47 protein-coding genes and 5 pseudogenes (2 of these 52 cut by a window edge) are annotated in these 57,671 nt (G+C 65.7%); 17 read left to right on the top strand and 35 right to left on the bottom strand.

Going from position 1 to position 57,671, the window contains the following annotated elements; all coding sequences use genetic code 11:
- Nucleotides 1-898, bottom strand: the 5' portion of a protein-coding gene (locus PSR88_RS16740) for an aldehyde dehydrogenase family protein (protein WP_016881940.1). The gene continues 584 nt to the left of window position 1, outside the view; the window shows 898 of its 1,482 coding nt (coding positions 1-898); the start codon lies at nt 896-898; its stop codon lies beyond the left edge, outside the window.
- A 158-nt stretch (nt 899-1,056) separates the two neighbouring features.
- Here PSR88_RS16740 and PSR88_RS16735 point away from each other — a divergent pair, with 158 nt between their 5' ends.
- Nucleotides 1,057-1,548, top strand: coding sequence for a MarR family winged helix-turn-helix transcriptional regulator (locus PSR88_RS16735; RefSeq protein ID WP_009476236.1), 492 nt, complete (start codon nt 1,057-1,059; stop codon nt 1,546-1,548).
- 13 nt (nt 1,549-1,561) lie between these two features.
- On the opposite strand, the gene PSR88_RS16730 is transcribed toward PSR88_RS16735, so the two are convergent.
- The 4 genes from PSR88_RS16730 to PSR88_RS16715 all read right to left on the bottom strand — a co-directional run bounded on the left by PSR88_RS16730 (nt 1,562) and on the right by PSR88_RS16715 (nt 5,768).
- Nucleotides 1,562-3,142: an FAD-binding oxidoreductase gene (locus tag PSR88_RS16730; protein WP_016881941.1), complete on the bottom strand. Its 1,581-nt coding sequence runs from the start codon at nt 3,140-3,142 to the stop codon at nt 1,562-1,564.
- A 282-nt stretch (nt 3,143-3,424) separates the two neighbouring features.
- Nucleotides 3,425-4,606 carry a zinc-dependent alcohol dehydrogenase gene (locus PSR88_RS16725; protein WP_009476233.1) on the bottom strand — a complete coding sequence of 394 codons (1,182 nt, stop codon included), beginning with the start codon at nt 4,604-4,606 and terminating at the stop codon, nt 3,425-3,427.
- Between the two features lie 181 nt (nt 4,607-4,787).
- Nucleotides 4,788-4,988: a hypothetical protein gene (locus PSR88_RS16720; RefSeq protein ID WP_237724034.1), complete on the bottom strand. Its 201-nt coding sequence runs from the start codon at nt 4,986-4,988 to the stop codon at nt 4,788-4,790.
- A 63-nt stretch (nt 4,989-5,051) separates the two neighbouring features.
- Nucleotides 5,052-5,768: a TetR/AcrR family transcriptional regulator gene (locus PSR88_RS16715; protein ID WP_016881942.1), complete on the bottom strand. Its 717-nt coding sequence runs from the start codon at nt 5,766-5,768 to the stop codon at nt 5,052-5,054.
- Between the two features lie 91 nt (nt 5,769-5,859).
- On the opposite strand from PSR88_RS16715, the pseudogene PSR88_RS16710 reads away from it, so the two are divergent.
- Nucleotides 5,860-7,070: pseudogene (locus tag PSR88_RS16710) on the top strand (FAD-dependent monooxygenase).
- Here PSR88_RS16710 and PSR88_RS16705 read toward each other — a convergent pair.
- The 7 genes from PSR88_RS16705 to PSR88_RS16675 form a co-directional block, all read right to left on the bottom strand.
- A complete protein-coding gene (locus PSR88_RS16705) occupies nt 7,035-7,448 on the bottom strand; it encodes a VOC family protein (protein WP_009476229.1) in 414 nt (137 codons plus the stop codon). The pseudogene PSR88_RS16710 and the gene PSR88_RS16705 overlap by 36 nt on opposite strands.
- A 90-nt stretch (nt 7,449-7,538) precedes the next feature.
- Nucleotides 7,539-8,813, bottom strand: coding sequence for a CHAT domain-containing protein (locus PSR88_RS16700; protein WP_029538953.1), 1,275 nt, complete (start codon nt 8,811-8,813; stop codon nt 7,539-7,541).
- 114 nt (nt 8,814-8,927) lie between these two features.
- Nucleotides 8,928-10,520 carry an alkyl hydroperoxide reductase subunit F gene (gene ahpF / locus PSR88_RS16695; protein ID WP_016881944.1) on the bottom strand — a complete coding sequence of 531 codons (1,593 nt, stop codon included), beginning with the start codon at nt 10,518-10,520 and terminating at the stop codon, nt 8,928-8,930.
- Nucleotides 10,521-10,694: 174 nt separating this feature from the next.
- Nucleotides 10,695-11,258, bottom strand: a complete 564-nt coding sequence (gene ahpC, locus PSR88_RS16690) for an alkyl hydroperoxide reductase subunit C (protein WP_005250059.1) — start codon at nt 11,256-11,258, stop codon at nt 10,695-10,697.
- 214 nt (nt 11,259-11,472) lie between these two features.
- Nucleotides 11,473-12,972: a tetratricopeptide repeat protein gene (locus PSR88_RS16685; RefSeq protein WP_016881945.1), complete on the bottom strand. Its 1,500-nt coding sequence runs from the start codon at nt 12,970-12,972 to the stop codon at nt 11,473-11,475.
- 13 nt (nt 12,973-12,985) lie between these two features.
- Entirely contained in the window at nt 12,986-14,017 is a 1,032-nt protein-coding gene (locus tag PSR88_RS16680) for a hypothetical protein (protein ID WP_016881946.1), read from the bottom strand.
- Entirely contained in the window at nt 14,014-15,339 is a 1,326-nt protein-coding gene (locus PSR88_RS16675) for a hypothetical protein (protein ID WP_037196711.1), read from the bottom strand. Before PSR88_RS16675 ends, PSR88_RS16680 begins: the two co-directional genes overlap by 4 nt.
- Before the next feature lie 209 nt (nt 15,340-15,548).
- Here PSR88_RS16675 and PSR88_RS16670 point away from each other — a divergent pair, with 209 nt between their 5' ends.
- Both PSR88_RS16670 and PSR88_RS16665 read left to right on the top strand, forming a co-directional pair.
- Nucleotides 15,549-16,091, top strand: coding sequence for a lipoprotein LpqH (locus PSR88_RS16670; protein ID WP_009476223.1), 543 nt, complete (start codon nt 15,549-15,551; stop codon nt 16,089-16,091).
- Between the two features lie 96 nt (nt 16,092-16,187).
- Entirely contained in the window at nt 16,188-16,991 is an 804-nt protein-coding gene (locus PSR88_RS16665) for a hypothetical protein (protein ID WP_016881948.1), read from the top strand.
- 9 nt (nt 16,992-17,000) lie between these two features.
- On the opposite strand, the gene PSR88_RS16660 is transcribed toward PSR88_RS16665, so the two are convergent.
- Nucleotides 17,001-17,435, bottom strand: a complete 435-nt coding sequence (locus PSR88_RS16660; RefSeq protein ID WP_009476221.1) for a MarR family winged helix-turn-helix transcriptional regulator — start codon at nt 17,433-17,435, stop codon at nt 17,001-17,003.
- A gap of 42 nt (nt 17,436-17,477) precedes the next feature.
- On the opposite strand from PSR88_RS16660, the gene PSR88_RS16655 reads away from it, so the two are divergent.
- Together PSR88_RS16655 and PSR88_RS16650 are read left to right on the top strand one after the other, a co-directional pair.
- Nucleotides 17,478-19,676 carry an MMPL family transporter gene (locus tag PSR88_RS16655; protein ID WP_016881949.1) on the top strand — a complete coding sequence of 733 codons (2,199 nt, stop codon included), beginning with the start codon at nt 17,478-17,480 and terminating at the stop codon, nt 19,674-19,676.
- Nucleotides 19,677-20,352: 676 nt separating this feature from the next.
- A complete protein-coding gene (locus PSR88_RS16650; RefSeq protein WP_016881950.1) occupies nt 20,353-20,796 on the top strand; it encodes a DUF1801 domain-containing protein in 444 nt (147 codons plus the stop codon).
- A gap of 391 nt (nt 20,797-21,187) precedes the next feature.
- On the opposite strand, the gene PSR88_RS16645 is transcribed toward PSR88_RS16650, so the two are convergent.
- From PSR88_RS16645 to PSR88_RS16635, 3 genes are all read right to left on the bottom strand, one after another.
- Nucleotides 21,188-21,478, bottom strand: coding sequence for an amidohydrolase family protein (locus tag PSR88_RS16645; protein ID WP_016881951.1), 291 nt, complete (start codon nt 21,476-21,478; stop codon nt 21,188-21,190).
- 194 nt (nt 21,479-21,672) lie between these two features.
- Entirely contained in the window at nt 21,673-21,816 is a 144-nt protein-coding gene (locus tag PSR88_RS16640; protein ID WP_016881952.1) for a hypothetical protein, read from the bottom strand.
- Between the two features lie 147 nt (nt 21,817-21,963).
- Nucleotides 21,964-22,356 (bottom strand): WhiB family transcriptional regulator, encoded by a 393-nt coding sequence (locus PSR88_RS16635; RefSeq protein ID WP_029538956.1) that lies wholly within the window; start codon nt 22,354-22,356, stop codon nt 21,964-21,966.
- A gap of 545 nt (nt 22,357-22,901) precedes the next feature.
- On the opposite strand from PSR88_RS16635, the gene PSR88_RS16630 reads away from it, so the two are divergent.
- Nucleotides 22,902-23,456: a hypothetical protein gene (locus tag PSR88_RS16630; RefSeq protein WP_011595918.1), complete on the top strand. Its 555-nt coding sequence runs from the start codon at nt 22,902-22,904 to the stop codon at nt 23,454-23,456.
- 29 nt (nt 23,457-23,485) lie between these two features.
- On the opposite strand, the gene PSR88_RS16625 is transcribed toward PSR88_RS16630, so the two are convergent.
- Nucleotides 23,486-23,623, bottom strand: coding sequence for a hypothetical protein (locus tag PSR88_RS16625; protein ID WP_192815067.1), 138 nt, complete (start codon nt 23,621-23,623; stop codon nt 23,486-23,488).
- A gap of 1,441 nt (nt 23,624-25,064) precedes the next feature.
- Here PSR88_RS16625 and PSR88_RS16620 point away from each other — a divergent pair.
- The gene (locus PSR88_RS16620; protein WP_157180104.1) at nt 25,065-25,505 is read left to right on the top strand and encodes a MerR family transcriptional regulator; all 441 of its coding nucleotides are present in this window, start codon (nt 25,065-25,067) and stop codon (nt 25,503-25,505) included.
- Nucleotides 25,506-25,653: 148 nt separating this feature from the next.
- Here PSR88_RS16620 and PSR88_RS16615 read toward each other — a convergent pair whose 3' ends face one another.
- A complete protein-coding gene (locus PSR88_RS16615; RefSeq protein WP_148228403.1) occupies nt 25,654-26,145 on the bottom strand; it encodes a hypothetical protein in 492 nt (163 codons plus the stop codon).
- Nucleotides 26,146-26,315: 170 nt separating this feature from the next.
- Nucleotides 26,316-26,558: a hypothetical protein gene (locus PSR88_RS16610; RefSeq protein WP_148228402.1), complete on the bottom strand. Its 243-nt coding sequence runs from the start codon at nt 26,556-26,558 to the stop codon at nt 26,316-26,318.
- 262 nt (nt 26,559-26,820) lie between these two features.
- Between PSR88_RS16610 and PSR88_RS16605 the strand changes: the two genes are divergently transcribed.
- The 3 genes from PSR88_RS16605 (at nt 26,821) to PSR88_RS16595 (ending at nt 34,728) form a co-directional block, all read left to right on the top strand.
- The gene (locus PSR88_RS16605) at nt 26,821-28,050 is read left to right on the top strand and encodes an IS256 family transposase (protein ID WP_016880606.1); all 1,230 of its coding nucleotides are present in this window, start codon (nt 26,821-26,823) and stop codon (nt 28,048-28,050) included.
- A gap of 107 nt (nt 28,051-28,157) precedes the next feature.
- Nucleotides 28,158-30,707: a LuxR C-terminal-related transcriptional regulator gene (locus tag PSR88_RS16600; RefSeq protein ID WP_237724036.1), complete on the top strand. Its 2,550-nt coding sequence runs from the start codon at nt 28,158-28,160 to the stop codon at nt 30,705-30,707.
- Between the two features lie 184 nt (nt 30,708-30,891).
- The gene (locus tag PSR88_RS16595; protein WP_016881958.1) at nt 30,892-34,728 is read left to right on the top strand and encodes an Ig-like domain-containing protein; all 3,837 of its coding nucleotides are present in this window, start codon (nt 30,892-30,894) and stop codon (nt 34,726-34,728) included.
- Between the two features lie 71 nt (nt 34,729-34,799).
- On the opposite strand, the pseudogene PSR88_RS16590 reads toward PSR88_RS16595, so the two are convergent.
- From PSR88_RS16590 to PSR88_RS16580, 3 genes and pseudogenes are all read right to left on the bottom strand, one after another.
- A pseudogene (locus tag PSR88_RS16590) lies at nt 34,800-35,475 on the bottom strand (acyl-CoA dehydrogenase family protein); the annotation flags it as partial.
- Nucleotides 35,476-35,484: 9 nt separating this feature from the next.
- A pseudogene (locus PSR88_RS16585) lies at nt 35,485-35,807 on the bottom strand (tryptophan-rich sensory protein); the annotation flags it as partial.
- Between the two features lie 132 nt (nt 35,808-35,939).
- On the bottom strand, nt 35,940-36,281 hold the full coding sequence (locus tag PSR88_RS16580) for a WhiB family transcriptional regulator (protein ID WP_011595908.1): 342 nt from the start codon (nt 36,279-36,281) through the stop codon (nt 35,940-35,942).
- 1,271 nt (nt 36,282-37,552) lie between these two features.
- On the opposite strand from PSR88_RS16580, the pseudogene PSR88_RS16575 reads away from it, so the two are divergent.
- Nucleotides 37,553-38,002: pseudogene (locus tag PSR88_RS16575) on the top strand (IS30 family transposase); the annotation flags it as partial.
- Nucleotides 38,003-38,207: 205 nt separating this feature from the next.
- Here the strand turns inward: PSR88_RS16575 and PSR88_RS16570 are convergent.
- From PSR88_RS16570 to PSR88_RS16540, 7 genes are all read right to left on the bottom strand, one after another.
- A complete protein-coding gene (locus PSR88_RS16570; protein WP_016881963.1) occupies nt 38,208-39,074 on the bottom strand; it encodes an SMP-30/gluconolactonase/LRE family protein in 867 nt (288 codons plus the stop codon).
- A gap of 45 nt (nt 39,075-39,119) precedes the next feature.
- Nucleotides 39,120-39,293, bottom strand: coding sequence for a hypothetical protein (locus PSR88_RS16565; protein WP_378592799.1), 174 nt, complete (start codon nt 39,291-39,293; stop codon nt 39,120-39,122).
- Nucleotides 39,294-39,461: 168 nt separating this feature from the next.
- Nucleotides 39,462-41,093: a flavin-containing monooxygenase gene (locus PSR88_RS16560; RefSeq protein WP_016881965.1), complete on the bottom strand. Its 1,632-nt coding sequence runs from the start codon at nt 41,091-41,093 to the stop codon at nt 39,462-39,464.
- Nucleotides 41,094-41,137: 44 nt separating this feature from the next.
- Nucleotides 41,138-42,754, bottom strand: coding sequence for an AMP-binding protein (locus tag PSR88_RS16555; protein ID WP_016881966.1), 1,617 nt, complete (start codon nt 42,752-42,754; stop codon nt 41,138-41,140).
- Nucleotides 42,751-43,824 (bottom strand): acyl-CoA dehydrogenase family protein, encoded by a 1,074-nt coding sequence (locus PSR88_RS16550; protein ID WP_011595902.1) that lies wholly within the window; start codon nt 43,822-43,824, stop codon nt 42,751-42,753. Before PSR88_RS16550 ends, PSR88_RS16555 begins: the two co-directional genes overlap by 4 nt.
- Complete coding sequence (locus PSR88_RS16545; protein ID WP_016881967.1) at nt 43,824-44,993, bottom strand: acyl-CoA dehydrogenase family protein; 1,170 nt, start codon at nt 44,991-44,993, stop codon at nt 43,824-43,826. The genes PSR88_RS16550 and PSR88_RS16545 overlap by 1 nt, the downstream gene beginning before the upstream one ends.
- Before the next feature lie 19 nt (nt 44,994-45,012).
- On the bottom strand, nt 45,013-45,786 hold the full coding sequence (locus tag PSR88_RS16540) for an enoyl-CoA hydratase-related protein (RefSeq protein WP_005264718.1): 774 nt from the start codon (nt 45,784-45,786) through the stop codon (nt 45,013-45,015).
- Between the two features lie 666 nt (nt 45,787-46,452).
- Between PSR88_RS16540 and PSR88_RS16535 the strand changes: the two genes are divergently transcribed.
- Nucleotides 46,453-47,703 carry a TetR/AcrR family transcriptional regulator gene (locus PSR88_RS16535; protein ID WP_029538965.1) on the top strand — a complete coding sequence of 417 codons (1,251 nt, stop codon included), beginning with the start codon at nt 46,453-46,455 and terminating at the stop codon, nt 47,701-47,703.
- A gap of 375 nt (nt 47,704-48,078) precedes the next feature.
- Here PSR88_RS16535 and PSR88_RS16530 read toward each other — a convergent pair whose 3' ends face one another.
- Together PSR88_RS16530 and PSR88_RS16525 are read right to left on the bottom strand one after the other, a co-directional pair.
- Complete coding sequence (locus PSR88_RS16530; RefSeq protein ID WP_237724038.1) at nt 48,079-48,252, bottom strand: hypothetical protein; 174 nt, start codon at nt 48,250-48,252, stop codon at nt 48,079-48,081.
- Nucleotides 48,253-48,389: 137 nt separating this feature from the next.
- A complete protein-coding gene (locus PSR88_RS16525) occupies nt 48,390-48,701 on the bottom strand; it encodes a hypothetical protein (RefSeq protein WP_029538966.1) in 312 nt (103 codons plus the stop codon).
- 355 nt (nt 48,702-49,056) lie between these two features.
- Between PSR88_RS16525 and PSR88_RS16520 the strand changes: the two are divergent.
- Nucleotides 49,057-50,326, top strand: a pseudogene (locus PSR88_RS16520) (IS256 family transposase).
- Nucleotides 50,327-51,423: 1,097 nt separating this feature from the next.
- Nucleotides 51,424-53,211, top strand: coding sequence for an IS30 family transposase (locus PSR88_RS16515; RefSeq protein ID WP_157180142.1), 1,788 nt, complete (start codon nt 51,424-51,426; stop codon nt 53,209-53,211).
- Nucleotides 53,212-53,335: 124 nt separating this feature from the next.
- On the opposite strand, the gene PSR88_RS16510 is transcribed toward PSR88_RS16515, so the two are convergent.
- A complete protein-coding gene (locus PSR88_RS16510) occupies nt 53,336-53,653 on the bottom strand; it encodes a hypothetical protein (RefSeq protein ID WP_016881973.1) in 318 nt (105 codons plus the stop codon).
- A 546-nt stretch (nt 53,654-54,199) separates the two neighbouring features.
- Between PSR88_RS16510 and PSR88_RS16505 the strand changes: the two genes are divergently transcribed.
- Entirely contained in the window at nt 54,200-54,442 is a 243-nt protein-coding gene (locus PSR88_RS16505; RefSeq protein ID WP_016881974.1) for a hypothetical protein, read from the top strand.
- Nucleotides 54,443-54,488: 46 nt separating this feature from the next.
- The gene (locus PSR88_RS16500; RefSeq protein WP_016881975.1) at nt 54,489-54,701 is read left to right on the top strand and encodes a hypothetical protein; all 213 of its coding nucleotides are present in this window, start codon (nt 54,489-54,491) and stop codon (nt 54,699-54,701) included.
- A gap of 1,087 nt (nt 54,702-55,788) precedes the next feature.
- Here the strand turns inward: PSR88_RS16500 and PSR88_RS16495 are convergent.
- The 3 genes from PSR88_RS16495 to PSR88_RS16485 all read right to left on the bottom strand — a co-directional run.
- Entirely contained in the window at nt 55,789-57,129 is a 1,341-nt protein-coding gene (locus PSR88_RS16495) for a hypothetical protein (RefSeq protein ID WP_016881977.1), read from the bottom strand.
- A gap of 139 nt (nt 57,130-57,268) precedes the next feature.
- Nucleotides 57,269-57,598, bottom strand: a complete 330-nt coding sequence (locus tag PSR88_RS16490) for a helix-turn-helix domain-containing protein (RefSeq protein ID WP_016881978.1) — start codon at nt 57,596-57,598, stop codon at nt 57,269-57,271.
- Nucleotides 57,595-57,671, bottom strand: the 3' portion of a protein-coding gene (locus tag PSR88_RS16485; protein WP_016881979.1) for a tyrosine-type recombinase/integrase. 1,027 nt of this gene lie beyond the right edge of the window; only the last 77 of its 1,104 coding nucleotides appear in the window; its start codon lies off the right edge, out of view — the gene reads right to left on this strand; it ends in the stop codon at nt 57,595-57,597. The genes PSR88_RS16490 and PSR88_RS16485 overlap by 4 nt, the downstream gene beginning before the upstream one ends.

Below are 57,671 nucleotides of genomic sequence, written 5' to 3'. Positions count from 1 at the left end.
CCATGCAGAACTGTCCGGTGTTGAACACGAAGCCCTTGATGATCGCGCCGATCGCCTTGTCCACGTCGGCGTCCTCGAAGACGATGTGCGCTGCGTTGCCACCGAGTTCCATGGTGACGGGCGTGAGGTTCTCTCCCGCGACGCTCGCGGCGTGCCGGCCGACGGCCGTCGATCCGGTGAACGCGATCTTGTCGATCCCCTTGTGCTGCAACAGGGCCTCGCCCACGGTCGACCCCTTGCCAGTGACAACGTTGACCACGCCCGCGGGAACCCCTGCCTCGGTGAGGATCTCCGCCATCAGCAGGGCGCTCAGCGGAGTGTCCTCGGCGGGCTTGTGGACCACGGTGTTCCCGGCGGCCAGGGCGGGTGCGATCTTCGACGTACTGAGGATCAGCGGGAAGTTGAACGGGGTGATGGCGCCGACGACGCCGAGTGGTTCGCGGCGAGTGTAGGCGTGGGCGTCGAGTGGAGTCTCCCGGTTCGAGCCGCCCGCGGTCTGCGCGAGCGCGGCACAGTACTCGTACTGCTCGGCGGTGGTCATCACGTCGACCGGTCGGCACAGGGAGACGGGTTTGCCGACGTCGACGCTCTCGACGGCGACGATCTCGTCGGCCCGTTCGCGGACGAGCGCAGCGACGCGAAGCAGGATCCGGGCCCGTTCGCGGCCCGGCAGTCCCGACCAGCGACCGTCGTCGAACGCGGTACGGGCGGCGCGTACGGCGGAGTCGAGATCGTCCGCGTCTGCCTCGGCGACGGTGGTGACGGGCTTCCCGGTGGAGGGGTCGACGATCTCGAATCGTTCCCCGGCACCGGCCTCGCGCCACTGCCCGTCGATGAACAGCTGGCGTGGCCCGATCTGCGGGCGGGTGATGACGGCGGTGTCGTCGGTGACTGTCATGTCGCTGCCTTCGCTTCGTGTGAGCTGCCGACCGTATTCGGCAGGGTTCCTTGTGTTCGTTGTTGCGGTCGAACCCGGCTCGGGCGACCTAAGATGGTCAGGAAACCTGAGGTCCGAGTTCGTGGGCCTCGAGCTCGAGGCGCGGGGAGAAGTGGACGATGACGGCGGACCTTCCGGACGAGATCGACGAGACACCGCTCGACGGGGAGTACGCGCACGACTCCTCGCCGACCCTGCTGTACGCGATCAAGCAGGTCGAGCTGGCGATCCGATCCCACATGGATGCCCTGCTGCGGCCGATGGGAATCACCGCGCTGCAGTACACGGCGCTGACCGTCCTGCGCCGGCGCGACGGGTTGTCGTCCGCCGAGCTGGCACGAAACTCCTTCGTCACCGCGCAGACGATGGGCGAGATGCTCTCCGCGCTGGAGCGCCGCGGACTGGTGACCAGGCGCGTCGACCCCGCCAATCGTCGCCGGATGCTCACCAGCCTCACCGCGGACGCTCTGGACCTTCTCGCCGAATACGACACGAGCATCTGCGGGCTGGAGGAACAGATGCTCGCCGACATGAGTGTTCGTCAGCGCGATGCGTTCCGCGGATACCTCGGCCGCTGCCGGATCGCCCTGGCCGAGACGCCCGCGCACTGAGGCGCGTTGCGTGTCAGAGGTTCTGGCCACGGAACCGCTGCGGCCACACACCGGACTTGCCGGGCGCGATGATGCCGTTGGGGTCGAGGGCGTCCTTGATCTTCTCGTGGAACTTCAGCAGCGCACCGTCGCCCCAGTCGAACGTCGCCATCACGTCGTCCATCAGGGCGTTGTGGGTGCGGTATTCGCCGTAGCCGGCTTCGGCGGCCTCGCGGACGAGGACCTTCGTCATCTGCAGGATTTCCTCACGGGCCTCGGGGATCGCCGTGTCGTAGATGAACAGGCACACATGGTGCATCTCGCGGAGCCCGATGATGAATTGCGCGGCGTAGTCCTTGGCGTATTCGTCGGCGCGAGCGCGGACCATCTCGAACTGCTTCATCGCCTCGCGACCGTCCGGCGCCGACACCGGGGAGAATCCGATGTGCCCGCCGTTGGGCACCCAGTCCAGGAGTTGCAGTTCGTCCAGGCTGGGGATGCCGTTGTTGATCTTGTGTCGGTCCTGCAACACATGTCCACCGCGGTCGTCGCGTTCCTCGTGTGTGAAGAAGCGGGCACCGGGAATCTTGCCGAACGCCTCCTTGATCATCGCGTAGTACATCTCGATCAGCGGCGGCGGTCCGTACAGGGTGCCGTAGAAGTTCCAGAACCCGAGATCGAGATCCTTCTTCATCCTCTCGATCGCCTCGGCCGGCATCGGCCCGTCGCCGTCGAACCACTCGGTGCGCTTCGACACCGCGGCCGCGTCCATGAAGATGTTGCGCAGCACCGGAACATTCTGCAGCGGAGCCATATTGATGCGCAGCGGCAGCATGATGTCGACGATCTGCTCGAGATCCTCCTCCTTGTCGAAGGTGATCAGGAACGACTGCGACGCGGGCGGCCGCTGCATCAGGGCGATCCCCATCTTGGTGACGATCCCGAGATTCGACTGGGTGAACAAGCCGTCCGGGAAGGGGCCGAACCCGTAGGGGAACAATTGCCACGCGTCGCTGCCGGGCAGTGCGCCCATCCCGGTGCGCATCACCTCGCCCTGCGGCAGAACCACTTCCAGTCCCGTCTGCCACATGAAGTGATCGCCGTACGGGGTGTACCCGACGCCGCGGTCCAGGGTGTTTCCCACCACGCTGCCCCATCCCAGGTCGGGACAGTCGAGCATCAGGCCGGAATCGTGACTCTGGAGGTACTCGTACAGGTCGAAGTAGGTGACCCCGGGTTCGAGCAGTGCGTAGCCGTACTTCTCGTTGACCTCGAGGATTCGGTTCATCCGCTCGCCGGTCTTGACGATCACCGAACCCGACAGCCTCGGGGCGGCGCCGCCGTAACCGTTGTTCTTTCCGGTCGAGACCGGGGAGAGGGGGATGCCGTACTCGTTGGCGATCCGGACGATGTCCTGGACCTGCTCGGTCGACTCCGGTGAGACGACGGCCGACGGCATGTTGGCCTCGGCGGCGCCGACCGGGTACGGGTCGCGGAACGCTTCGAGTTCGTCTGCGGTCGACAGGACCCATTTGTCGCCGACGACGTCGCGGAAGCGCTGGAGCGCCGCGTCGAATCGCTCGTCGGAAACGCCAGGGGGAAGGGTTCGCGTCATTCTTGACTGCTCCTCGCTCGGCGGCCGCCTCGCTGCGGCCGGGTCGTACGCAAGACCTGCGACAGCTGTTCGCTGAATATCAGGTTTCCTTGCTTACAAGTGTGAGGGCCGTCACCGAAAGGAGCAATCCGTTATGCGCCGGGCGTGACTCGGATTTCCCCCGGCATCCATGCTGGTCAGCGGGATTCTCGCGGAGAGGTCTATCCGGTTTGCGCAAAACGGCGGCGGTGGCCGGGATACCCGTCACGGGATCCCGGCCACCGCCGCTTGCGCCTGAGTTTTTCAGGGTTTGAGCTGGATCTTCACCGCCCCGTCCTGCTTCTTCTGGAAGATCTCGTAGGCGTGGGGTGCCTGTTCGAGGGGGAGTTCGTGAGTGGCGAAAGTGTCGACGCCGAGCGGGTCGTCGTCGCCGAGGAGCGGCATGATGTCGTCGACCCACTTCTTGATGTTGGCCTGGCCCATGCGCAGCTGAATCTGCTTGTCGAACAAGGTGAGCATGGGAATCGGGTCGGCCATGCCGCCGTAGACCCCGATGATGGAGATGGTGCCTCCGCGACGAACGATGTCGATCGCCGAATACAGCGCGCCGAGACGGTCGACCCCCGCCTTCTGCATGAGCGGCGCCGCGACCGCATCGGGAAGATACCCGACGATCTGCTGGGCGAGTTTGCCGATCGGTGAACCGTGCGCCTCCATGCCGACCGCGTCGATCACCGAGTCGGTGCCACGGCCGTCGGTCGCGTCGCGGATGACGTCGGCGAGATCGCCGCCGTGTTCGTCCAGGTTCAGGGTTTCGATGCCCCGGGCCTTGGCGCGAGCAAGGCGCTCGGGGACGTTGTCGACGGCGATGACCCGTGCGCCCTTGTGGTGGGCGATGCGCGCTGCCATGTCTCCGATCGGTCCGAGACCGAGCACGGTGACCGACCCGCCTTCGGGGATCGCGGCGTACTCGACGGATTGCCACGCCGTGGGCAGCACATCGGACAGATAGACGAAACGGGAATCCGGCGGGCCCTCGGGCACTGTGATGTGAGTGAACTGGGCCTGCGGAACACGCAGGTACTCGGCTTGTCCTCCCGGCACCTCGCCGTAGAGCTTGGAGAAACCGAACAATGCCGCCCCCATGCCCTGCTCGCGAACCTGCGTCGTCTCACACTGCGTGTACAGCTGCAAGTTGCACATGAAGCAGTCGCCGCACGAGATCTGGAACGGGATCACGACGCGGTCGCCGACCTTCAGGTTGCCCGCCGCCGTGCCGACCTCCTCGACGATCCCCATCGGTTCGTGACCGAGGATGTCCCCTTCTCCCATGAACGGGCCGAGAGTTTCGTACAGGTGCAGATCGGAACCGCAGATGTTCGTCGTCGTGACCTTGATGATGGCGTCGGTCGGGTGTTCGATCTTCGGATCGGCGACGGTGTCGACGCTGACCTTTCGTTTGCCTTGCCACGTGACTGCTCGCACTGGGAACCAAACCTCTCGTCGGTCGATGTCCGTAGTCGGGTGCCCGACGGGAGGTGGAGGTAAACCGTGCTCGACAGGGGGTGTGATTATTTGACGGCGAGGACGTCGACAGGGCGAATGTCGGGGTCGGTGGCGAGTAGGTCGGGGCCGACCTTGCCCAGTGCCTGAGGGATGGCTCCGGTCAGGTGCGCCTGGCGGCCGTCCTCGTTCTCGAACGTGTCGAAGATGCCGTATGTCGTGTCGCTGACCTTGACGCGTACCAGGTGACGGTGCCCTGTTCTTCCGCCGCCAGGGCGCGCCCCTGCTTCAGGAACGCGGCGAGTTCTTCGCCCTTGCCCGGCTTTGCCTCGAGCAGTGCCACTAGTCCTCGGTCGATCGTCATGATGTCTCCTCGATGTGGTCTACCCATGAAGTTAGGAGCGCCGAGCCGCAAGCGGAATGGGTGTCATCCGGCGCGGGCCACGACGAGGGCGGCGAGCCCGTCGAAAATACGGGCCAGGCCGAATTCCAGCGCGTCGTCCTGCCCGGAGGTGGCACTGGCCGACGCGAACGCGGCCGTCACCTGGGGGTAGCGGTCGGCGTGGTCGGCGAGGATGCCCGTCATGATCGCGTTCAGGGACTTCTCCGGTGTGTCGGTTTCGGCGCCGGGCGCCGTCGTCTGCTGAGCGAGGCTGCGCACGTGACCGGTGATCAGGACCACCGCGTCCAGGCGTTCCCCGCCGGTGAGTCCCGTGTCGCGCAGGGCGTCGAGGCCGGTTTCGAGCCAGTCCAGTTCGTTCGGGCCCATCACTCGCGGGCCGACCGCGACGTCCACCACCCACGGATGCCGCCGCAGGCCCGCCCACATCCGGAGAGCCCACTCGTGGAGCGCAGCGCGCCAGCCGCCGTCGATCTCGGACAGGTCGGGCGCGGGTCCGAGAGCGGCATCGAGCATGAGGGCGGTCAACTCGGCCTTGCCTGGGGTGTAGCGGTAGAGGGACATCTTGGTGAACCCGAGGTCTTCGGCGAGGCGCTGCATCGACAGTGTGGCGAGGCCCTCGGCATCCGCCATCGAGATCGCGGTGGCGACGATCTGCTCGAGGCTCAGCGCGGGTTTCGGTCCCCGCTTCGGTCTCTCCGGCGATCCCCACAGCAGCTCGGCGGTACGGGGCTGGGTGACCATCTGCGCTCCTCCGGACGACTCTTGATCCGGAATAGTGTCTACCATACACTGATTTGTGTCCGTCAGACACAAATAATCCGCGGAGGCTCCCATGTCGAACAGAACCGTCCTGATCTCGGGTGCAAGCATCGCCGGACCTGCATTGGCGTTCTGGCTCGGCCGCTGCGGATACGCCGTCACCGTCGTCGAGCGGGCGCCCGACCTTCGGCTCGGCGGCCAGGCCGTCGACTTCAAGGGGGAGGTTCACCGAAAAGTGTTGGAGAGGATGGGAATCCTCGACGACGTGCTCCGTCGCCAGACCGGGAAAACCGACCTCCTGATCGTCGACGAACGCGACAGGCACCTGGCGACCATCCCCGGGGAATTCGTCGGCGGCGACATCGAGATCGCGCGGGGCGACCTCACCGAGATCCTCTACCGGCGCACCGCCGAGTCGTGCGAGTACCTCTTCGGCGATTCCGTCACCGCGCTGGTCGACACGGACTCGGGTGTCGAGGTCACGTTCGAGAAGTCGGACGCACGCCGGTTCGACCTGGTGTTCGGCGCCGACGGCATCCACTCGGCCGTTCGTCGCCACCGGTTCGGGCCGGAGGACGAGTTCGTCCGATTCCTCGGGTACTACTACGCCGTCGTCGGGACCACCGGTTCGGCGAGTGACGCCTCGCCGGACAGGGAACGCGGGACGGGACTGATGTACAACGAGCCGGGACGGATGGCCGTGGTCGGCGGACCGAAGGCTCCGGAATTGTTCGTCTTCGCCTCCGACCGGATCGAGTACGACCGCGCCGACATCACCCAGCAGAAACGAATGCTGACCGCCGCGTATGCCGGAGCGGGGTGGCGCGTGCCCGGCTACTCGCGCACCTGGACGACGCGCCCGACTTCTACCTCGACTCGATCGCGAGGGTCGAGACCGATACCTACACCGCCGGCCGTGTGGCCCTGGTCGGTGATGCCGCGTACGGAAATACGCTGGGCGGCTTCGGGACCGGCCTCGCCCTCGTGGGTGCGTACGTCCTGGCGGGTGAGCTCGCCGCTGCAGACGGCGACCACCGCGTGGCGTTCGGACGCTACAACGAAAAGATGCTCGGGTACGCGAAGATCGCCCGCAAGGGCAGTGCCGGACCGTTTCTCGCGCCGAAGTCGGCTACTCGAATCAGGCTGCGCAACTGGACGTTCAAGTCCACTTTCCTGTTCGGCCTGATGATGAAGCTGACCGACTCCTTCGCCACCGACATCGATCTGCGGGACTACCCGGCGCTGCGATCAGCTCGGTGTGCCGGCGATGTTGACCATCCATGAAATGCCGAACTTGTCAGTACAGGCGCCGAATTCGTCTCCCCACATCTGCTTCTCCAGGGGCACGGACACGGATCCGCCGTCGGCGAGCTTGGCCCAGTAGCCGCGGAGTTCGTCGCCGTCGTCTCCGCTCAGGCTCACCGCGATGTTGGTTCCCGGGTTGTGTTCCATCCCGGGCGGGGTGTCTGCACCCATGAGCGTGTAGCCGGTGTCCGACTCGAGCATGGCGTGCATGATCTTGTCGGCGCCTTCGCCTTCCGGCGCACCGTATTCACCGAACGTGTTCAACGCAAGGGTGCCTCCGAAGACGTCCTTGTAGAACTCCATTGCCTGCCGCGCGTTGCCGTCGAAGCTGATGTAGGGGTTGAGCCGAGAGGTCATGGGACATGCTCCTTCTTCGTGCCGGAACCGACAGCAACGACGGTACAACGACCGGCCGACACGATGTGGGGAACGGACGGCCGAGGCGGATCAGTGGGTGGAGACCGTCGCGAACGCCGCCCACAGCACCGGTGAGTGCTCGATCGTCCGCTCGTCCCGCCAGGCGGCCACCCGCTCGCGTTGCCAGTCGCAGAGCGCGCCGACCGCGTCGGGCAGTTCGTGCGCCGCGTCGATCGAGCAGATGGCGTCCTGCAGCGGACGCGCGTGTGCTGCGGCGCCGGCGATGCGCTGGAACGCGAGGTCCGTGGGCAGGGCCCAGCGGCTGGCCGTGACGAGTTCCGCCCCGCCGGCGATCATCGCGGAGACCAACCCGAGTGCCTCGCTGAACCGCAGGTCACCACCGCTCTCGCAGGCGATCAGCGCCACCCTGCTCGGGATCGGCCACAACTCCGCGCCGCGGATCGGCTCGGCCGTGAGCGTGTGCGTTCCCAGCAGGAGGTCCTTCGCGGACAACGGCCGGTGAGCACGGGTCGGCTCCGCGAACCCGACGGAGTCCGCGGCGCAGGCGAGGTGCAGCTCGGCGTGCTCGCTCTGACCGGATTCGGGTGCCGCCGCGGTGACGTGACCGACATACATCAGCCGGCCCGCACCCTCACGCAACGCTGCGCCGAGCCACTCCCGGTCCACGTCTTCACGGCGGAAGCAGTCCGTCGGTCCGTCCACGTCGGGGAGCAGCCGGCCCTCGCCGGCGTACGTCGCGACCCGCTGCGACAGCGGACTGTCCGCGGCCATCCGCCCCAGGACCGAGCCGAGTTCCGAATCCGCACGGTAGCCCGGCACCCGCGGGTCGAGCACCGCGACGACGGGGAGTTGCCGGGTGTGCGTCCAGGTTCGGACCGGCCGGCCGGGCGAGTGGACGATGCTGAGCGGAGCCAGCAGGCTGACGTCCGCGATGTCGACGAGACGCAGCCCGGCGTCGGGTGCGATCAGTTCCCACGGCACCTGCGCGACGCGGGGCGACGGTTGGATCCGGAGGTGCGGCCGCACCCCGCGGGTGAGCAGCTCGTGCAGTTGCTGCGCAAGGCCGAACGGAAGAAATGTGCGTGAAAGGAGCTGAGCGAGATCGTGCTCCGACTCGTAGGCGGAGAAGCCGCCCGCCGTCAGCGCGTGCTGCAGCCCCTGCGGATCCGTGAGGTCGGGCAGAGCCAGGGCCAGCGCGGCGAGGGCGGCGTCCACCTGCGCGGCGGGTGCGACGCCGACCCCGCCGGCGTGCGAGTCGTGGGTCCACCGCCACGACGTGTACAGATCGCCGGCGTCGGCCATCCGGACGATCGCGGTCGGTGGGTGACACGGGTGAGTCGGCACCGTCCCAGCATCCCCTACCCACCCGGGTTGTGGCGCGAGTACCGGCACCCGGGTCGATCTGAAAGCCGAAAGCCGTGCCTGACGTGCAGGCACGGCTCGTCGACCTCGGCCGAGCTACGCGACCGTTGCGGCGGTGGACTCCTCGGCGGGTACGCCCGTCCGGATGAGCCGATCGAATGCGCTCAGCGCTGCCGTTGCTCCGGCGCCGGCGGCGATCACGATCTGCTTGTACGGCACGGTGGTGCAGTCGCCGGCAGCGAACACTCCGGGCACCGACGTCTGGCCGCGGTCGTCGATCGCGATCTCGCCGCGGTCGGACAACTCGACCGATCCGGCCAGCCACTCGGTGTTGGGCAGGAGGCCGATCTGGACGAAGACACCCTCGACGTCGAGCGTGTGCGAGGTGTCGGTCGTGCGGTCCTGGTAGGTCAGGCCGGTGACCTTGTTGCCGTCCCCGAGGACCTCCGTCGTGAGCGTGCTCAGGAGGATGTCGGCGTTCGGGAGGCTGCGCAGCTTGCGCTGCAACACCTCGTCGGCGCGGAGTACCGAATCGAACTCGACGAGAGTGACGTGCTCGACGAGTCCCGCGAGATCGATTGCGGCCTCGACGCCGGAGTTACCGCCACCGATCACGGCGACGCGCTTGCCCTTGAACAGCGGTCCGTCGCAGTGCGGGCAGTAGGTCACACCCTTGTTCCGGTACGCGTCCTCGCCGGGCACGTTCATCGAACGCCACCGCGCACCCGTCGACAGGATCACGGTGCGCGCGAGAAGAGAAGCACCACTTTCCAGTTCGACCTCGACGAGGCCGTTCTCGGTGGCGGCAGGCACGAGCTTCGCGGCCCGCTGCGTGTTCATGATGTCGACGCCGTACTGACGGACGTGGTTCTCGAGCGCCGACCCGAACTGGGGTCCCTCGGTGTGGGGGACGGAGATGAAGTTCTCGATCGCCATGGTGTCGAGCACCTGACCGCCGAAGCGCTCGGCGGCGATGCCGGTGCGAATTCCCTTGCGCGCGGCGTATACCGCGGCCGCGGCGCCGGACGGACCGCCTCCGACGACGAGCACGTCGAAGGGATCCTTCTGCGCGATCGCGGCGGCGGCGCGGTCGGCGGCACCGACGTCGAGCTTGCCGACGATTTCCTCCAGGCTCATCCGGCCGGAGCCGAAGAGTTCGCCGTTGAGGAAGACCGTCGGGACAGCCATGATCTGGCGGCCGTCGACCTCGTCCTGGAACAGGGCGCCGTCGATCGCGACGTGGCTGATGCGCGGATTGAGCACGCACATCAGATTCAGGGCCTGCACCACGTCGGGGCAGTTCTGGCAGGACAGCGAGAAGTAGGTCTCGAAGTGGAAGTCGCCGTCGAGGTCGCGGACCTGCTCGAGCAGTTCGGGGGCCTCCTTCGACGGGTGACCGCCGACCTGGAGCAAAGCGAGTGCGAGCGAGGTGAACTCGTGGCCGAGAGGGATGCCCGCGAAGCGGACCTCGATGTCGGTGCCGCTGCGGCGGACCGCGAACGACGGGCGTCGCGTGTCGTCGTCGCGGCGTTCGTAGGTGATCTTCTCCGACATCGCCGCGATCTGGGTGAGCAGTTCGGCGAGTTCGACCGACTTGGGTCCGTCGTCGAGTGAGGACACGAGCTCGATCGGCAGGGTCAGCTTTTCGAGCAGGGACTTCAGTTGGCCGGCAAGCGAGGCTTCGAGCATGAGGATCTACTCCATCGGTCGGGAGGACAAGGGGATCGGAAACCGGAAATTCTGGTTCAGGTGGTCCGGAAGGTGTTGGTGCGACACCGATTGCCCCCACGGGAGCTGAGCACCGGGAACCGCCCGCACGGGCTCAGGAAATCTGAGCCCGTGCCTGCGGTACGACTGGCTGCGTCAGATCTTGCCGACGAGATCCAGCGACGGGGCGAGGGTCTCTTCGCCCTCTTCCCACTTGGCCGGGCAGACCTCGCCCGGGTGCGACCGGACGTACTGAGCGGCCTTGACCTTGCGTACGAGCTCGGCGGCGTTGCGCCCGATGCCTTCTGCGGTGACCTCGGTGAACTGGATGACTCCGTCGGGGTCGACGAGGAAGGTGCCGCGGTCGGCCAGTCCCTCGTTCTCGCGGAGGACCTCGAAGTTCTTGCTGATCTCCTGGGTCGGGTCACCGATCATGGCGTACTTGATCTTGCCGATGGTGTCGGACGATCCGTGCCACGCCTTGTGCGTGAAGTGCGTGTCGGTGGACACCGAGAAAACCTCGACGCCGAGTCGTTGAAGTTCCTCGTGGTGGTCGGCGAGGTCGCCGAGTTCCGTCGGGCAGACGAAGGTGAAGTCGGCCGGGTAGAAGTAGAAGACCGCCCACTTGTCCTTGATGTCGTCTGCGGACACGGTGATGAACGCGCCGTCCTTGAAGGCGTTGGCGGCGAAGGGCTTGATCTGCGTGTTGATCAGGGCCATTGAAACCTCTATTCGGGGAGACGGGGAATCCAACAGTGACGAGGCTATCCAGCAGATTGGAATAGGTCCAATCTATGAGACCTATTCCATAGATTGGGTGGGGCTATCAATGGTCGCGGAATCGGCAGCGTTGCAGGTCAGTGCCGCACTCCACCCACACCACCTGAGGTGGTCGCAGAACGTGTGGTGTGACGACGATGACACCTGGGAGAGGTCACCATGCAGGCACTACCCGGCTGTCCCGGACCGCGCGACGGTAGCGTTCCTCGGCGACCGCGATCGAGTTGTCCAGCGCGATTCGCCCATCCGACGTCAGGGCGAGCCGTGGGGGAAGGGGCACCGGCAGACCGGCGCCGGCCGCGACTCCGGCCAGTGCGGCGCCGAGCAGGAACGACCCCTCGGTGTCGGTCGTGCCTGCCGGGGTAAGGTCCGGCAACTGCAGGGGGAGCCGCGCCGGGGTGCGGTGCCCGGCGCGGCCGACGTCCACCGTCGTCCCCGCGCACTGCGCCTCGACGAGATCGGCCACCAGGCGCGCGTCACCCGAGGCGTACGCGAGCCGGAACGCCAATTGCATCGCCGGATCCGCGATCTCGCGGTTCCACTGCTCGCGCTGACGCCCGTTCGGGAGTGTGTACCGCACGGCGTCGATGGCGATCGCCGCGGGCACCGCGAGCGCGGTGGCGCGTGCCGGCACCGCGCTGTCGGGAGTTTCGGAGGCCGCGAGCGTGGACTCGAGGAGGGCTGCGTGCCAGAAGTCGACCTGCGCGCAGTGCAGCCCGAGCCCCAGCCCGCGGTACGTGTCGAACGCGGCGGCGAGCAGTGTCTCACCCTCGTCGGGTCGCCCTTCACCGAAGGCGACGGTGGCGAGGCGGGTCTCGACGTCCGCGGCGTCGAGTACCGCTCCGGAAGTCCGGAAGCAGTCGATGCTGCGGCGATAGAGCGTCGCCGCGCGTTCGGTGTCGCCCCGGCCCTCGGCGAGAAAGGCGAGCACCTTCGATCCGATCCCCGCCCGGTGGCCGATCCCGGCGCGCTCGAAGTACGTCTGGCTCGACAGCACCAGCGGTTCCGCTTCGTCGGGCCGCCCCGAGCGGACGCGCATGATGGCCAGGTTCTGCTGCGTTTCGGCGACCGCGCTGACGTCGCCCGCGGTCTCGAACGCCTCGAGCGCCTGCCCGGCGAAGTCGTCGGAGAGGTCGAAGCGCCCGGTCTCGAAGTGGATGGCGGCCAGGTTCATGAGCGGGTGGCCCGCCAGCGCGGGGGCGAAACGCACCGCCGCGTCGAGGGACTCGGTGGCGATGTCGGCCGCGTGCGCCCACTGCTGCCGGTGCATCGCGACCGCGGTCAGTGACAGCAGGCACGCGACGCGCAGGTCGCCCTGATCGTCGGCTGCCGCGAGCAGTCGCCGTGCCTGCTCGAGCGCGTCCTGCGCGCCGTCGAGGTCGCCGATGTGCTGCAGGGCCTGCGACAGGTTGACCAGCGCCGCGGGACGCTTCCGGATCGCGTCGGCCGGCATCTCCGCGAGGGCTTCCCGGTAGAGGTCGACGGCCTTCGTGTGATCGCCCAGCTCGTCGGACATGCTGGCCGCGTTGATGATCGCGCTCGTCCGAAGATCGCCGGTGGTCGAGCGGGCGACCTGCTCGAACGTCCGGAGTGCCTCGGCGACCTCTCCGCGGGAGTACGCTGCCGCGCCGGCCGCGAGGAGGTCACGCCCCATCTGATCTCCCACGTCAGAAGTCCGAATCCGAGGCGGCCGCGGCTATCTCGGCGAGCAGGGGCGCGTCCGGCCCGTCGTCCGCCGCCGTCTCCGAAGCTCGGCGTAACCGCCGGCGGACCAGGGCCCGAACGCGCTCCCGGGCCTCGGGACCTCCGTCGTCGGCCTGACCGGTCACACCGAACCCGGGCAGGTGCACGTTCACGGACACCCCGGATTCCGAGCCCGGTGGTGCGGCGGACTCGCCGGACCACACATCCCCTGACAGCTGAAGCACGACGTCAGCGGTGCCCGATGCGGCGCCGATCAGCGCGTGTGGACGCACATGCGCCGGCATGGGTTCGGAAAGGCCCGGTGCCGCAACCACGCTCACTCGCACGGTCGTGTTCCCGGCGGCGCGCACCACCTCCCACGACACCGCACGCTCGGACGCGTCGACGAGCCCGGGTGGGTACCGGCGCCAGTCGGATCCGGTGGTACCGCGCGCCAGGACGAGCGTGCTCGGCAGCGTCGCGACCGCCGCGCCGGCCGCGAGGGCGTAGTCGTCTGCCCGGCGGGGCCGGTCGGCGAGCTCCGGGCCCGTCGGCACGACGGCGTCGTCTCCGTCGACGAGTAGATCGCATTCCTCGACGAGGGTGGCGATCTCGCCGTTCAACAGCCCCTCGTCGAGCGGGGGGATGGCGTCGATCGTCGAGGCCGGCCACCACCGCGCCGCCCAGTGCGCGTACGCGAGTCGCCTCGCACCGGCGGCCACCCGCGGTCGCGCCGGCTCGACCGTGACGCCGCGCCCGGAGCCGGCGGCCACGGCGAGCGCGACTTCCTCGCCGAACACGGCCCACACCCAGTTCTGCGCCGACGCGACGTCGTCGAGCACCGCGACCGAGACCGTGTGGTCGGCGAGCACACTCCACGACAGGTGCCCACCCAGCACTTCCAGCACTGCCACGTGGATGCCCGCGGCGTCGTCCAGGACACTCGGTGCGTCGTCGGGGGCGATGACCCATACCCCGTCGGGCGCGCGCTCGATCCGCACCGTGCCGGGGGTCAACTCGCCCTCGATTCGGGAGCACCCGCCGCATCCGTCAGCGGAATTGCACCGAGCGCCTGCTTGACCCGCATGCGGTGGTCGAGGATCACCGATCGCGCCACTCCGTCGAGGAGGTCCCAGAGCTCGTCCGGTTCGTGGACCGAGAACTCGCGCACGTCGCGGCCGTGGAGGCGGACCCACAGGCGGCGGAGGTAGGGCCGCCACGGCTCGAGGAGTTCGGCGGCGATGGCCGTCAGCGGATTCGCTTCGGGCAGCGACGCGGCGTCGGCGCTCACCGTGAGGCGGCGTGCCTGCAGGACATACGCCTCCCGTTGCCAGCGGCCGTTGATCACCCGGACGGCGGTGGTGTCCGTGCCCGCAGGAGAGGGCGCGGTACCGATCGGACGGAGACCGGTCGCCAGGGCAACGCCCGTCGTCGCCGCAACCCGCAGGGATTCGTCGAGAAGCGCCCAGGGCGAGCAACTTCGGGCGATCTCGGTGGTGACCAGGTCGTGGATCGGTGGCAGCTCCGCACGGTCGGTCGACGCGCGGAGCACCGTGAAGACGCGTTCGTAGACGGACCGGTCGAACGGGAGCCCGAGGGTCGAGGTGGACGCCGACGCTCCCAGACGCGGCGGCGCGGGCACGGGATGCGCCGTCAGCCCGAGCCGGTGGGCAGAGGCGTCGGTTGTCCAGAGCGCAATCCCGCGGTGGGTTCCCGCGTGGCCGGCCAGCAGGCTGTCGAGTGCCTGCCGTCCGTCGTCGCCGTCCTGCTCCAGGCGCGCGCCGGGACAGGCGTCGAGAACCACGTGGATCGCGTCGGCGTGGTCGACGGTGGCCGCGCCCGACAGCGGTCGGCGTCCCCACGCGACGTCGATCAGGGCGTTCAGCTCGCGGGCCCGTTCCGGGTCGGTGACGTGGGCCTTCAACGCCTGAGTGGTGCGGCCTGCGGCGACATCGTGCACGTCGCGCAACGTGTCCTCGGCGACGGATTCGCTCCGGAGCGGGTCGGGGGTGCCCGAACCGGTCGCCAGTTCGAAACAGCGTTGGAAATACAGGTCCTGGGGGTTGCCGTCCGTGATGCGCAGCGCCCGGCGAACCCGTTTGAGCAGCGTGAACCAGGCGGCGGTGGCGCGGAGCGCGTCGGCGGAGGCGTGCACCCGGGTGGCGAGCAACTGCGCCCCGTCGGCCGTGACGATCGGACCGGCGCACAGCGGGTTCTGTACCGGGCGGATGACCAGCGGATCGAGGATCAGTTTCACGGTGCGGCTCAGGGGTCCGCCGTCCGGCCCACTGAGCGGTTCGACCCCGTCCAACTCGCGCCACACCTCGTCGAGGACCATCGCTCGCGGTCGCCGAGCAGCCACTGAGCTCCTCGATGTCGTCCGCATTCGAGCAGGCTACCGCAGGGATGCCCCGTCGACGGGTCGACAAATCTGGGATCGGTAGGGCGCGAGACGTTCCTACCTTTCTCACATCGGCTCCAGTCCGCGAGCCGAAGGAATCGACGACGGGCGCCGAGCGCCCCTCACGAAAACGTGAAGGACGGATCATGAACAAGATCGTTCGGACTCAGAAGCGCGTCTACACCGCCGGCATCGTGGCAGCGGCCGCTGTCGCCCTGCTCGTCTCGGGCTGCAGCGACACCGGTGACAGCAACTCCGGCGGCGGAAGCTCCGAACAGTCCCCGGCCGCCGCGAACCCGGCAGGCGCGTCTTCGGCCGCCGTCGACGGCAAGGCACTGGAAGCCGACTTCGACGCCACCTGCGCCAAGCAGGGCGACACCCTGGCGTTGGCGCTGGCAGACACCGCCAATTCGACGTACGGCGACCTGGCGGTCTCCGCGACCATCACCGGCGCGGACACCGTGCAGGCCGTCGGAATCGCGGGCAGCAAGGGCGGGTCGAACGGCCTCCCGTACGCCCTCGGCTTCGGGCAGGGAATGCCCGGCGGCTCCGCGACCGTCGTGAAGGACGGCGACACCTACACGATCAGCGGCGAAGGCGTCGGCGCGCCCGACATGAGCAACCCGACCGCGCCGAGTTCGTCGAAGTTCGACATCACGTTCGCATGCTCGACCGTCGTGGGCGGCTGAGCCGGCTCACCCGGGACGCGCGCGGAGTCGCGGCAGTCGAGTTCGCGCGCGTCCCACCCGTTCTTCCCCCCAGTTCAGGCACGGAGAGGACTCATCGTGAAGAAGATCGTGCGTGCCGCCGCCCTGGTGTTTCTCGTCGGGTCGGTCGGCTACTACCTGTGGTACGGCCTCGGCGATCGGGGACGCTCGAACTACGGAATCGACGCCCTGTCGTGGGTCGGCCCGCAGATGATCTGGCCGATCGTCGCGGTCAGCGTGGTCGTGGTCTGTTTCGCCCTCACCGGCGACAGCGTGCTGGCGGCGTTCACCGGGCGCAACAGTGCCGCGTTCCGGCAGGGCGCCGTCGGGATCGGGACGGTGCGGGCGGTGCGCCAGACCGGCATGACGCTCAACGATCAAACGGAAGTGCGGATCGACCTCGGCGTCGAGGGCGCCGACGGCGAGACCTTCGAATCGCACGCCAGGATGATCGTGCCGCTCACCGAGTTGGCTCTTTTCCGCCCGGGTGTCGTTCTCCCCGTCCGCTACCTGCCGGGGCGCACCGACAAGGTCGAGATCGACCGGTCGGGAGACGCGTCGACGGCGCAGGACGCGTTGAACCGATCCATGATTCGTCAGGGACTCACCACCCCGGGCAAGCTCGACATCGCGGCTCGTGGCGTTCCCGCGCAGGCGGTGGTGCAGTCGCTCAGTGTGCCCGGCGAGATCCGCAACGGGAGTTCGAAGATCGAACTGGGGCTGGCGGTCACGCGGCCCGACGGCACGACGTTCACCACCCGTGTCGAGAAGTTCCTGCCGCCGCGCAGTGTCGGGCACGTTCAGGTCGGCCGGGTGGTGACGGTCCATTATCTGCCGGGGAACGAGCGGGAGGTCGTCATCGCCCTGCCTGCGAATGTGTGACGACGACGATCAGTCCCGGGTCGGAAGTCCCAGCGACCGGACGAGGAGGAGGAGTTGTTCGCGCAGCGGCCCCACGTCGCCGACGGCGGCGGTGAGGGCCGCATCCTCCTTCTCCAGGGCCAGCAGGCGGCGGTAGATCGCGCGACCGGACTCGGTGATCGCGACCCGCTTGCGCCGCTCGTCGAGCGGGTCGGTTTCCCGGGTGACGTACCCGGCTCGCTCGAGGCGGTCGATGGTGCGGCTGATCGTCTGGTCCGTCACCCGCGAGACCTTCGCGATGTCCCGCTGCGAGGCCGGCCGGTCGGCGATCGTGTGCAGGCAGATGAGGCCCGCGTGGGTCATGTTCTGTGACCGGAGGATGTCCTCCCACGAGTGCTCGACCAGCCGCGCAGCCGTGGACAACAGCCGTCCGGTTGGCCACTCGTCCATGCCGTCGCTCGTCATCTCTTCGCCTCCATTTGCATTTTGCTCAGCAGGCTGAACAAAATGGGAACATCGCAATCCGGACATCCGGTCGTCGAACCGTCCAGCATTGGAGAGCACGTGACCACAACTGCCCGACCACGCCCGGTTCGTCGCCTGCGGTGGATTCTGCCAGCCCTGCTCGTGATCGTCTGGCTGGCCGTCGGCGGAATCGGTGGTCCGTTCGCCGGCAAACTCTCCTCGGTCCAGCAGAACGACAGCACGTCGTTTCTGCCCGCGTCCGCCGAGGCCACCGAGGTGTCCGCGCTGCAGAAGGACTTCACCGACACGCAGTTCGTGCCCGCGATCGTCGTCGCCGAACGCACGTCGGGGATCACCGCGGCCGACACCGAGTTCCTCGCCGGCACCGCGGCGTCCTTCGCCGGTTCGGAGGGATTCGGTGACGAGGTGTCGCCGCCGATCCCGTCCGCAGACGGCCGGGCACTGCAGATGTTCGTGCCCGTCGACAGCGCCGGCGAGGTCGGCGACAGCGTCACAGAACTCCGCGATGCGCTCGGCGACGCACCGGACGGTCTCACCGTCCTCGTCACCGGGCCGGCCGGTCAGGTAGCGGATCTGTCCGCGGCGTTCGCCGGAATCGACGGACTGCTGCTCCTGGTGGCGGGTGTCGTCGTGATCCTCATCCTCATCGTCGTCTACCGCAGCCCGATCCTCCCGTTCGCGGTGATCACCTCCGCCGTCTTCGCGCTGGGACTGTCGAGTCTCCTCGTGTACCTGCTCGCCGACGTCGGTGTGATCGCGCTGAACGGCCAGAGCCAGGGAATCCTGTTCATCCTGGTATTCGGTGCCGCGACCGACTACGCACTGCTGCTCGTGGCCCGCTACCGCGAGGAACTGCGGATCGAGCGGGACAAGTACCGCGCCATGCGGACCGCGTGGCGGGCGACGCTCGAACCCGTCGCCGCCTCCGCGGGCACCGTCATCGCCGGCGTGCTCTGCCTGCTGCTGTCCGATCTCAACTCCAACCGCGGACTCGGGCCGGTGGCGGCCATCGGAATCGCGGCCTCCTTTGTCGCGTCCATGACGTACCTCCCCGCGGTGCTCGTGCTCCTCGGCCGGACGGCGTACTGGCCGAGCAGGCCCGCCTTCGACGCGCGGCACGCCGAGAAGGACGAGGCGGCAGACCACAAGTTCTGGGCCGCGCTCGCGGCGCGTATCGGTGCGCACCCGCGCCGATTCTGGGTGGCGTCCAGCCTGGTGCTGGTGCTCTTCGCGCTCCTGATGCCCCAGTTCGAGGCGAGTGGGGTCGCGGAGTCCGAGACGTTCCTGCTCGAAGTCGATTCCGTTGCGGGCCAGCAGATCCTCGGCGATCACTTCGATGCCGGCTCCGGTTCACCGGCCGTGATCATCGCGAACGAGGACTCCCGCGATGCGGTAGCCGACGCTGCCCGGGTCGACGGCGTCGGCGACATCACCGTGTTGTCGACCCCTGGCATGCAGGACCCACTGGTGGTGGACGGCCGGGTGGCGATCGAAGCCACCCTGACCGATCCGGCTGATTCCCTCGCGGCCGAGGACACCATCGTCCGCCTGCGTGACGCCGTTCACCCGATCGACGGCGCCGACGCCCTGGTCGGCGGCACCACCGCCACGGACCTCGACACCAAGACCACGTCGACGCGTGACCGCACCCTGATCATCCCCGTCGTGATCCTCGTGGTGTTCGCGATCCTGTGCCTGCTGCTGCGTTCGCTACTCGCGCCGCTACTGCTGATGGGAACGGTGGTCCTGTCCTTCGCTGCGACGCTGGGCATCTCGTCCCTGGTCTTCGAGCACGTATTCGGGTTCCCGGGTGCCGATCCCGTCGTCCCGCTGTTCGCGTTCGTGTTCCTCGTCGCCCTCGGAATCGACTACAACATCTTCCTCATGACCCGGGTCCGGGAAGAGGCCCGGCGCATCGGCACGCGCCGGGGAGCGCTCCGCGGCCTGACCGTCACCGGCGGCGTGATCACCTCGGCGGGAGTGGTTCTGGCGGCGACCTTCTCGGCGCTCGCCGTCATCCCGCTGATCTTCCTCGCGCAGATCGCCTTCATCGTGGCGTTCGGCGTGCTCCTCGACGCACTCCTCGTGCGGTCACTCCTGGTGCCCGCCCTCACCGTCGACATCGGGCAGAAGATCTGGTGGCCGAGCAAGCTCGCATCGGCACCGGAGCCCAACGAGAACGTCTCTGCGGAGCCGGAATTGGATTCGACTCGTATGTGAGCGCGCTCGGCGAATGCCGCAAGCGTGATGCCTGCCTGTTCGCTCATGGTCGCGCAGCCGAGCCTGGCTCGATTAACGGCACAGCGGGACTGCGCAGTACAACTTGAATGTCGGTGCAGTCAGTAGGGAGGCGACCACGGCCGGTGATCGTCTGGAGGTCCAGTTCTGCGACCCGGGCACGACCTCGACCGCCGATCCGGCCCGTCCCGGCCTACCTCGATGAGGTGACGGCCGTGGCGGAAGCGGGACATGTGCGGTCGCCTCTCGAGCTCGAGAGTTACCGTCCCCTGGTTGGTTGACCTCCGCACAGGTTCCCGTTGGGTTACGTGTCGAGGAATTGCTCCGACCCGGCGGCGGATGATCGTGATCTTCAGTGTGAGTGGTGCGGGGTGCCATCCGCCCTTCTCGGCGCTGTTGGTGAACACCGCGAGCGCGGTGCACCGGCTCCGCGAGTTCACCGTAGGTAAGTTGTGGTTGCGGGGCCGCGACGGGTTTTTTTGTGGGCGCTGCTGCGGTCTCCGCGAGTGGTGGACGGCGACGAAATGTGTCTCATTCGCCCGCCGGCTTCGAGTGGGTGGCTCCTTCGTGGTGCCGGGCGCCGGGGGGGGCGGCGCTCACAGCTCGACGCGTAGACCGCCACCTCGGCCGTTTGACGAGCACAAACGATGGAGGATCGATGCCGACCAGTAGGAACAACGCGAACAAGAACGCTGGCTCCGAACCGAAGCTGCTCTCCGGTGGGAACCCGCAGATCCCGAAGGGGGAGGGTGACGGACCGGTGCAGGCCTATATCGCCGCGATGCCCGAGTGGAAGCGCTCGCTGGGCGAGCGGCTCGATAGCCTGATCGTGCAGACCGTCCCCGATGTGCACAAGGCCGTGAAGTGGAACCAACCGTTTTACGGGCACGACGGCGAGGGTTGGTTCCTCAGCTTCCGCTGCTACACGAAGTACGTCCAGGTTCAGTTCTTCCGTGGGACCTCGCTGGACCCTGTTCCGCCCAAGGCGTCCAAGCACGCCGAGGTGCGCTACGTCGACATCTGCGAAGACGACGATCTCGACGAGGGACGGCTGCGTTCCTGGATCGAGCAGGCAAGCAACCTGCCCGGCGAGAAGATGTAGAGCACCCGTCGGAGAGCATCCCGACTCGTTCGCCCGGTCGCGGTGCGCACCACGACCTCCACCTGTTCCGCATGCCCTGGACTCCGCCGCACATGGACGAACCCAGCACTGGGCCCGCACCCTTCACCGCGCCCATGACGATCTCGACCACATACGGGCGAATCGGCTGGGCCCGCGGTACGTGTCCTATGTCGGCACGGCGTCGCCTGCAGCACGCTTCTGTGTCGCACAAAGGACGCCGGATGGATTTGCCCTGGAGTACCCGATTCGCACTGAGAGCTGTCGCACGATTTCACGCGTTGATGGACGGATACCGTGAGTGTGGTGTGGATTCGGCAGGTTGGTGATGGATTCCGTTACGTGCCTGCCGCTGTCGCCCCTTCGATGCTCCTCATCGTTCAGCAGAAAAAGCAGCTTGATATCCGTGGTCCCGCCGCGGGCTGGTGGTGCTCAGAGTTTCAGCAGTGCTTGGGGCGTTGGTGCGGGCGATCTTGATGTGGTCGTTGTCGTTGATTTCCAGCCGGTCGAACCATTCCGCGGCTTCGCGCATGTCCTCGAACGGGTAGTCGGCGGAGAACAGCAGCCGGTCGGCACCGACTTCTGGAATGGTGTTCAAAAGGGCCGGGGTGCGGAAGTTCCCGCTGGTGGTGATCGAGGAATCGGAACGCTGTTCGACGACCATGAGGAAGCCACCGAGACAGCAACCATCGATGAACTGCTGAAAGGGAACGAAGACCAGTAGAACGCCGGTCGGTGACGCGCCGTTCAGTGCCGAAAGCGGGACTACTCGTCGGTCTGCATCGCCAGCACGACAGCGACCGCGGTGATCAGCAAAACCAGCAGAAGTAGCACATTCATCCTGTCCCCCTTGATGTGTCAGAGTGGACCCGTCTGGCTGACCGGTCGTCGGTCGTCGGCGAACATGGCCTCGATCCTCGCTTTGATCTCCGCGGTGCTCATGCCGCCCCGGCACAGCACCGGCGGCCGCGAGGTGATCGAAGACGCCAGAATCATCCGCATCCGATTTACCTACCAAATGCTCAGTACCACTACCGCTTACATCAATACTCAGTCCGAAGAATCTCGTAGGGGGCTCGCGGGTCGATTTCGAGCAACCCCGTGCATTCCAGACAGGATGTGGAAGTTCTCAGGGCGGCGCATCGTCTGTCAGCGCAGCGGTTCCACGTCAGGAAGGTCGGCGGCCCGCCCCTCTCGTTGCCGGGGCCGGATGTGCCGTCTGCGGTCGTTCTCGGACATCCCGCCCCACGTCCCGTACGGTTCGGCAGCGGTCAGGGCGTACTCGCGGCATTCGGTGAGCACCGGGCAGTCCTGGCAGACGCGTTTGGCGTGCGCTTCGCGCCGCGCCCGGTCCCGACCACGCTCCCCCTCTGGAGAGAAGAACAACGACGACTCGACATTCCGGCACGACCCCAGCATGCGCCAATCTCCACGATCACGGTCGGCGGGCGGTCCGGTCCGTGGCGTACCTTCACGGCGGGAAGCCGGCACAGTGTTCGGCGCACGAGCGGATATACAAGTCATCGGATCGGTCTCACTCATCTCACTCACGGGTATTTGTGCTGCGGACCTGTCACCGCGGTAATCCTTTCGCAAACAACATTCTTCACAATCAGTCCGGACGGTCTCTTTAGGTTCAGGTGCCCAGCCAGAACCTTCGACGAGCGACGGTGATCACTTGCTCGACCAAGCGGCCGCAGCGGTGCCGGCGCGGCGACGTCGAGATACGCGACCAGTGCCCGACAGAACGCTGCGGTGTCCATCCCGAAATCGGTTCTGATCACCTCGGGAGGGCCGCCGCCGTGGGCGCACCAACGTGGGGCGCGGGCCGAGGTAGAAGTATCGCCCGGCTGTGCGAGTTCGCGACCTCCTCTAGCGGGGGGATGGGACATGGAACGGTTCCGAATATGCACATGGAGTGCGCACCTGAGAAGGGTAAAAGTAGGGATGAGATGACTTGTGTCCTATTTCGCAACACTGGTTGCTCCATGAAGATGGTGTGGGAAACGGAGTCGGATCCGACCATCGTGTCGTAACCCAATGGAGGCGCGGGCGGGGTGTCACCACCGAACACGGCCGGAGCGAGCGTGCACGCCGGTCCGGTCGCGTCGGACGCGGGTGCCGGTGTGCACGCCGGTGTGGCGGGGCACTCGGTGGTCATGGATTCAGAGGCGGCGCGGCCGGTCGATGCGGCGGTCATCGGGGGACGGTTGGTGGAGCTGGTCGGAGACCGCGACAGTGCCACCCTCTCGCATGCGCTGTCGGCGATGGGGTGCAATCCTCATCCCGGTTCCGGGCATCCGGACTACGAGCAGGTGCTGGCCTGGGTGATCGAGGCGATCGCGGAGGTGATCGTGGCCCGTCTCGGACCCGCGCCGTCGGGACAGGAGTTCGCCGTTGACGTGCATCGCACGGACGGCGGTGTAGTCGACCCCGCGGAGCTTCCGCAATCCGGGGACTGGGTGCTGCGCACGGCCGGGGCGTTCCTGGCCGACGACCCCGAGGCAGGAGCGGAGCGGCTCGCGGCGGCCGGGCGGGAGCTGGACCCGGTGCAGCGGGCCACGCTGCTCGCCGACGCCCTGATCTGGCTCGACTTCCTCCTGGACGTCGATGCTCCCGATCCCCCGGACCTGGCCGCCTGACGTCGCGACCGCGTTCCTTGAGGGGAACGTCAGCTGCGGGGCTGGGTGGTCAGGTTCAAGGTGGTGACGACGGATTCGAGGCCGATCTGGGCCCATTCGGCGGTGATCGTCAGGAACGGTGTGGGTGGGGGTATGGGGATCCAGTAGTGCGGTTCGGTGCGGTACATGCACACGCCGCCGTCCCCGGCGCGCAGGTCCGGACGGGCACGGTACGGGTCGGCGACCGCAAGCTGATCGGCTCCAATCCAGACATCGAGGTACGACCAGTGCCCGGAGCTGTCGCGGGCGTCGGTGAGGGGGCGGGTCTACATCCGCGCCGCCACCGCGGGTCGACCGTTGGCGGTAAGCGTCAGATGCACGCTCAGCCCGGAGTCGAACGCGGTGATCCGGACCAACTCCAGCGTCAGGTGTGTTTGTGCGGCCAGAGGGCGCCGACGGTGGACCTCGATGCCGCCGGTGGCTGGCGGCGGGCTCTCAGGCCACCGTCTGATCGGAACCGGGGGGTGTGTGGTGTTCCTGTTTCGCCGGCACGGCCAACACGCTCTCTGTCGTAGGGGTGGCGTCCGTGTGCCCGCGACCGGTGATGGGGAAGCGGGCGCTCACAACGCCGGGCACAGCAGGTGCCCGCAGCATCTGCGGGGCCGCCCGACGCCCCGCCGGATCTCCGCCCAGGTGTTCGCGTTGGTGCGGCGCAGCCGGGGTATTCACCAGGCAGGCACTCCGATGGTCCGGAGCATCGGAGCGGTCCAGGCTGCATCAGTTCAGACCAGTAGCTGCTGCAGCCGCCACCGAGCTACGCGGCTCGCGCCGGCGCGAACATGCTGTGAGTCCTTCCGCTGCAGCAAAAGACGGCTGCAGGAGGGACTCCGCGACGATGCCAACCCCACCGGGGACGGCAAGCGACCACGTCCACCCCGGCTTCCCACGGCGTGCTCTCCGACGCCCCCTCGGGTGCAGGTGCGAGATGTGCGTCCGTATCGGGTGCCGGCTGCGTGGGATCGACGTGTTCGATCCGCTCACCGGTACCGCCGCATACGCCCGCGTCGTATCCCTGGGCGCGTAGCCCGGCGCAGACCCGGAATGCTTCGTCCCGGTCCCCGTACACGCCGAACTCTGCGCACTTCGTAATGCCCTGCGCCATGCCGATACTCCCTGAATATCGATCCGGCACTCACATCTGATTCCCGATCTCGATACCAGTAATCCGGCCGACGACGGATCGGGACGACCACACCTGATCTGAGGAAACGGACATCTCGACGCCTACTGCGACTGCCGACTTCGTCGTCCGTCATCGATCAACGAGAGCCGGTCCGTCGAGCGAGCGGCCGCCGACGTGGACAGAAAAGTCGGCTGCCGGGTGTGAAATCCCCGGTCAACCGCTCCAGAATATCTGCAGTGATGACTGTAGACATTGAGGCGTCGCCGTTGTAGAGTTCCTCTCGTCGCAAGGAAAGAGTTCACGAGGTGCGGGAGAGAATGAACTGCCCGCAGAGAAGTAACGCAAGACCAGGATGTGCCGGGCAAGGGTTGATATGAGTGTGTAAGGCCCCGGCATATCCGGCGGCTGCCGGGCGGCACGAAGGCCCGACAGCCGGAAGAAGTGCAGTGAACAAGGAAGTGAAACCCGCTCCGGCCCCCGGTGCCTCACGGCGCCGGGGGCCCTGTCCGTTGGAAAGGTGTCACCCCATTCCGGAAGATTCGCCCGACCGACGCGCGGCCGGGAAGCTCGACGACGAGGACTACCCGGCGTACAGCATGGGTCACGCCGCCGAGATCCTCGGCGTGACACAGGCATTCCTGCGCAGCCTCGACGCCGCGAAGCTGCTCACCCCCGGGCGCTCGGAGGGCGGCCACCGCCGCTACTCCCGGTACCAGCTGCGTCTCGCCGCCCGAGCCCGCGAACTGATCGACCAGGGCACCGCGCTCGATTCCGCGTGCCGCATCATCATCCTGGAAGACCAACTCGCCGAGGCCCGACGCATCAACGCTGAACTCCAGCACACCCCCCGCACCACGTCGGATCAGCCAGGCCCCGCATCCGGCTGACACGCCGCCGCCCCGAGGTTCATTCCGCGGAAGCCGCCCGATCCGCTCGGCGACCTCACCTCGGGCCTTTGCGAGAACTCAACACCATGCGAGGCGTCGGCGTGCGGTCCCGCTAAACCATCGATGAGCAGACAAAATCGGAGGCCTTTCAGCGGCCCATCACCGCGTGCACACTCCGATGTTGGACCACGACCGGGCCGGCTAGTCTGGCGGGCCAGATCTGAATCTTGTACTGCTCGAACGGCACTTCCGCGACGAGGTCCCACATAAGGTCACGCCCGAACGAGTGGACTCGGACGCGGTAGGTTCCCGCGCCGGCGGAGAGAACGGTAGGCGGAAAACCAGCGATCGGCGTCTCCGAGTCGGTCAGCACGGTGACAGTGTCGGAAAATGTCTCGAACGAAACCTCCTCGATGTCTTCCCAACCGTCGTCGACAGTGACTGGACGGTCGCCGAGCACTTGCACCTCGAGATCGAGCGGACCCATGTACATCCCGGTATAGACGTAGACCATCCCGGGATCGCTGCCGGCTAGGCCGAAACCGATTTCCGGAAGTGGCGGAAGCTCCTCCCATGCGCGTTCATCCTCGTCCTTCAGACAGAACATGCGGTCGACCTCTGCGCCGCCCGTGTATCGCACTCGTCTCACCTTCCCCAGTCCGATCGACTCTGTAACCATCTTCGAGTACCCGCCGGAGGATCCGCTGACGCTCAATGACAGGTCACCGAACCACCTGCGGAACGGTCCGGAAACGCGTCGGCGAACAGGTGGTTCCCGCGAGCGGATCCACCAACGGTCGTCGAATTCCGCTAAGGCAGAGGAATGATCGCGCCGGCAAGCTCTGACGGGTCAGGAAGCACCAGGTGCGTGGTCACAGGTTCGAGTCCGATCTCGGGCCACTCAGCGACCAGCGGCAGGTCTCGGGTTTGCGGTAAATCGGTCAGTTCGTACAGGTACTCCCGCTGGTAAAAGTCCTGGCTGTCGTACCAACCGCGACTGTCACTACGAAGCACTGGTTGGAGAATCGGATCTTCGAGTGCACGAAGTCGCATCGGACGACCATGGACCTGGCCGGCACGGCGTTTACCCGTCTCAGGGTCGATGACAGATGGCGCGGTGTATTGGCGTCTCATCGCTTCGGCGTGAATGCGGGGGATCCGTCGCGCCAACTACCGCTGAAAGACGCGGAGCGTGTAGGCGTCCCGTGGAGTGGTGGGGTTTGGGGCTGAGCGGCGCGGCTCCGACGTAGAGAGGGCCATCGGCGGGATCTTCGGTGTGTACGGCCAAGCACGCATCGAAGAAAGAGGTCCACCGATGGCCCTGTCCCAGTCTGCCCTGTCCGAGCTACTCGACGCATTCCGTACCGGAGATGGAGTGAATCTGATCCGTGAATCGGTCCGGATGGTTATGCAAGAACTGATCGAAACCGAAGCGACCGAACAGATCGGCGCCGGCCGCTATGAACGCACCGAGGCCCGCACGACCGAACGCAACGGAGCCCGGTCCCGGCTGGTGGCCACCCAAGCCGGCGACGTCCAATTGCGGATCCCGAAACTGCGCAAGGGCTCGTTCTACCCCTCGATCCTCGAGCCCCGCCGACGGATCGACCAGGCACTGTACGCGGTGGTGATGGAGGCCTACGTGCACGGAGTTTCCACCCGCAGCGTGGACGACCTGGTAGCGGCTCTGGGAATCGATTCGGGAATTTCCAAGTCCGAGGTGTCGCGGATCTGCGCCGGCCTCGACGAGGTCGTCGGCGCATTTCGCACCCGCTCGCTCGACCACACCGCGTTTCCTTACGTCTACCTCGACGCGACCTACCTGCACGTACGCAACTCCTCTTCGCAGGTGACATCGATGGCGGTCGTGGTCGCCACGGGGATCACCGCCGAGGGTGCGCGTGAGGTCCTCGGCCTCGATGTCGGGGACAGTGAGGACGAGGTGTTCTGGCGCGGCTTCCTCGCTTCGCTGAAGAAACGCGGCCTGTCCGGTGTCCGACTGGTCATCAGCGATCAGCATGCCGGCCTGGTCGCGGCCTTGCGGCGCTCGTTCCAGGGCTCGGGGCACCAGCGGTGTCGGGTGCATTTCGCGCGAAACCTGTTGGCGCACGTCCCCAAGTCGCACTCCGACATGGTCGCCGCCGTGTTTCGCACGATCTTCGCCCAGCCCGATCCCGCGACCGCGGCCTCCACGTGGGACGAGGTCCGCGATCAGTTGGCCGGCCGGTTCCCCAAGATCGGTCCCTTGATGGACCAGGCGAAGGCGGAGGTCTTGGCGTTCAGCACGTTTCCGCGGGCACATTGGTCGAAGATCTGGTCGACCAATCCGTTGGAGCGGGTAAACAAGGAGATCAAGCGCAGAGCCCGTGTCGTGGGCATCTTCCCGAACGAGGCGGCCGTGATCCGACTCGTCGGTGCGGTCCTGGCCGACATGCACGATGAGTGGCAGTCCGGCGAGCGCCGCTACCTCTCCGAGGGGTCGATGGCGTTGCTAGATCCCAGCGGCGATACTGGGACCATCGCCGCGATCAACCGTGGCGAGTAGGCACCGAGGATTCGACCTCAAAGCCCACCACCCCACGGGGCTCTATCCGGAGCGTCAGGGATCGATGATTTCCCGCCGCCTACTAACGCAGTAGCTAAGATTGCGCCGTGGACGGTGTCTGGCCACTTGTTGGCCGGGATGAGGAACTGCGGCGCATCTGGGCGGTTATCGAAGGCTCTGGTGATGACTCTGGGGTCCTTGTGGCGGGCGGTGTCGGTGTTGGCAAGAGTCGGTTGGCGAGTGCCGCCGTCGCCGTACTTGCCAAACGGCACGCCGTCCGGTGGGTCACGGCTACGGCCTCGGCCCGAACTCTTCCGTTGGGAGCGTTTGCTCAATGGGCGCCGATCTCGCAGGCCGACCCGATGATGGTCATCCATACCGTCATCAAAGCGCTCACTGCTGGCGACAAGCCCGTAGTCGTGGCCGTCGACGACGTTCACCTGCTCGACGACCTGTCCGTCGTCGTCATCCAGCAACTCGTGCAGCGCGGCCTTGCCCGGGTCGTGCTCACCCTGCGCAGCACCGAACCGGTCCCCGACACCATCACCACCCTCTGGAAAGATGGGTTCCTCAACCGGATCGATTTAGATCCCTTGGGCAAGAACGACACTGAACGCTTGCTTTCGCAAGCGCTAGCTGGGCCCGTCGCCCCCGCAACGGCGGCCGAACTGTGGAACCTGACCCGCGGCAATGTGCTGTTCCTCCGGCATCTCGTTCGCCAGGAACGGGACGCCGGACGGCTCGTGCGCGACGTCGGCACCTGGCGGTGGAGCGGTGAACCCGTCGTCTCACCCACCCTCGCCAAACTCATTACCGGCCAGCTTGGTTCGCTGACCGATGACACGACAGAAGTCCTCGACTACCTCGCGATTGGCGAACCCATTGACGGCACGGTGTTGGAAATCCTCACCAGCCCGCATGCGGTCAAGGAAGTGCATTCCCGCGGCCTCATCGACATGACCAGCGACAACGGCGATATCGCCGTCCGCCTCAGCCACCCCCTCTACGGTGAAGTCCGTCGCAGCACTGGCAACCTCCTACAACTGCGCCGCCTGCGCGGTCGTCTCGCAACCGCTCTGTCCACCCGTCCTGATCCAACACCCGCAGCTTTGTTGCGACGCGCATTGCTGACCCTCGAATCCGACCTGCCACCCGACCTGGGGCTTCACCTCGCCGCCACCGCCACCGCACTACGGCTCCACGATGCTCCCCTCGCCCTTCGTTTCGCGGACGCCGGACATATATCTGACAGCGGCTTCCAAGGCGCGATGCTGCACTACTGGGTGCTCCATCACGTCGGTCGGGCGCAGGATGCATTCACCCTGCTCGAGGCGCTCGATCAGAACGCGCTAACGATCGAGGAGCAACGGCGACTGTCCGTTATGCGAGTCGGCACCCTCTGCTGGAGCCTCGGCGATCCCGAACGGGCGAGGCACGAACTGGCAATCGCCAAGGTAGCGCCCTATAATCACAAATCATCCGAGCTAGCCGCATTCGAAGCACTCCTCGAGTCGGTGCAAGGCCGACCTGACCGCGCGATCGCCGCAGGAAACGTGGTCTTTCAGGCTGCGCCGAGCGATATGGCATTCGTGCTCACCTCATGCGCCCTGGTCATTGCCCACGGTTACTCGGGAAATGCCGCCAAGGTTTCTCCGTTGACCAAGCGTGCCTCCGCTTTGGTCGCAACATCTAGTGATGCTTCCGCGCTGGAGTACGGGATCGTCTACTTCCACATCGAAGCAATGTTCATCGCGGGGTACCTTCAGGCCGCGGAACAAGTCATGACCCAGTTTGTCGAGTATGCCGCGAACACTCCCGGCACCATAGGCTTGTTCGTCTCACTGCTTTACAGCTATGTGGACCTGTCCCAAGGTCATCTGAGCGCTGCGCTCGAGGTTCTGAACAGGGCGGATCGCGAATTCCGTACCACCACGTACGACAGATCAGCTGTCGTCAGCTGCCGGGTTTACCTGATTCTCGCGTTATCGCGTCGCGGGGACGGGAAACGCGCAGCGGAGCTGGTGCGCGATCTCGACACGCTGAATCCCTACGGCTTCCTCCGATCAGCGTGCACCCTCGCCAAAGCATGGGCTGCGGCCGCCCAGGAGATGATCGCCGATGCAATCCGCATCGCCCGGAAGGCGGCCTCGATCGCGGCCGAACGCGGCCACTTCGGCCAAGAACTCCTGTGTCTGCAAGCCGCATCGCAATTCGGCGATCGCACCACAGCGCACCGGGTGAACGAGCTCACCGCGCTCGTCGACGGGCCACGCGTCCACGCCGTTGCACTGCATGCCAATGGTCTGACCAGTGTAAACGGCGAAAAACTCGCCGAAGCCTCACGGCGGTACGAAGAAATCGGTGACATTGTCGCAGCGACCGATGCCTCGGCCCAAGCCGGAACTCTCTTCCGCGAACAGCAACATCACGGTTCCGCACTGACAGCCATCGAACGTGCCAGGACGCTGGCAGGCACCCACCGCGGAGTCAACACCCCCGCACTGCGCCAAGCCGTCGAAACCACCCCACTGACGAGACGGCAGCGCGAAATCGTCGCCCTCGTCTCCCAGGGCTTCACCAACAAAGAGATCGCCGAACGCCTCGGAGTCTCCGTCCGCACAGTCGAAGGCCACCGCTACCACGCCAGACTGCGCTGATCGCGCGTCGCCGCAGTAACCAGAAAAATCGCGTAGTCGACTACGCGGTTCAGATCCGCGACTGAGCGAGACGATCATTGCTGTCCCATGCAACTCGAGAAGCGCTTCGAGGCGATAAGCCAGCCCAGCCCTTGGATGGTGCGTCCGGACTGCAGTTCGAAGCGTCCTCATGGAGGAGTAACCCATGATTGACGACAAGCATCTGAAGCACCTCGGCGAGCTGGCGGTGGCAGTGGGCATAGGGCTTGCGGTCGCGCCGGCGGGCATGGCGGTGGCAGCACCGTCCGTCGGCGACTCGTCCACGTCGTCGAGTTCCGACTCCTCCGACCAGGCATCCTCCGACAAGACGTCGTCCGACCGGAGATCCACGGACCGATCCACGGACGGGACTTCGTCGGACCGGACGTCATCCGGCGCATCGGGTACCGACTCGGACTCGGCGAGCGGCAGATCCGGATCGTCGACGACCGGCGACTCGAACACGGATTCGCAATCCACCTCCGGCACCGATACCCACTCCACCGCGGGCACCGAATCCACGTCCTCCACCTCGAACGACGAGGCGAACGGGTCCGGCGCGACGACCCTCGACACCGGCACGCCACCCGACCCCACGACACCCGACGGCTCGTCGACGGCGGACGGCGGTGGCATGCCGGATCCGGGCACAACAGCAGACGAGTCCGGGCAGGTCGGATCGAGTTCTGCCACCACGGCCCCGGACACCATCGACGTGTCCGGGGCCGCGATCGCGCCGGCCGACCGGCCTCCGGCGGGAGCAGTCGCCGAGCGATCGGATTCGTCCTCGTCCTCGGCACCCGCACAGGGTCACGACCGCGCACCTGCGGGCAGCGCCGTTGCGCCGAACCCATCGACCACCCCGGTGACGGGCAGCTTCGGCACGGCACTCGCCCCGCCGGCCATGGTGGAGGGCCCGGCAATGCGCGGACCCGTCCCGGCCGCGCCGGCAGTGATTCCGGCTGCAGTTTCGGCGGTGGCTCCCGCGATCACCACGATCGACGGGACGACGGCCCTGGCGCGCCGGGTATCCGACGCCCGTGCGGACGCGCCGCAGGTCGGGACGCAGGCATTGGCCCCGTCTCTGCCCATCCCGGCGGTGGATGTCGCATCCAGCGTCGTGTCGAAGGTGCTCGGCGCCCTCGGTCTTCGTCCGTTCCTGTCGAATGACCCACAGGTTCCGATCGAGTCGCCGACGTTCTGGGCACTGGCCGCGGCGTGGTGCCGTCGACAGGAGAAGGCCATCACCACCGACGCGAGCCGAGCGCTGGCTGCCGCCCCCGTCACGACCAGCGAGCCGATCGAATCGGTCGCCGGAACACGAACATCCCCCGTTGCGACCGGCGAGCCGATCGAATCGTTCGCCGTCGCGAGCGCCGCATCCACCGGCACGAGCTCTGCATCCACTGCCGGGCCGATCGTCTATGCGCCCGATCGCGGCACCGGTACGGTGCTCGGCTCGATCAATGCGTCCGGCAACCAACTTCGTTACGAGGTCACCGGACCGCCGAGCGGCGGAACGGTCACCGTCGACGGTACCGGCGGCTTCAAGTACACCCCAACCCAGGCAGCGCGCCAGGCAGCCTCTGCGGCCGCGCTGAACCCGGCCGCGCTGGACCCGAACGCCAATTACGACTCGTTCATTGTCACCGTCACCGACGTCCAGTCCAGCAACCAGGTGGACGTGCAGGTGCAGGTTCCGGTATCTGCGGCACGGATGCAGGAAGTGCAGTCCACCACTGTCGGGTCCAACCCGTCCGGTGTGGTGTTCGCCGGCACCAGAACCTATGTGGCAAACCAGGGTTCGAAGAGCGTCTCCGTGCTCGACGCAAACGACGCCGTCGTCGGCTCGGTGCCCGTCGGCACCTCGCCGACCGGCGTCGCGGCCAACCCGGCCGGGACCCGGGTGTACGTCACCAACAGCGGCAGCGGCAACGTGTCGGTGATCGACACCGCCACCAACAAGGTTGTCGCCACCGTCACGACCGGCACCGCACCCAACGCCGTCGCCGTCAACCCGGCCGGGACCCGCGCGTACGTGACCAACAGCGGCAGTGGCACCGTGTCGGTGATCGACACCGCCACCAACAAGGTCGTCGGCACCGTCGGGGTCGGCACCGCACCCAACGCCGTTGCCGTCAACCCCGCGGGCACCCGCGCGTACGTCACCAACAGCGGCAGCGGCACCGTGTCGGTGATCAACACCGCCACCAGCACCGTCCTCGCCACCGTCGGGGTCGGCACCACACCCAACGCCGTCGCCGTCAACCCCACCGGCACCCGCGCGTACGTCACCAACAGCGGCAGCAACACCCTCTCGGTCATCGACACCGCCACCAACAAAGTCGTCGGCACCGTGGCCGTCGGGGCTCGGCCGACCGCCGTGCGTGTCAGCTACGACGGCAGCGCCGCGTACGTCGTGACCGACTCGGATCGGTTGTGGGTGATCGACACCGCGACCGCCAAGGTGGTGTCGAATGTCGGTATCGACTCGGCCCCCGAGGCCGGCGCGCACAGCATCGCCATGAGCGCCGACGGCACTCGGTGGCGTGTGACCGACGCAGTCGACGGGCGGGTGCGGGCACTGTCTCTCACCCAGGTCAACTCCGCGCCATCCGCGGCATCGACGGTCGGCGCTCCTAGCACGTCCGACGGCGCGGTCACGATCACGCTCCCGCCCGACCCCGACGGCGACCCCGTGACCTTCACCTACACCGCACCACCGTCCGGTTCCGTCGTCGCCACCGGGGACGGGGCGTTCGTCTTCACCCCGACCGCCGCCGCCCGCGACCTCGCCCGACAGTCGGAGGGACCGGACACCGACACGGTCACCTTCACCGTCAGAGACGGCCAGTACGTGACCAACGTCGACGTCACCGTCCCGGTCACGCCGGCGCCTGCCGCGGGCGGGTTCGACATCGACTCGACATCGATCCCGGCGGGAGGCAGCCCGACCGGCGCGGTTCTCGTCGGCGACCGGCTGTACGTCGTGAGCGAGGACGGCTTCGTGCAGGTCGTCGACCGCGACACCAACACGGTCGTCGGTGCGCCGATCACGGTCGACTGGGCGTCGTCGAACATCGCGGCCGCCCCGGCGGTCGACCGCGTGTACGTCAACAGTCCCTATACCGGCACCATCTCGGTGATCGACACGAGCACCGACACCGTCGTCGACACGATCTGGCTGCCCACCTCCCCCGACTACCAGGGCTATTCCCTGGCGCAGGAGTTGGCCGTCAGCCCCGACGGGACGCGCCTCTACGCCAGCGGTGAGGACGGCACGGTGTCGGTGGTCGACACTGCAACGAACACCCTCGTGACCTCGCAGTCCCTCGGATACTTCACCGATCTGGCCGTCAGCGAGGACGGCCGTCACCTGTACGGCACGAGCGGTGCGTCCGTTACCGTGATCGACACCGAGTCCATGACCAGGACGGCGGAGGTCACCGTCGGGCCGGTGTGGGACCTCACCCGCTCGAGCAGCGAGTTCACCGATGTCGTCAGCAGTGTCGCTGTCAACGCGGTCGGCACCCGGGCCTATGCCACGTACCACGTCAGCACGGTGGAGCTCGCCAGCGGCGGCTACTCCAACGGACAGTTCATCGTCGACGGCACCGGACGGCTCTGGCGTGTGACGGGCGGATACGAGGTCGTCGCGGTGATCGACGTCGACCCGTCCAGTACCACCTACGGGACCCAGCTCGCGACGGTCCGGCTGCCCGAGGGAGCACAAGACGTGGCGATCAGCGCGGACGGCGATCTGCTGTATGTCTCCGGCGCGGACGGCCGGACCGTCTCGGTGGTCGACACCTCGACACACGCCGTGCTCGGGACCTTCGTGACCGACCCGGACGGCTCGACCTCCGGATCGTATGGACCCTACCGAATCCTGCTCGTCGATCCGGACACCGGCGGAACGCTGTACGTGACCGACTACGCCGACGGCGCCGTGTATGCCGTCACCGGCGCACCGGGCGGCGCACCCGCCGCTGTGCTCACCTGACCGAACCGACACGGTGGAAGACGCGAACGGCCCCCGATCCCTTGCGGGAGCGGGGGCCTTGGTCGTGCGTGTCGCATCACCTCGCTGGTCCCACCCAAGATGCGGGTTTCCCCGCGCATCGGCGTAAAACTTGGCTATGGGGTATTCGGTGATGTAGCCGTAGCCGCCGTGCAGCTGTAGGCACTTGTCGACGACCCGACTTTGCATTTCGGTGGTCCACGGCTTGACCAGTGCGGCCTGTGCAGGGGTGAGTGCGTTCGTGTCGTGCTTCTCGATGGCGTCGTCGATCAGTGCCTGTCCCGCCGCGATGTCGGCTGCGCAGTCGGCAAGGACGAACTTCGTGTTCTGGAACCCAGCGATCGGCGTGCCGAACGCTGTACGGCTGCGGGTGTAGTCCACCGTGTGCTCGACTGCCCGGCGGGCGGAGGCGCCGGCGCCGATGGCATTGACCAGGCGCTCTTGCGGCAGGTTCTGGGAAAGGTACCGGAAGGCGTGCCCTTCTTCCCCGATGCGGTCCTCGACCGGGACGCAGACGTCGTCGAACGAAAGTTCGCACGTGTCCTGAGCTTTCAGGCCCAGTTTGTCGAGCATACGACCGATGGTGAACCCCGGTGAGGTGCTGTCGATCGCGAGGATGGTCAACCCGGCGCGGCGATTGCCCTTCTCCGGCGGCGAGGTGCGGCAGACCACCAGGACACGTCCTGCATGGCGGCCACCGGCGATGAACGTCTTCGCGCCGTTGACGACGTTCACCTAGGCTATCCATACCGCGTTCAGGATCATCGCCGCGGCGAGCCACCACCCGGCGCGGTGTTGCCGAGGATCGGTGCGGTGCGCGGGCAGTGCCTGCCAGATCGCGAGCGTGAGGAACCCGAGGTAGATCAGGGTCCAGTTGGAGAAGAAGGCAGGCTCCGCCGGGGGCCACTGCGGTGGCGTCGGCGACCTGGGAGATCGGGGTTCCCACCAGGCGCCCCTGAACCGATGATCGAACCCACGACCGCCACCACCGCGGAGAGGATGACGACGAGCACACGGGCACCGTCGTGAGGCGATGATTCGATCGATCCGCTCGTTGTCACTCCTTCCGGGAGAAAGTCCGTTGTCGAGGATGGGGACTTCAGGAGTGCCGTCTGCCGGTTTGCGGAGATACGTTCGCAGGTTTCGGAGGCGGAGCCGTGACGGGGGTATCGATGTCACCGCCCACGTGTTCGTCACGTGCGCGAGCAGGTGGTAGAGCGGTGGTGGTGTGGTGCCGGGGCGTGTGTGGCGTCGCGGTGGCGGGCTGGGAAGCGGGTGCGTCGGATGTGGCGGGTGCGCTCGGTTTCGGACATGCCACCCCAGATGCCGTAGGCCTCGGTGGCGGTGAGGGCGTGGGCGCGGCACTGTGCGAGTACGGGGCAGTCTTGGCAGATCTGTTTGGCGGCGCGCTCACGTCGGGCGCGGACGTTGCCGCGTTCACCGTCGGGGGAGAAGAACAGGTCGGTGTCGGTGCCGCGGCAGGAGGCGCGGTGTTGCCAGTCCCGGGCGGGGGAGTGGTGGAAGTGATTAGGCACAGCGGGCTGGGTCGCTTTCGGAGTGGAGCGGTGGGCCGATCTGTCGGTAAGGGTGGAGCGCGTGGGTGTGGCCGGCGGAGGTGGGCTTGCTTGCTGTCGTGGTATGCCAAGCGGATCGGTGTGGGTTGGCGTGGCCTCCCGGGAACAACCACGTTGTCATACTTTTCATCCGAAGATGTTGTGCGACATGACCCCTCGACACATCGCGGTGTCACTTCTGATGCCCGGGAGGCGGCAGTCGGGTAGCGGCAGCGACAGACCTGGGTCCGGGACTGTGATCGGTGCGGCACCACGTCCGCAGGGCGGTTCGGTGCGTTGATGCCTGGGCTCGACATCGGTGGGACCGGGACGAACCCGGATGATCCACACTCGGCCACCTCTAACGAGGTGGTAAACGGTGTGCAATTGATGGTAGCGACACGGCGAACGATACTGAAGGGTATCGCTCGAAAGTAACTGGCGTCACATCCGCCGTCTCGTTCGCGAGCGTCGTCGGTGACCGGCTCAATCGCCACGTCGGTTTAGGTCGTCGGCTCCGGAGGCCACGGTGAATGCCTGCGGCGTAGCCGTGGCGATATCGCAGGGGCATAGGTGGGCACCTCACTCCTCGAGCGGTTAGCAGTGAACGTGGGACGACGGGACAGGCCAGCACTACCGGATGGTCTGGGTCCGGCAAGCATGAACCACCGCGAGGCTCCCGAGTATCGGCCTCTTCCAGGGGTCGGCTGGTCGGGTTGACGCGTCGTCTGACGATGGCCACGCGGAGGGGCCGTAGTAGTCCGAGCGGGGAAAGCCTCGTACATGGCGAAGGGCCCCAGCGGAATTTGATGCAGCGAGTACGACACGAACGGAGGCGCTGGTGAATACCGGTGAGCTGTCATGGCCCGATCCCGATCGGGCGGCATGGCGGGTACGACAGATGCAACGCAAGCTGCACCACTGGGCGGTCGACGATCCCGACCGCCTCTTCGATGATGTGTTCAACCTCGTCCACCACCGAAGATTTTCTCACCGTCGCGTGGGAGCGGGTGCGGGGCAACAAGGGCGCACGTTCGGCCGGTGTCGACCGTCTGGCACCTGTATCCATCACCGGGGACGCCGAGACGGTCGCATTCCTGGGGCAGGTTCGAGACCAATTGAAGTCTCGGACCTTTGCTCCTCTGCCGGTGGCGGAAAGACTTATTCCGAAGAGTCGCACGTCCGGTGCGGAGGGCGGGCCGGGGAAACGGACCGGGAGCAACCCCGGCACCGCGCCCCGGTCCGACCCCTACATCATGGGCGAAGCCAACCGGTCGGCGATCGGCACCCTCGTCGAACGCAGCACCCGGTTCGTGCTGCTGCTGCACCTGCCCGACGGGCACTCCGCCCGGAACGTGCGCGAGGCGAAGGCGGCGAAGATCGGCGAGCTCCCGTCGGCGTTGGCCCGGTCGATCACCTGGGATCAGGGCACCGAGATGCACCAACACGCCCGGTTCACCGTCGACACGGGGGTGCAGATCTACTTCTGCGATCCGCACTCCCCGTGGCAACGAGGCTCGAACGAGAACACCAACGGGCTGCTGCGCCAATACTTCCCCAAGGGCACCGATCTGTCCGTGCACTCCGAGGAGCACCTGCGGTTCGTTGCCGATGAACTCAACGACCGACCCCGCAAAACCCACGACTGGCATACTCCAGCCGAAAAGCTCAACGAACTACTCGATGGTGCAACGACCGCATGAATCCGCCCGGTCGAAAAGATCGCCCGCGATGAACCCGGCCGTCGCGGGGACTCGATCAGTGAAGGCCGGGGGCCTCGCCAGCGTCGAGGTCCACCAGGACGACCTGGCGCTTCGGACAATCTTCTGAAGGGTACGCGCTGTCGCAAGCCCGATCCCGCCGCGGCCTTCTGTGACGATCATGGTGTTCACGCCTGTCTCCTCACGTTCAGATGGACGCCGGAACTCCGGTGCGCCCGACCTGCGCGACGGCCACATGAGCGGTCGAGCGTCCTTCGTGAAACTCGTCGAGCGTTGTTGTGTTGCAGCAGAGGTAGAGGGTGTCGAGGTTCTCTCCGCCGAATGCGCACGCCACTGCCCACGCGTCGGTGACCTCGACCTTATCGGTGATCTGGCCGCCTTCGACGACGCGATAGAAGCCACTGTCGGCGCCGAGGGTCAACGCGTTCCCGAACCAGAGGCCGCCGTCACTGTCCAGGGCGATGCCATCGGGATGAAACGATTCGTCGAGCTGCGCCCATACTCGGTGGTTGGTCAGACCGCCATCCTCCGCCATGTCGAACGCGCTGATGCGGTGCGGGAAGGTTTCCGCGACCAGCAGGGTGCCATGGGGGGTACGTGCGCAGCCGTTGGGGAAGATCAGATCTCCAGGAACCTGCGAGACGCTGCGGTCGGCCCGGATGTGCACGAGGTGGGTCGGCTTGGGATCCTCTTCACCGAGTGCGAATCCGAAATTGCCGGCATACGCGTCGCCCGCCGGTGACACATACAGGTCGTTGCCGATCCCTCCAGCCAGTGCGCTGAAGTCGGCATACTGCTCGAGCTTGCCGCCGGCGGTGATGCGATACACCGACCGCTCGTTCTGCGAGACGACAAGGGGGGTCCCGTCGGGTAGGAAACCGAGTCCGGACGGTCGTCCGGGCACTTTGGTTATCGGCGTTGCGGTGCCGTCCTCGGCGAAGGTGAGCACCTGTTCGCTGAAGAAGTCGCTGGCCCAGAATTTTCCGTCATGCCAGCGAGGTGCCTCGAGAAACTGATGCCCGGTCGAGAATACTGTGGGTTGGTAGATAGCCATCGCGTGAACTCCTTAGTCCGTGCGGGTTGAGGTACTGGGTGATTGTCACTCGGCTGTCAGGAATTGGTCCCCGAGCCAGGATTCACACTTGGGCACGATTGTGGACTGGATCAGCTCCTTGTGGAGAGGGTGGTCGAGATACTGCTGGAAGTCGGCTTCGTCCTGGAAATGGGGAACCAGTGCGTAGCTGGCGTTGTTCGGTCGCTTTCCGAGGTCGATACCGTGTCGGACATTGCGCGCGTACGGTATTGGGTCGCCGAAAAATTTGAATTCCCTTTAGAATTCGTCGATTTCAACTGGTCGAGATGGACGGCTTGAAGGTGAATGTCACGACATGTATGAGCATGTCTACCCTCGGGTTCCGATCGGGTGGCTGGTCAGGTGAGATCAGACGAGTTCGAACTGCTCCTGATATCCACCGGCAGCAGCCTTCTCGAGGATCTCGAGGTATACCGAAAGTCCGCCGGGATACATGAGCATTTCGACGGTTTTGCCGGGCACGTTGGCGCCCATGTACCAAGACTTGGCCAGCGGGAAAAGGGTGGCCGAGGTCAGCTCTGCGATATGCGCGCCCCAATATTGCTGGGCTTCCGGCTTGGCCTCGATACGGGTGTAGCCGTTGTTCCGCATGTGCTCGACGATCTGGATCAGATGTTCGCCTTCAAGTTCGGCGCATGTCGGACCATTGCAGAATGCGTTCGGGCTCTGGGGTCCGTAGACGTACAGGAGATTCGGGAAGCCTACTGTCGCCTTGCCTAGTGCTGTACGGCTGCCGCCGCGGAACACCTCCTCGAAGGTCTCATTTCCGGTGCCGCGAATATCGATGGCAGTCAAGCCTCCGGTGACCGAGTCGAAGCCGGTGGCCAGCACGATGACATCGACTTCGTGTCGGATACCGTCCGCGGTGATGATGGCGTCACTGGCGACCTCCCGGATCGGATTGGCAGAGGTATCGACGAGCTCGACATTGTCACGGCACAGGCTCTCGAAGTAGTTCTGCTCCAGGGAGACACGCTTGACGCCCCACGGATGGATCGGCTCGGTCGGTGCAAGCAGTTCCACCAACTCCGGCCTGGTGATACGTTGACGTGTCTTGTCCCGCCAGAACGCGTACAGGATGTCGTTGTCGTCCTTGTCGAACAGGACATTCAGGAAGCCGCCCAGCCAGGGCTGCAGTCCACCGTTGGTCCAGAGTTCCTCGAGTATTTCGTTGCGACGTTCCTCGGTCAGATCCTGGATGTTCTCTTTGAGGAAGTCATAATCGAAACCGGCCCAGGTGTTCTTGCGATTGGCGAATCGCTCCGGGTAGGTCTTCTTCATCTCGGCATTGTCCGCCTCGCCAAGCGCCCGCTGATTCATCGGAAGCGCGGTGTTGGGGGTGCGCTGGAACACCGTCAGATGATCTGCGACCTTCGAGGCCTCCTGGATTACCTGGACGCCGCTGGCTCCGGTGCCGATGACGGCGACCCGCTTGCCCGCAAGGTCGTAGCCCTCCAGTGGCCAGCGTGCTGTGTGGAAGCAGTCGCCCCCGAACTTCTCGAGGCCAGGGATGTTGGGGAAGAGGGGTTTGGAGCCGGCACCGAGACACATGATCACGAACTGCGCCTGGGTGGTGAATTCTTCACCGGTGCGCTCGTTGCGGGAGACCAATGTCCACCTATGGGTTTCTTCATCGAATCGGCCTGCCAGGACACGGGTCTCGTAGCGGACGTCTTTGCTCAGGTCGAGCTTGTCGTCGACGTATTCGAAGTAGCGAACCAGCTCGTCACGACCGGGGTACATCTCGCTCCAGTTCCAGTCGCGCCAGAGCTCTTCACGCGAGAACTGGTAGACCGGCGCCCAGGTATCGACGCGTGCACCTGGATAGGAATTCCAATGCCAGACGCCGCCGAGTCCGGTGCCGGCTTCGTAGATCTTGACGTTGTAGCCGAGGGTGCGCAGCCGGTCGAGCTGGTAGACGCCGGAGAAGCCGCCGCCGATAACGAGGACGTCGAGCTCCTCGAGGAGTGTGGTGTTCACTGGATTTCCTTCCGGAAGGGGTACGAGGGAGATGGGGAGTGCGATCAGACAGCGTTGTCGGAGGTCAGAGCGTCCCGGATTCGGTCACGCAGGATGAACTTTTGGATCTTGCCTGTCGCCGTCCGCGGTAGTTGTTCGACGACTTCGAGCCGCTCGGGCAGCTTCTGGGTAGCCATCCGATGTTCGCGCAGGAACGACGTGAGCTCGTCCAGCGCAGGTGGATGCGCCTGGTCGCTCGGTACCACATAGGCGCAGATGCGTTCGACCATGATCGGGTCGGGCATGCCGACCACCGCGATATCGGCAATACCGGGATATTCGAAGAGCAGGTCTTCGATCTCCTTGGCGGAAATGTTCTCCCCGCCCCGGACGATGATGTCCTTACGCCGACCGGTGATCTGGATGTACCCGTCCTCGTCGATCACCGCCAGATCACCGGTCCGAAACCAGCCACCCGAGGCGAAGGCATCCGCATTGAGTCTCGAATCGAGGTATCCGGTGAACAGGTCAGGGCCGCGAACCTGCAGGTCGCCGACCGCGCCCGGGGGGACCGGAGTGTCGTGCTCATCGACAGTCCTCGCTTCTGCGGACCCGATAGGACGCCCGTCTGTGGTGGCGCGCTTGTCCAGCGGATCGCTCGCGTTTCCGCCGGACAGAGTCGGGAATTCGGTCGATCCGTAGATGCGGGTCGCGGTGCAGCCCAGCTGCTCCTCGGCCTGCCGGATCAGTTCGGGGGGTACGTCGGCGCCACCGCAACCAAAAACCCGCAGGGCGATGTCGTACTCGGCGAGATCCGGGTGGTGTACCAGTCCGTGCAAGAAGGGTGTGGCACCGACGACGAACGTGCAGCGTCGGCGTTGCAGCAACTCCAGACCGGCGCCGGGGTCCCAGATATCTTGGAACACGACATGGCTGCCGAGCATGAACGGCAACTGCAGTCCGTACAGAATTCCGGTGATGTGACCGACCGGTGAGGGCATGTACACGATGTCCTCGCCGGTCAGATCGAAGAGTTCGATGATGCTCCGGTTCTCGTAATCCAGGCTTTCGTGGGTGTGTAGAGCACCCTTCGGATCGGAGGTGGTTCCGGATGTGTACAGAAGCAATGCGATATCGGTGCTGGCGTGCTCGACGGGATTGTCGAGTGGAGTTGCTCCCGAGAGGAGGTGGTCGAACTCGTTGTCGGAACCGCGAACGGTGATCACATGCTCGAGGTCGGGAAGCGTGGGCGCCAGCTCGTCGAACATCCCGCGGTGGTCGAAGGTGCGGAACATGCCGGGCGCAAACGCGATACGCGCTCGCGACTGCTTCAGAATGAACTGCACTTCGCGATGTCGATAGATCGGGATGATCGGGGTGGAGACGGCGCCGATCCGCAGCGCGCCGTGATGTACGACAATCGCTTCAAGCCAGTTCGGCAACTGCCAGACCACCGAGTCCCCCGGCCGGATCCCACGCTCGAGTAGCACGCCGGCCAACCGGCGGATCATGGCGTCGAGTTCGGCATAACTGACCTGACGATCGCCATCGACCACAGCCAGCCGATCGGGATGATGGTGTGCATACTCGGCCAATGCAGAATCGATCGTGCTGTGGCTCCACTCGCCGCTGGTGAGGTAGCGGTCGCGGCGCGCGGAATCGGTGTGAGTTGCGGTGATCATCGGTCGACTCCGTCGGTCAGGCGCCGCGAACCGATGAGTGCGTGGAGTTCGTGCTCGTCCCCATACCAGGTCCGCAGGGCGAGGACGCGGCGGTAGTACCAGTGTAGGTCGTATTCGGTGGTGAAGCCGATCCCGCCATGCAACTGCAAGGCGTCCTCGACCACCTGTCGTCCGGCGCCGGCGGCATAGGCCTTGGCCGTCCACGTTGCCATCTCGATGTCGAAATCAACCTCGGCAGAGGCAATATCGGAAACCGTTGCCTCGCAGAGCGCCTCCATCGAGATGGCCGCCTGTGCCATCGACGCCGCAATGTGTTTCACGGCTTGGAAGGATCCGACGGGCTTGCCGAATTGCTGGCGCTGCGCGACGTACTCGACAGTCTTCTCGAGCATACGGCGGGCGATACCACTGATTTCGCACGCGGTGAGAAGCCGGAACCATGCCCGGATCTGTCGTAGGAGTGTGGCCGCTTCGATTCCGGTGGCTAGGATCTCGGCGTCGGTGACAGTTCGCGATGCGATCTCCAGGCGCACGTAATGCGATGTGGGATCGGAACTGCTGATCGGCGTGAGCGCCAGCGCCGGGTCACTGCCCGGTAGGAGCAGCAGCGCCGGTCCGTCCGGGCCGTCGACTGCCAGTACCAGCGAGTCGGCCTCGGCGCCGAAGCGTACGAGTTCGATCGTTCCCTGGATCTGCCCCGATTCCATGTGCACGGAACCGATCGAGGATGCCCAGTCGAGAGTGACGGCAGGGTCGGCGAAGGCGACGAGCGAACCGTCGGGAATGTCGAGGTACGCCGGCAAGATCAGTTGCTCGACCAGGGGGCCGGGTACGAGCCGATCACCGACCAAGGCGATCAGACCGGCGACTGCGGTCAGGTCGATTCCTAGACCACCGCGGTTTTCGGGGCGGGTCAGCTCGGACCAGCCGAGGTCGTCGAGTTCGGCCATCAGCTCCGGGTCCCAGCCGCCGCCACTGAGCAGGGCATGGCGGTAGTCGGATGTGACACGGCGGTCAAAGAATTCGCGGATCGGGGTGACGAGGTCCACGTCAGCTGCGGTGAGACTCATCATCGGCTCCTGGGTAGGCCGAGCAGCCGCTCGGCAACGATGTTGCGTTGGATCTGCGATGTACCGCCGTAGATCGATGCGGCACGCGAGAAGTAATGATCGTGAATCAACTGCGCGGCGTTCAGCCCGAGAGGTTGTGATTCGGCGTCGAGGCGGAACGGTCCGAGGAGATCGACGAGGGCGCGGCCGACCACCTGCTCTGCGTCGTTGAGGACGAGCTTGTCGATCGAGTCGAGCGGATGTGGTCCCACTTCGTCGATCAGGCGTTGCACAGTTCGGCGGATCTGAGCATCCAACACCCGCAGCGCCACATGTGACTCTCCGATGGCGGTGCTGATCCGACGATTGGTCGTCGATTCCAGGTAGGTGCCTCGTAGTCCGTCGATCGTCTTCTCGACACCCCAGCCGATCTCCACCTGTCGGCGCATTGCATAGTTGCCACGTTCCTGAGACAGGGTGTCGAGGGCAATTCGCCAGCCGTCGTTTTCCTTGCCGACCAGGTTGCCGACCGGGACTTCGACGTTGTCGAAGAAGACCTCACAGAATTCGGCATCGCCTGTCATCTGGACGAGTGGACGGACGGTGATTCCGGGGGAACTCATGTCGACGATGAGGTAGGAGATGCCGGCGTGCTTGGGTTCGGCGTCGGGGTCGGTGCGGCACAGCAATGCGCACCAACTGGCCTGATTGCCCCAACTGGTCCAGACCTTCTGTCCGTTGACGACGTACTTGTCCCCGTGGCGAAGAGCGCGGGTCCGCAGTGATGCGAGGTCGGAGCCGGCAGAGGGTTCGGAGAACCCCTGACACCAGATGTCTTCGCCCGTGAGCAGCGGTGGCAGAAAACGGGAGCGCTGCTCGGGCGAACCGTACCGGTGGATCGAGGGGCCGACCACATCGAGGCCGATCAATCCGATCGGGGCGGGTGCATGAGCGCGCGCCAGCTCCTCGGAGAAGACTTGCTGGTGCCGCGCGGTGAGGCCACGTCCGCCCGCTTCACGTGACCATCCCAGCCCCATCCATCCGGCATCGAATAGTGTGCGCTGCCATCGACGAAGGACGTTGTACCGTTCCTCCAGCTCCAACGGCACGGTGGGGATCTCTGTTTCGGCAAGCCACCTCCGAGCCTCGCGCCGCAGATCGGCGATCTCGGTGATCTGCTCGACCGGCACAGGTGAAACAGCATTCATCTCAAGCTCCCGTGTAGGCCGGCGCGCGATGCTCGAAGAATGCTGCCACGGCCTCTTTGGCGTCTGAGTAGGCGGACAACTCGCCGGAAAGACCCTGCTCGAACTCGTAGCCGCCCTTGAGGTCCTGGTATTCGATCGCATTGAGGCTGCGCTTGGCGAACCGCAACGTGACCGGCGAGTGCCGGACCATCTTGGCCGCCACGTCGTAGGCTACGTCGAGTAGCTGATCGGGATCGACGACTTTCAAGACGCCGCCCTGCTGCGCGAGTTCCTCGGCAGACAGCGGTTCGCCGGTGAGGTGCAAATAGCGGACCAACTGCTGCGGTACCAGGCGTGAGGCATGTTTGGCGCCGCCCATCACACCGACGTTGACCTCGGGAAGCGTGAAGGTGGCGCCCTTGGCTGCCACGACCAGATCACACGACGCTGCCAGGGCCAATCCGGTGCCCACGGCCACTCCGTGGACAGCTGCGATCACCGGCAACGGGCAATCGTAGATCGACCAGAACGCTTCACGGACCGCAAGCATGCGCTCACCGGCGTTTTCCGGCGTCATCGTCTGGAATTCGGTGAGATCGTTGCCGCCGCAGAAGTGCTTGCCGGCGCCGGTCAAGACGATCGCCCGAGCCTCGGGGAGGTACTCCTCCGTGTGGGTGAAGAACCACTTGATCTCTGCGTACATCTCCCGGGTGACCGCGTTGACCGGCGGGCGGGTAAGCCAGACCGTGCCTACCTTCTGATCGGTCTTCCATTGCAGAAATTGCAGATCCTTCATCGAAGTTCCTTTGTTCGAACGGGCGTAAGCAGAAGCTGTGACCGGCCGGGTGCGGATGGTCGCCTCCGTGAGGAGGCATGTCCTTGATCCCTAGTGGTCTGATTCACGATCAGGGTGTGCTTCTACTCACATTAATAGGCCCCCCGCCGTAGATATGTCAATAGCTCGTATCTGAGAATGTGAAATGGCTCAGAGCCGGAGAGTTCAGAGGATGCATGGTTGATTTTTCGTTCATTCGGAAGCATATGACCTGGTGAGGCTGCAAATGCCAGGTCGGAAGAGCTGCCGATCCGCGAGTGAACCGCGGCAGTGCGCGGTGGCGCGTCCCTGGGCCTTGAGCCGAAAATGTCAGGCGAACGTATCTTTCAACGAATCAAGCAGGTAGCATCAAGTAACGGAAGTTGTCCATGACTCTTATCGCAATTGTGCATACTGTTCGGACTGCGGCCGTAGTGGAGACTTCCCCCACGCTCGGGCGCAGTGCGCCTGCATCGCCTCGCGTGGGAGGAGGCATTGTGTCCGATCGGCCCTCGAACGGCGGCAGTGCGGGATACTGCGGGGGACCGTCCGCCGCCGGTATATCGTCAGAAGGCTGTACTAGCGGCTGCGCCGCCTGTCCGGACATGTGTGCATCCCATATGGGCCTCGAGGAGGAAAGGGGGCGTCGTGACCGCATCGCAAACTGTGAAGGCGTCCGCTGCCACGCGCCGGCGACCCCGTGACCGGCGTGCGCAGATACTCCACAACGCCAGTGAATTGTTCACGAAATACGGGTTTCACGCCGTGCGGATGGAAGACATCGCCGAGGCAACCGACGTCACCGCACGGGCGATCTACCGGCACTTCGCCAACAAGCAGGATCTACTGTCGCAGGTGGTCCTCGAAGACCAGGACCGACTGCTCATGGCAGCCCAATCCGCCGAGCGCTCCGAAACCGGCGTCTGCAGCTTAGAGGAGTTATTGACGCGGATGGTCGAGGCATCACTGGAGAGCCTTCGACTCGGCCCCCTATGGCAGCGAGAAGCACGGCACCTCACCGCCGATGACTTCGAGCGAGTGCGCGAGGGTACTCGTCGCATCGGAGGCGCGGTGCGAAGGGCCATTGAAAAAGCCGATCCCTCCAAGAGCAGATTCGGTGCCGACGTACGCGCGTGGATGGCGGTGAGCATCATCACCAGCCCAGGGCACTGCGACCGGTTACTGTCGCAGCGTCGCCTCTCCCCACTGCTGGTGTCTGCTGCGTTGGCAGCCATCAATACCCCCGAATTCGCGTCAGCGTCACCCGAGTCCCGCGATGCGCCAGCGGCGGAGGCTCCAGTCGCAAAAGAACGACCAGGTACATCACGTCGCGAACAGATCATCGCAGCAGCGGCGCGCGCGTTCCGGGAGCGCGGTTTCGGTGGAGTCAGCCTCGACGAGTTCGGCATCGCAGGCCCTGCCGTCTACAGGTACTTCGACAGCAAGGCCGACATCCTTTCCGCCATGATCATCCGAGTACAGGAATGGATGGCCCTGGAGAGCTCCAGGGCCATGCATCACAGCGTCTCCGATGAACAGGTCATCGAAGGCCTCGTGAGAGGTTATGTTCGTATCGCAACCGAAGCAACGGATCTGTTCGCGGTGTCAGTTACCGAAGCCCTCAACCTCCCCGCTAGTGCTGCCGAGCGTGATCGGCGAATCCGCCAGGACGACCTCGCCGAATGGGTCAAATGGCTACGAACCTCGCGTTCAGAAGTCACCGAGGCAGACGCACTCGCGCTGGTGAATGCGGTTCGCACAGCACTCAACGATCTTGTCCGTATTCCGCACCTTTCACGACACGCCGAGTTCCCCGACGAGCTTGTTGCGTGCTCGATGAATGCTCTTCTAAATACCCCGATGCCATCGGCACGATTGGGTCGGCGGCGTGATGAATAACCGAGTAGGCGCCGGCGATGGTTGCGATCGCGACAAGAGCGCTGGTACCTATCGCGGCTTTCCTCACCCTCATGATCTAGGTATCGCCCCAAGTCGACGCAACGTGACAAGCGCGTGCAACACCGACTCCCCGGTTTGCTCTCCATCATCGATCGGCACTCCGCAGGTTTGAATATCCCGCATTACCAGTAGCGTCGTACGCTCCGAGGATCAGCACGGCAACCGACCGACTGGAGCCGACAAAGCCGATCGCCAAAACCGAACTGCGAGTCCGGATTGCGTGCTTGATCCAGGCTCGACTCCGCTGGCCCGGAAGGTAGATCGATGGCGACCGTTTGGCCAAAATTCCCTCCATTCCAGCACGTTTCGCGGAATTCAAACTGATTCTGCTGCTCTGATTTTCCCAGTGCGGACGACGGTGATGGGCAAGCCGCCGACGTCCTGGATGACCGAATCCAGCTCAACAAGCTCCGCCCGCCGATCCAGGTGCGGCGCGCTCATGAGGTCCAGGTCGTCGAACGCCAGGACGCCAAAGGGTAAGAATGTCACAGGGATTCGTCGTTGTAACGGCTTCGTCGCGTGTGCAATCCCAATGCGCCGCTGGAGCGGCCGAACGAGGGCCTGCCGTGATCGAGTACGGCGCCCGCTGTCGAGAACGATGCGTCCGCGACCGCCGAATGCCGCTGTCAAAGCTTCGGCGATCTCGGGATTTGAGGTGTCACCACGTTCATGGCGCGGGTCCACAGCACCGGCTCGCAGCCGCCCACCGAGGCCAGCATCCGGCACCCGTCGTACTTCATCTCGAAACTCCACGGACGGTCCGTGTTGTCCGGGAGTGTGCCGGCCGTGGCCAGCATGGGCGCGATCAGACGCAAACGCCCGATTAAGCCCGTGACCTGGCCAAAGACGGTCCGCTTATTCCGGACAGCGGTGATGTGGTCCGCCATAGTCATGTCAGCTGCGCGCGGTAGGTACTGGGTCAGTGCCAGGAGTTCCACCAGAGAACGATGGGCACCAGCCAAGGTGTCCACACCATCCAGCTGTCGCCCAACCCGTATGGGGGGATCGGAATCACTGTCATCACCTCCGGGGTTAGTTGAATGGAAGCGACTGCCACCACCTCGTTGCTGCGGTCAGAGCGTTGATGACGTCGGGGAACCAGTACGACAAGTCGAGCATGACAACAACCTCCTGCGCTTGTGTATCGACCGCCGGAGGCGGATCGGGTTGCGTCCATGACGATGGTGTACGAGCCGGATCAGGACGTCACCGGCGTGTCGTAGCCGGAAAGTAGGCGGTCATCGCGTGATTCTTCGAGAGAGCTACCAACTCGACTCGACGAAAGAGCACGCGATGACCACTGCCCACGATATCGACCTGCACCAGTTCCTGACCGATCGCCTCACCGACGCCAGCCCCGACCTGCTGCGCAGCCTGCTGTCCACGTTCATCGACGCGCTGATGGGCGCCGAGGCCGACAGCCTGTGCGGCGCCGGTTTTGGTGAGCTCCGAGGACCGCACCAACAGCCGGAACGGTTACCGCCACTGGGACTTCGCTCCCCCAAGCACTTCGTGCAGGGCGGTACCCCCACCCGCGCCGGAACCCTTGACATCGCGATCCCCAAGCTGCGTCAGGGCTCGTACTTTCCTGATTGGTTACTGCAGCGCCGCAAGCGTGCCGAGCGGGCCCTGACGTCGGTGGTGGCCACCTGCTACCTGCTCGGGGTCTCGACCCGCCGGATGGAGAAACTCGTCGACTCGCTCGGCATCACCAGCCTGTCGAAATCCCAGGTGTCCGTGATGGCGAAGGACCTCGACGCCCAGGTGGAGGCGTTCCGCAGCCGCCCGCTCGACGCCGGCCCGTATACGTTCGTCGCCGCCGACGCCCTCGTCCTGAAGGTCCGCGAGAACGGCCGGGTGGTGAACGTGCACGCTCTGGTGGCGGTCGGAGTGAACGCCGAGGGTTACCGCGAGATCCTGGGAATCGAGGTGACCTCCGCCGAGGACGGGGCCGGTTGGCTGGCGTTCTTCCGGTCGTTGGTCGCCCGCGGGCTGTCCGGCGTGCGGTTGGTGACCTCTTCACGCGCACGCCGGCCTCGTGTCGGCGATCGGCGCCACCTTGCCCGGAGCCGCTTGGCAGAGGTGCCGGACGCATTATTCGACGAATCTCATGTCCCAGACACCGAAGAACTCGTGGCCCTGGGTGCGTGCGCTCCTGCACTCCGTCTACGACCAGCCGGACGCCGATTCCGTTCATGCTCAATATGGTCGGGTGATCGACGCCTTGTCGGAGAAGCGTCCGAAGGTCGCCGACCATCTCGACGCGGCTCGCCCGGATCTGCTCGCGTTCACCGGCTTCCCGAAGCAGATCTGGCGTCAGATCTGGTCGAACAATCCCCAGGAGAGATTGAACAAGGAGATCCGCTGGAGGACTGATGTCGTCGGGATCTTCCCCGATCGCACCGCCCTGATTCGGCTCGTCGGCGCGGTACTCGCCGAGCAGCATGACGAGTGGATCGAAGGCCGCCGCTACCTCGGCCTCGACGTGCTCGCCCGGTCTCGCGGCACCCACGCCACACCCGAACCTACCGAGGAGGTGACGCCGGCGGCTCTGACCGCATAACCCCACGAGGAGTCACGCGTCGACCGTCGTACACCACGCCCTGGGACTTGACCGCGGATCGGTACAACTGCCCAATGAGCCCAATGAAGGGGCCTCGCGGACGTACGGCGCCGCTTCATGTACCGGGGACCGCGCGCTGGATGACGGCGCCGCATCATCTCGGCCCGCGAATGCGCCACCATGGTCGGTATCCCTGACGAGGTGGCGGTTGTTGGTTGTGGTCGTATCAAGGGATGACGGTCTTCCCGAAGCCATCACGGCGAATGCGGACTGGCATCGTTGTTGCGGTTGTCGTGATCGGAGCGCTGGTTCTCTGGTTCGGTGGCCCTCGGCTCTACCACTGGTACGTCGCACGATCGGACGAGAAGGCCGCCGCGGAGCTGGCTATAGACCTGGGCCTGCACCTGACGGAGGACGACACCATCGTGTACGCCAAGTACTACGGTTCATTTCCCGACTCGTCCGCATACCTGGTTGTTGACTCGAACTCCGGTGCCCGTGCGAACGCCCTGCGTAGTGATGCTGAGCTGACGTCCTGTGGCCCCGCCACGGCCGGCGATTTGGGCCGGCCGCCATCGGAATACAGTCCCAAACCTTCAGTGACTTGGGCCCATTGCGAGTCGCTGCTGCCCGGGCGGGGAGTGCTATCCGCGGTATGGGATCCAGCGGTGGAACAAGGTCGGCGTAGCTACATCTGGGCAGGCCAGATGTGATAGCTGGGGATTGGTATGTCGTGCTGGAGGGGGATTGTCCCTGGGGATTCCGACACTGCTACCGCAGGCCGAGCCGTACCCGACGTACTTCCCACCGGCGTGCGCGCGGTGAATCGGCTGGCCGATCGGATCATCCAAGAGCGCGAGAGGAAGCGATGAGGTAAATCCGGCGAGGGGTACTGACGCTAGGCGGCCGGCACGAGAAACGTCACCTGGACGTTGAACGGGTAGGTGCCCGGGTTATGGATAGGGTTGACCATTAACCTCTGAGCTGACTGACTGGGCCCATGCCGAAGGCGCCGTGTGGGTGCGCTGGAGGAGTCCCGGTTATCGCACCCAGGGTTCTATCGGTCATTGCAACACCTTCGGCGAGGTGGTGTTGGAATGGCGAAGAATGCGGATGCCGCTGCTCAGGCCCGATTTCTAGGGTTGGTCCGCGACGGACGAGGTCTCAAATACTCCGCCCGCACCGCCGGAGTCCATCTCGATGTCGGCTACCAGTGGTTGCGCGCGGAGTTCTTCCTTCTCCGTGAAGGAGGTCTCGACTGCGAGCAGGCCCGAGCCACCTTGGGATGTGTGACCTCGAAGATCGCGGTGTGGGAGGCTTCATTCAACTCGGGTAACTACAACCGGCACCACTTGCGGGTCGAGCGAAGCCGAGAGAAGACTTTCTGGTCTGCGTTTGCGGTGCGCCGGACGGTGCGGCAGTCGGCCGTGATCGCCGGCGTGGCGAGCTCGACAGCGTATCGGTGGATCGAACAGCGGTATTACCAGCTCCGCGCGGACGGCATTAGTGAAACCCAGGCTCGGCGCCGGCTGCGGCTGAGCAAGACCAGGGCAGGGGCGTGGGAGTCGCGGCGTGTGCTGAGGATCGGGAAGGCGGTACGCGGCCGGGATGAGTCGATCCAGGTGGCGGTGCGTGGGTCCACTGCGCGTACCGCCGCAGAGCTGGCGTCGAAGGAGGCGTCGAGACTGTCGCGGACCGCGGTCCGCGACACGCGGTACTGGGAATTGATCGCCCAAGGGGAAACGAACATCGCAGCCACACTCGTCGGTGTGACTCGCCAGACCGGGATCAATATTCAACGAAGGGCGCGACAGCGCAAGACTCGGACCGGCGCCGACGTGCCGTCGGAACGGTATTTGTCTTTGGTGGAACGGTTGCAGATCGCCGACCTGGACCATCTGAAACTGTCGATCCGCGCCATCGCCAGGGAGATCGACCGGGCGCCGTCGACGGTCAAACGAGAACTCGACCGGCACCGCGATAGCCAGGGCCGCTACCTGCCCCATGTCGCCGATGAGACGGCACGGCGCAACCGCAGCCGGCCACGCGAACACAAGCTGCTCGCCAACGACGTGTTGCGCGGTGTCGTACAACGCAAGCTCGATCGGTTCTGGTCGCCGGAGGAGATCAGCGGCTGGCTGAAGCTGAAGTATCCCGAGGACAGCTCGATGTGGTTGTGCATGGAGACGATGTACCGGGCGTTGCTGGTGCCGGGAGGGAAGGGACTGGACAAGAAGTACGCCGCCAAACTGCGCAGTGGTCGGAGCGTGCGTAAACCTCGGTGGTTGGGGTCGGCGAGGTCACTCGGTGCGGTGCGGAACATGACGATGATCGGTGACCGCCCGGAGGAGGTCGACGCAAAGGCCGAGGTGGGTCATGGGGAAGGGGATCTCATCCTGGGGTTGCGCTGTCGATCGGCGATGATGACTCTGCGGGAACGGAAGACGCAATACGGAATCATCGTCAATCTCTCCGTCGATCACACCGCGGAATCAGTGAAAAATGCTGTCATCAAAGCATTTTCCGGCCTGCCGAAACGAATGCGCAGAACGTTGACGTGGGATCAGGGAACGGAGATGTGTTTGCACCGAGAGATCTCCGCTGCCCTTGATCTGAAGATCTACTTCGCCGAACGTTCCAGTCCGTGGCAGCGGGGTGCGAACGAGAATTTCAACGGGCTCGCCAGGCAGTATTTCCCGAAGGGCACCGATTTATCGGTGCATAGTCACGCTCATGTGCGGTCGGTAACGCGTGAGCTCAACACTCGGCCACGGAAGAACCTGGAGTACGCAACTCCCGCCACGGTGTTCAATGCCGAGCGACGGGCCACCGCTCACCGGCGCCGCACCGCGCTGGAACTAGCGATGTCGACTGCGGTAACGTAGCCCGTGATCTGGGAAGACCCAGATTTCAATAGGCGTGTGTTGCAACGACAGTGAGAATCCGCCCCCACCGCGCCCTGACCGACCGGTGCACCCGGTGCGCCAATCCGATGCGCGCGCCGGCTTGTCACGCGTCCGCCTCGAGTTGGTCACCGGCGGACGCGTCGTAGTCGGCCCAGATGCCCCGGCACCGTTTCGCGGTCACTTCGTCCGCTCCGGCGAGGAGGGTGTCGAGCAGCGCCCGGGGTTCGGCCCGCCACCGCTGCTCGAGGGTGGAGATGTCTGCGCTGGTGAACCATCCCGTCCTGGCCACCGCCGAGATCCAGTCGTCGATATCGCTCCGGTGGATCCGTCCGATCGCCGCGGAGTCGATGGCACCGTCGTGCAGTTCGTAGGAGAACAGCGCGCACAGGCTGCTGGTGGAGCCGGGAGGCAATGCGGTCACCGTGTGGTCCTTCCGTTGCGGAGGGGCATCAGCTGTGCCGGGGACACCTGCGGCGGTGCAATCACATTCGCGGCAATCGCAGTCGAGGGGTGCGAGGTCCCGGCGAGAAGTATCGGGGGCCAGTGTGATCGAGGTGCGGACCGGGCGTGAGCGTTTCCCTCGAAAAGGGGTGTATCGCATCCTTTCCGGCGGCGACCGCACCGGAGGACGGGCGAGTGCGCCGAGGGGGTCGGGGGGCGCGTGGGTTGCGGTGAGCCGAAACCTGATGGGAGCGGCGAGTTTCACCGGGGAATTGGAGGGAAGGCCGGACCGGGCGCGGGTCCGATTCATGCCCCGGCTCCGTCCGCGTGATCGGCTCTACCCACGGATGAGGAACCGGTGGGGCGGGTTTCCCACCGGCCAGCAATCCTCGGGTTTGCTTCGCCTGTCCACGCCGCGCGTGGCCCGACGGATTTCATTCCGCCGGACCGGTGTCCCGTGGCACCATGGCATCGCATCCCCGGCACACCACCCTCGCCCACCGCCCCTCGCACCGGAGTGAGCACGATGTCGAATCGCACCAGAGAGCACCGGCCGTCGCTGCGGCAAGTCCAAGACTGCGTGACCGAGATGCGCCGATGGCTGGCCACCGACGACAACAGTGCCGTCCTGATGGCGCACCTGCGCGGCGCCCCGATCGACCCGGCATGGCTGAGTACCTGCCGGCGGCTGCGCCGCGACCTGTCCCGGTCGGTCGGCACCGCCCGCCGGTCCCCGAGACCTTCACCCGCCCGCCCGTCAGCGAACTAGGGACACCGCCGGTGCCCGCCCGGACCGGGCCATCGGACCCGCCGCGGTGACCGACGAAGAGCTGCTCGGGCGAGTACGCGACGCGTGCGCGGTGCTCCACAGCTTTCTGCGCACCGCGCACCCGGGCATCCCCGTGGCTGCCCGAGAGGGCACCTACCGGCAACTCACCGACGAACTCCGGGACGCTGTCGATGCCGCACAGGCCGCCGGGGTTCCCGAGGACGTCATCTTCGACACCATGGACACCGCCGAGCCATAGTCCCGTCACCCGCGGACCGACACGTCAGGAGACAGTTCGTTGTCGGCGTCACTAGGCGTCGTCAGGATCTGCCCGATGCCGTGTCGGAATGCGCAATACCGAAATAGGGGGTCGTACGTCCAAGAGACCGGCAAACGGCGCCCAGGGAGCGGGCGTCCTCTGTCTGGTCGGGATGAGTGGTGACATTTGCCCTGGCCGAGGCCGGCACCGTTCGACGGTGCTGGAGATGTCGGAATGCCGGAATGTCGGGGCGTGCTCCGGCCAGGACGGACCTGTCCTCGCCGGGACCGCAGCCGTGCGCCAGGCACCGAAACCGGCGCCTGTCGCGGGAACGTCGACCGGCCCAACGAAGCCCTTCCCGACGAGTCCTGACCGAGCTCACCGTCGTCACGGGTTGTCTGTGGATGTCGTTCCGCGATGGTGCGACGTGGTGGGAACGACCATCTGCCATGGGGCGTGCATAGTACGTCCGGTTCGGGGTAATCCACCCGTACGCTGCCCGCGGCTCGACGGCAGTCCGCAGGCGGCGAGACCCTCGACCGCTGACCCCTTCGGCCGAGGGCCGTCACCCGTCGCGCGCGGACCGAGGACGAACGATCGAACCCACCTCTTCGGGCCCCGCGCGGCTCGGCGCGGCTCGGCGCGAGATCATCCTCACCCCCTTCGATGAACTCCTTGAACTTCGACGCCGGCAACTCGGTGACGACAGTGGCGGAGCTTTACCGCCGGTGGTCGTATTCGCAGGTCATGCGAATAACCAACTTACTACTGGTAACCCCGCATATTCGGTCCGTGCGTATGTGGACTCCGAATGATGACTGTCGTTAGGCGTGAGTTTCATCTGTCAACGGTCGCTCGGCGGCGCAGGACATTCTGTGTGCGCTCGGACACCTCCTGGAACGGTGCCAGCTCGTCCATATCCGCGTCATTCATGATGGACTCCACACCAGTGGTAGCCAGGTATCGGACGCCTCCACGGTTCACGTACGGATACCAGCACGGACCGGTACTTCGATACACCACACCCTCCGGAACTTTCCTCCAGCTGTTCCAGGTGCCCTGATTTGCGTCAGTCATTTTGTTCCTTTCATCTGTGGTCCGCGGCGTATCCGGCCCAAGGTTGCGCCACTTCAGCGGCGTGGCGATGTGCGATCTGCTGGCTGTAGCCGAGCATGTCCGCCACGACCGGAGCAGGCACCTCAGACACCAATGTGCGGATCGCTGTGGTGCGAGCACCGAGGAGATCGATACCGAGGGCGCGCAACCGGTCCATGATCGTGTTCGGGTGCAGGTGACGGCCGGGCGTGCGGCCGGGAAAGAGCCACTCCGAGTCGCCATCTCGGACCGCATGCAGGTTGGGCCGTTGCGCGAGGTGTTCGGTGAGCATGCCCGCGAACGGCGCCGGAATGGGCGCAGGATGTGTGCCGAGGACAAGATATGGACCGTCTGACGCCAGGAGGACGTCGGACGTGCGATGGGATGCGATCCTCGCGATTGGTTGAGCGTAGAGGAGCAGCAGTGTGCCGGCGATCCGATAAGGCAGGGATTCGCTGTTACCGGTCAGCAGTTCACGCAGCCAGGCGATCCGTTGGTCCTGGGTGATGGTGGGGGAGGAGCGGGCACGGCGGGGGCTGATCAGGATGGTGGTGTTGACCCGCGCACGTCGAGCCCAGACGAAGAACGTTCGGATGCAATGGCGGGTGGTCGGTCCAACAGCCAGCCATTCATCGACGTCGCGTTGGTTGCATGTCGAGGCGACGCGTCCGTGGGCAGCGAGTAGCCAGTCCAAGAACTTGATTGTCTCGGCAATCTCTTGTTTGGCCGCGTGGACAGGACCGCGCGTCGAGGATCCGGTGGCCGAGATGTCGCGGATCCGCCGAAGGTGGTGCCATGTAGCGAACTGTTCGACGGGTTGCCGCACGGCCGCCTCGCCGATGGCATCGAGCTTGACCCGCAGCCAGTGCTCGAAGCGGGCGAGATAGGCGTCGCGTTCGGGTAGGAGACCATGATGCTCGAGCAGACCCCGGAGGTGGGACGCTCGATGGCCGTGTCCGAGCTCGTCGATCCCTTCGTGACTCATCGAGATCGTACCGACCGCCAGCTTGCGCAACATCTCTCGTACCTGGGCCGGTCGCATCCATGTGATCAGGCTCTCGGGGCGCTCGTCACGGCACAGCCCATCCACAAAAGCGGTCATCGCACCGGGATCCGCCGAATCGACGACCAGCAGTTCTGTGAGGTCGTCCCGAAGAGCGCAGCGAGCGCAGATGCTCCGGCGGTAGTGCTCGGCCTCGACACCACATCGGGAGCAGGCGAGGTCGTCGGTGATGCCGGCACATGGTCCGCAGATCGGGCCGTCGTGGGAATCGAGGCGGCCGGGTAGCAACCGCTCCAACCCGCAGATCGGACAGTGACCGTGCGTGCGCATCGCCGCGTAGAAGCAGGTGCCGCAGATTGCGCCGTCGGGCCAGCGGGCGCGGATCCTGCCTACCTGCCGACCGCATCGATCACAACTGGCATCACCGGTGGTGCGAGGGCGGCCCCGGCGCGTCGACCGGGGCGTCACCTCAATCATCGGAGATCACGCGGGCTCGTCTCGGGCGGGCCGCCTTGTTCATTTCGACCACGTCCGCGGTGGAGGCGGCGCGCTTGCGTCGGGTGTCGGTGGCGGTCACGGTGACCAGGTCATCAACTCCGCAGCCGAAGATGTCGCAGAGCGCTGCGACCATCTGCAGCGAAACACGTTCCGGGCGCTGGGTGACCAACCGGTAGACCTGGGGGCGGGACAATTCAATTCCACGTTCGTGCAGCAGGGGCATCAGGTCGGTGCTGTTGTGCAGCCCGCGCGCGGCCATGAGTTCTGCCAGCCGCCAGGTGTAGTCAACGGTGCGCTTCACGAAAATCGTCCTTCGTCGGAGAGTGCGGCATCCATCGAGGCGTCGAGAGCACGACGCAACGTGCGGATACGGA

Source organism: Rhodococcus sp. DK176 (assembly GCF_038447315.2).
GTDB lineage: Bacteria > Actinomycetota > Actinomycetes > Mycobacteriales > Mycobacteriaceae > Rhodococcus_F > Rhodococcus_F jostii_A.
This window is presented reverse-complemented; position numbering and strand designations above follow the sequence as displayed.

Bases quoted from the DNA above. Each gene is read 5' to 3' on its own strand.
- PSR88_RS16735 (WP_009476236.1), top strand. From the start codon at position 1,057: ATGACGGCGGACCTTCCGGACGAGATCGACGAGACACCGCTCGACGGG.
- PSR88_RS16730 (WP_016881941.1), bottom strand. From the start codon at position 3,142: ATGACGCGAACCCTTCCCCCTGGCGTTTCCGACGAGCGATTCGACGCG.
- PSR88_RS16720 (WP_237724034.1), bottom strand. From the start codon at position 4,988: ATGACGATCGACCGAGGACTAGTGGCACTGCTCGAGGCAAAGCCGGGC.
- PSR88_RS16715 (WP_016881942.1), bottom strand. From the start codon at position 5,768: ATGGTCACCCAGCCCCGTACCGCCGAGCTGCTGTGGGGATCGCCGGAG.
- PSR88_RS16705 (WP_009476229.1), bottom strand. From the start codon at position 7,448: ATGACCTCTCGGCTCAACCCCTACATCAGCTTCGACGGCAACGCGCGG.
- ahpF (WP_016881944.1), bottom strand. From the start codon at position 10,520: ATGCTCGAAGCCTCGCTTGCCGGCCAACTGAAGTCCCTGCTCGAAAAG.
- ahpC (WP_005250059.1), bottom strand. From the start codon at position 11,258: ATGGCCCTGATCAACACGCAGATCAAGCCCTTCGCCGCCAACGCCTTC.
- PSR88_RS16685 (WP_016881945.1), bottom strand. From the start codon at position 12,972: ATGGGGCGTGACCTCCTCGCGGCCGGCGCGGCAGCGTACTCCCGCGGA.
- PSR88_RS16675 (WP_037196711.1), bottom strand. From the start codon at position 15,339: ATGGTCCTCGACGAGGTGTGGCGCGAGTTGGACGGGGTCGAACCGCTC.
- PSR88_RS16670 (WP_009476223.1), top strand. From the start codon at position 15,549: ATGAACAAGATCGTTCGGACTCAGAAGCGCGTCTACACCGCCGGCATC.
- PSR88_RS16660 (WP_009476221.1), bottom strand. From the start codon at position 17,435: ATGACGAGCGACGGCATGGACGAGTGGCCAACCGGACGGCTGTTGTCC.
- PSR88_RS16655 (WP_016881949.1), top strand. From the start codon at position 17,478: ATGGGAACATCGCAATCCGGACATCCGGTCGTCGAACCGTCCAGCATT.
- PSR88_RS16650 (WP_016881950.1), top strand. From the start codon at position 20,353: ATGCCGACCAGTAGGAACAACGCGAACAAGAACGCTGGCTCCGAACCG.
- PSR88_RS16645 (WP_016881951.1), bottom strand. From the start codon at position 21,478: ATGGTCGTCGAACAGCGTTCCGATTCCTCGATCACCACCAGCGGGAAC.
- PSR88_RS16640 (WP_016881952.1), bottom strand. From the start codon at position 21,816: ATGCGGATGATTCTGGCGTCTTCGATCACCTCGCGGCCGCCGGTGCTG.
- PSR88_RS16635 (WP_029538956.1), bottom strand. From the start codon at position 22,356: ATGAGTGAGACCGATCCGATGACTTGTATATCCGCTCGTGCGCCGAAC.
- PSR88_RS16625 (WP_192815067.1), bottom strand. From the start codon at position 23,623: ATGTACCGCACCGAACCGCACTACTGGATCCCCATACCCCCACCCACA.
- PSR88_RS16610 (WP_148228402.1), bottom strand. From the start codon at position 26,558: ATGCGACTTCGTGCACTCGAAGATCCGATTCTCCAACCAGTGCTTCGT.
- PSR88_RS16605 (WP_016880606.1), top strand. From the start codon at position 26,821: ATGGCCCTGTCCCAGTCTGCCCTGTCCGAGCTACTCGACGCATTCCGT.
- PSR88_RS16595 (WP_016881958.1), top strand. From the start codon at position 30,892: ATGATTGACGACAAGCATCTGAAGCACCTCGGCGAGCTGGCGGTGGCA.
- PSR88_RS16570 (WP_016881963.1), bottom strand. From the start codon at position 39,074: ATGGCTATCTACCAACCCACAGTATTCTCGACCGGGCATCAGTTTCTC.
- PSR88_RS16555 (WP_016881966.1), bottom strand. From the start codon at position 42,754: ATGATCACCGCAACTCACACCGATTCCGCGCGCCGCGACCGCTACCTC.
- PSR88_RS16550 (WP_011595902.1), bottom strand. From the start codon at position 43,824: ATGAGTCTCACCGCAGCTGACGTGGACCTCGTCACCCCGATCCGCGAA.
- PSR88_RS16540 (WP_005264718.1), bottom strand. From the start codon at position 45,786: ATGAAGGATCTGCAATTTCTGCAATGGAAGACCGATCAGAAGGTAGGC.
- PSR88_RS16515 (WP_157180142.1), top strand. From the start codon at position 51,424: ATGGCGAAGAATGCGGATGCCGCTGCTCAGGCCCGATTTCTAGGGTTG.
- PSR88_RS16505 (WP_016881974.1), top strand. From the start codon at position 54,200: ATGTCGAATCGCACCAGAGAGCACCGGCCGTCGCTGCGGCAAGTCCAA.
- PSR88_RS16495 (WP_016881977.1), bottom strand. From the start codon at position 57,129: ATGCGCACGCACGGTCACTGTCCGATCTGCGGGTTGGAGCGGTTGCTA.